This window comes from Streptomyces sp. NPDC052701 (assembly GCF_040678355.1).
Taxonomy (GTDB): domain Bacteria; phylum Actinomycetota; class Actinomycetes; order Streptomycetales; family Streptomycetaceae; genus Streptomyces.
The window spans coordinates 146,804-202,468 of the sequence record NZ_JBFATO010000011.1 but is presented as its reverse complement, the minus strand read 5'-3'; the positions used below and the strand labels follow the sequence as shown (position 1 = coordinate 202,468).

Here is a 55,665-nt window from a genome sequence, read left to right as displayed (position 1 = left end):
GCTCTGCGACCAGGCGTCGTTCATCAGCGCGGCGGCGTAGGCGGCGCGCGTGGAGACCGCCTCATATCGATAGGCCCGGCCTTCCGCCTCGCGGCGCACCCAGCCCTTCTGATGGAGATTGTCCAAAACGGTCATCACCGTGGTGTACGCGATGGACCGTTCCTTCTGAAGATCTTCCAGGACTTCCCGAACGGTCACCGGGCGGTTCCACTTCCACACCCGCGTCATGACCGCGTCTTCGAGTTCTCCCAATGGGCGAGGCACTCTCAGAACAATAGTGGGAGATCCCGGCATTGGCGTGGCGAACCTGCACTTTCAGTGGCAAACGGCCACAAAAAGGGCGTACGACTCGGGAGCGCGGGGTGCGCGGGAGTCGTACGTCGGTGCCGGCGCCGCCGGGCGGGCCCGGGCGGGCCCGGGCAGGAGGGGTCAGGCGTCGGTCGCCGTCTTCGGGGAGGCCTGGCGGGCGCTTTCCGCGCGCGCGAGGGCGGCGTCGACGGCCGCGTCCTCCTTGGCCTTGTTGGCGCCGCCCTGGGTCTTCACGATCACCCGGATCACGGCGGCGAAGAAGACGGCCATGACGGCCGGGGGCAGGAGCGCGGAGACGTAGTCCATGGGTCCAGGGTAGCCAGGGGGCGGGGGCCGGGGGGTGGACGGGGGGGCGCGCCGGGTCAGCCCGCGGCGAGCCGGTGGGAGCGCGCGGGGGGCGGCGCCGGCTTGCGGCGGGGGAAGACCTCGCCCGGGGTGGGGATCGGGCGGGCGGGCCGCGGAGCGGCGGGGGCGGGCTTGGGGGCCGGTTTCTCCGCCGGCTTCTCCCGGTGGTCCAGGGCGGGGCCCGCCAACGGTGCGGCGGCGTCGGACAGGCCGCCGGGAAGGGCCAGGAGGCGGGTGCGGGAGGCGGGGACGGCCGGGAAGGGGGAGACGGCCGTACGCGTCCTCCGCGGCGCGCCGGCGGGGCGGGCGCGCACGTCCCGCTCGTCCTCGGTCAGGGCCCGGCAGCGGTCGAGGAGGGCGGCCGCGGCGGGGTTGCCGCGCAGGGCGCGCAGGGCGGCGAGGTCGTCGGGGCACGGGCGGTGGCCGGCGCCCAGCGCCTCCTCCAGCAGCGTGAGGTAGCCGGCGGCGGTGCCGGGGAGGGCGGCGCGGTACCGGCCGAGGTCGGCCACGAGGAAGGCACGCAGGCGGGCACCCTCGCGCATCGCCTCGTCGAGCGACTCGGCGAGGCGGAGGCAGTCCTGGACGTCGTCGGCCGAGGCGGTGGCGGGGTGGAGGGCGAGGGCGAGGGCACGGCGGAGCACACGCAGCTCCTCCGCGCCGAACGCCATGCCGCCGCGGGATCCGTAGGGCGTGGGCATGCGGCGACGATACGCGCTAATCAGACAAATTTGACCAAGGGAGCGGGTGTGGCGCGGCGGTGCCACCCGGGCGGGGGTGTGCCCGCGGCGGCCCGTGCGGTACCGGCCGGGGGGGTGCGCGCAGCGCCTGCGGGGCGGGGCCGCGCACCCCCGGCCGCGGCGCGCCCCGGCCCGCCGGTACCGCGCCGCGCGGACCGGCGTCAAAGGCGCGAGACGTTGCGCTCGTACACCAGGCGCAGGCCGATCAGGGTCAGCCACGGCTCGTGCTCGTCGATGACCGAGGACTCGCCCAGGACCATCGGCGCGAGCCCGCCCGTGGCGATCACCGTGACGTCGTCCGGGTCGTCGGCCAGTTCGCGGGCCATGCGGTTGACGACCCCGTCGACCTGGCCGGCGAAGCCGTAGACGATGCCGGCCTGCATCGCCTCGACCGTGTTCTTGCCGATCACGCTCCGGGGGCGGGCCACCTCGATCTTGCGGAGCTGGGCGCCCTTGACGCCGAGCGCCTCGACCGAGATCTCGATGCCGGGGGCGATGACCCCGCCCACGTACTCCCCGCGCGCGCTGACCGCGTCGAACGTCGTCGCCGTGCCGAAGTCGACGACGATGGCCGGGCCTCCGTAGAGGTCCACCGCCGCGACCGCGTTGATGATGCGGTCGGCGCCGACCTCCTTGGGGTTGTCGGTCAGGATCGGCACGCCCGTCTTGACGCCCGGCTCGACGAGGACCGCCGGGACGTCGCCGTAGTAGCGGCGGGTGACCTCGCGCAGTTCGTGCAGGACGGAGGGGACGGTCGCGCAGATGGCGATGCCGTCGATGCCGTCGCCCAGGTCGTCGCCGAGCAGGGGGTGCATGCCCATCAGGCCCTGGAGCAGGACCGCCAGCTCGTCGGCCGTGCGGCGCGCGTCCGTGGAGATGCGCCAGTGTTCGACGATGTCCTCGCCGTCGAAGAGGCCGAGGACGGTGTGCGTGTTGCCCACGTCGATCGTCAGCAGCATGGCCCGTACCGCCCCTCTACTCCGCCGGCCGCAGGTCCAGGCCGATGTCCAGGATCGGCGAGGAGTGGGTGAGGGCTCCGACCGCCAGGTAGTCGACGCCCGTGTCGGCGTACGCCCTGGCGTTGTCCAGGGTGAGGCGGCCCGAGGCCTCCAGCCTGGCGCGGCCGTCGACGAGCGCGACGGCCGCCTCGCACTCGCCGGGCGTGAAGTTGTCCAGCAGGATCAGGTCGGCGCCGGCGTCGAGGACCTCGCGCAGCTGGTGCAGGGTGTCGACCTCGACCTCGATGGGGACGTCGGGGAAGCGTTCGCGGACCGCCGCGAACGCCTGGGCGACGCCGCCCGCGGCGACGACGTGGTTGTCCTTGACCAGGGCCGCGTCCGAGAGGGACATGCGGTGGTTGACGCCGCCGCCGCAGCGGACCGCGTACTTCTCCAGCGCGCGCAGGCCGGGTGTGGTCTTGCGGGTGTCGCGGACCCTGGCCCGCGTGCCGTCCAGGGCGTCCGCCCAGGCGCGCGTGGCCGTCGCGATGCCCGACAGGCGGCACAGGATGTTCAGGGCGCTGCGTTCGGCGGTGAGCAGGTCGCGGGTGCGGGTGGTGACCGACAGGAGCTTCTGTCCCGCCTCGACACGGTCGCCGTCCTGCGCGTGGCGCTCGACCGTCAGCTCGTCCTCACAGACCACGGAGAGGACGGCTTCGGCGACCCTGAGGCCGGCCACCACGCCCGCCTCACGCGCCGTGAAGTCGGCGGTGGCGACGGCGTCCTCGGGGATGGTGGCGACCGTGGTGACGTCCACGCCGTGGGCCAGGTCCTCCTGGACGGCCAGGTGGGCGATGTCCTCGACCTCCACGGGGTCGAGCCCTGCGTCGGCCAGGAGCTGGGCGAGCGCGGGGTCCAGGCCGCACTCCAGGTAGGTCTCGTCGGCCCCGCAGGCGCAGTCGTCGCCGCAGCCTCCGGAGGAGGCGAGGGGGAGGTCGGGGGTGGTCACGTGGGTCACTGCTCCTGCTGTGGCGTGAGGGTTCCCGCCGCACGGGCGCGGTCGGGAGCCTGGGGGAGGGTCGGGGGGAAGTCTGCGGTGTCGGTGGTGCGCACGGCCAGTGTGCGGTCCGGATTCAGGCGGACGACGATGTGGCGGCGCCACGCCGTGTCGTCGCGTTCGGCGTGGTCCTCGCGCCAGTGGCAGCCGCGGGTCTCCTCGCGCAGCCGCGCGGCGGCGACCAGGACGCGGGCCACGCACAGGAGGTTGGTGGCCTCCCAGGTGCCGACGCCGGGCTCGGCCGTCTTGCCGTTCTCGGCGAGGGCGTCGCGGGCGTCGGAGTGCAGCCGCTCGAGCCGGTCGGCGGCCTCGGCCAGGGACGCGGCGGAACGCAGGACGCCGGCGCCCCGCGTCATGATCCGCTGGACGGTGAAGCGGGCCTCGGCGTCGAGGAGCGGGTGGGCGGGCCTCCCGGAGTACGGGACCGGCTGGGGCACGCGCGCGTGGAGGGCGTCCCGCGTCCTGGCCGCCGCGATGTCGGCGGCGATGCGCTCGGCGTAGACCAGGCCTTCGAGGAGGGAGTTGGACGCCAGGCGGTTGGCGCCGTGCACACCGGTGCAGGCGACCTCGCCGCACGCGTACAGACCGGGGACGGTCGTACGGCCGTGGGCGTCGGTGCGGACGCCGCCGGAGGCGTAGTGGGCGGCCGGGGCGACCGGGATGGGCTCGGTGACCGGGTCGATGCCGTGGGCGCGGCAGGCGGCCAGGATGGTGGGGAAGCGGTGCTCCCACATCTCGGCGCCGAAGTGCCGGGCGTCGAGGAACATGTGCTCGGCGTCCTGCTGCCGCATGCGGCGCATGATGCCCTTGGCGACGATGTCCCGGGGGGCGAGTTCGGCCAGCTCGTGCTGTCCCTGCATGAAGCGCACGCCGTCGGCGTCGACCAGGTGGGCGCCCTCGCCGCGGACCGCCTCGGAGACCAGGGGCTGCTGGCCCTCCGCGTCCGGGCCCAGGAACAGCACGGTGGGGTGGAACTGGACGAACTCCAGGTCGCTGACCTCGGCGCCGGCGCGCAGCGCCAGGGCCACGCCGTCGCCCGTGGACACGGCCGGGTTGGTGGTCGCGGAGTAGACCTGGCCCATGCCGCCGGTGGCGAGGACCACGGCGGGCGCGTGCACGGCGCCCACGCCGTCGTGCTGGCCCTCGCCCATGACGTGCAGGGTGACGCCCGCGGTGCGGCCGTCGGCGTCCGTGAGGAGGTCCAGGACGAGCGCGTTCTCGACGGTGCGCACCCCGCGCGCGCGTACCGCCTCGACCAGGGCGCGGGAGATCTCGGCGCCGGTGGCGTCGCCCCCGGCGTGCGCGATGCGGCGGCGGTGGTGGCCGCCCTCGCGGGTGAGCTCGATGCCGCCCGCGCCGTCGGTGTCGAACCGGGCACCGGTGGAGATCAGCCGCCGTACGGCGTCGGGGCCCTCGGTGACGAGGATGCGCACGGCCTCCTCGTCGCACAGGCCCGCGCCGGCGACGAGGGTGTCGTCGAGGTGCTGCTCGGGGGTGTCGCCCTCGCCGAGGGCCGCGGCGATGCCGCCCTGGGCCCAGCGGGTGGAGCCGTCGTCGAGGCGGGCCTTGGTGACGACGACGGTGCGCAGGCCGGCGGCCTCGCAGCGCAGGGCGGCGGTGAGGCCGGCGACGCCGGAGCCGACGACCACCACGTCCGCGGCGACGGACCACCCGGGCGCGGGCGCGTGCAGTCGTATGCCTGTGCTGGTCACGAGGCGGCTCCGAAGGTGAGGGGGATGTTGTCGATCAGCCGGGTCGTGCCGACCCGGGCGGCGACGGCGAGGACCGCCTCGCCGGTGAAGTCGTCCCCGATCTCGGTGAAGTCGGACGGGTCGACCAGGGCGAGGTAGTCCAGTTCCAGCGGCGGGTCGAGGCGGGCCGCCTCGTCGAGGACCGCGCGGGCGGCGGCGCGGACGGCCGCGGCGGCGCCCGGGGCGGCCGTGGCGACGGCGTGCGCGTCGGCCGCCGCGCGGGACTCCCCCAGGGCGCTGAGCGCCTCGGCGCGCGCGTGCGTGGCGGGCACCTCCCGGGCCCGCGCGCGCAGCGCCTCCTGCGCGGCGTGCCGGTCCCGGCCCGCGAACAGGGCCCGGGACAGGGCGAGGGCGGTGCGCCGCTCCCGGGGCGAGAGGTAGCGGTTGCGGCTGGACAGGGCCAGGCCGTCGTCCTCCCGGACGGTGGGCACGCCGACGATCTCGACGCCGAAGTTCACGTCCCGCGCCATGCGGCGGATCAGGGCGAGCTGCTGGGCGTCCTTCTGGCCGAAGAAGGCCACGTCGGGGCGGGTGAGGTGGAGCAGTTTGGCGACCACGGTGAGCATGCCGTCGAAGTGGCCGGGGCGCGAGGCGCCCTCCAGGCGCTCCCCCATGGCGCCCGCGCGGATGGTGATCTCGGGCCTGCCGCCCGGGTACATCTCCTCCACCGACGGGGCGAACACGATGTCGGCGCCCGCCCGCTCGGCGGTCCTCAGGTCGGCGTCCAGGGTGCGCGGGTAGCGGTCGAGGTCCTCGCCCGCGCCGAACTGGAGCGGGTTGACGAAGACGGTGACGGTCACGAAGCCGTCGCGGCCGACGTGCTCGCGGGCCGTCCTGATGAGGGTGGCGTGTCCCTCGTGCAGGGCGCCCATGGTCATCACGACGGCGGTGCGGCCCGGCACGGCGCGGCGGTCCAGGACCCGGCCCAGGTCGTCGACGGTCGGGACGAGTGCGAAGTCGCGGCTCATGGGGCTCCCCCGTTCTCGGGCGGCAGCGCTCCGTCGGCGAGCACGCCCAGCAGGTCTTCGGCGAGTTCCGGCTTCAGCAGCCCGTGGGCGAGCGCCCGGTCGGCGGTCGCGCGGGCCATCGCCAGGTAGCCCGCGACGGCCTGCGGGGCGTGCCGGCGCAGCTCGGCGACGTGCGCGGCGACCGTGCCCGCGTCCCCGCGCGCGACGGGGCCGGTGAGGGCCGCGTCGCCGGAGCGCAGGGCGTTGTCCAGGGCGGCGCCCAGCAGCGGGCCGAGCATCCGGTCGGGGGCCGCGACGCCGGCCGTGCGCAGCAGCTCCATGGCCTGGGCGACGAGGGTGACCAGGTGGTTGGCGCCGAGCGCGAGGGCCGCGTGGTACAGCGGGCGGTTTTCCTCGGCGATCCACTCGGGCTCGCCGCCCATCTCGATGACCAGGGCCTCGGCGGCCAGCCGCAGTTCCTCGGGCGCGGTGACGCCGAAGGAGCACCCCGCCAGCCGCTGCACGTCGACGGGGGTGCCGGTGAAGGTCATCGCGGGGTGCAGGGCCAGCGGCAGCGCGCCGGCGCGCAGGGCGGGGTCCAGCACCTTCGCGCCGTACCGGCCGGAGGTGTGCACGAGCAGCTGGCCCGGCCGCACCGCCCCGGTCTCGGCGAGACCGGAGACCAGCCCGGGCAGGGCGTCGTCCGGGACGGTCAGCAGGACCAGCTCGGCGCGCTGCAGCACCTCGGCGGGCGGGACCAGCGGCACCTCGGGGAGCAGGCGCGCGGCGCGCCGCCGGGAGGCGTCGGAGACCCCGGAGACGGCCACCGGGCGGTGCCCGGCGAGCTGGAGGGACGCGGCCAGCGCGGGTCCCACGCGACCGGCGCCGACGACGCCGACGGTGAGCCGCGCGGGACGGTCCCTGGGGTCTGGCTGTTGGCTTGTACTCACGCGACGGCGGCCTTCCGTTCCAGTCCGCTCCGGGTACCGGACGATTTCTCGTCATGTTAACGCGATCGGTTCGGGGGCCGTCCGGCCGTCCACGGGCCGCGGGCGCCGGCGGAAGGTCCCCTCCCGGAAGCCCGCACGGACATACGGGTGTCCGCGCGGATCCGCCCGGGGGATGATCCCGGTCATGGGTGACACGGCGGAGCGGGACGGTCGGCGGGCGGAGCGGGTGTCCGGTGAGGAGCGGCGCGCACGGCGCCTCGCCGCCTGCCGGGGCGCGCGGCGCGTTCTGGCGCGCCCCGGTTTCCTGGGGACGCTGCGGGAGCGCCTGGCGCTGCTGGACGCGGCGGGCGACGTCCACGACCTGGACGAGCGGTCGGACCTGTACGGCGACGGCGTCGTCGAGGCGCTCCAGGACAAGGTCGCCGGGCTGCTCGGCACCGAGGCCGCCGCGTTCTTCCCGACGGGCACGATGGCCCAGCAGGTGGCCCTGCGCTGCTGGGCGGGCCGCACCGGGCAGCCGGCCGTCGCCCTGCACGCGCTCAGCCATCCCGAGGTGCACGAGCGGAACGCGTTCAGCCAGGTCAGCGGTCTGCGGCCGGTGCGGGTGACGAGCGAGCCGCGGTTGCCGACCGCCGCCGAGATACGCGGCTTCGAGGAGCCTTTCGGGGCGCTGATGCTGGAGCTTCCCCTCAGGGACGCCGGTTTCGTGCTGCCGTCCTGGGAGGAGCTCACCGAGGTGGTGGAGGCCGCGCGCGAGCGCGACGCGGTGGTGCACTTCGACGGGGCCCGCCTGTGGGAGACCACCGTGCACTTCGGCCGGTCCCTGGCGGAGATCGCGGGGCTGGCGGACAGCGTGTACGTGTCGTTCTACAAGTCCCTCGACGGGTTCGGCGGCGCGGCCCTGGCGGGCCCGAGGACGCTGGTGGAGGAGGCGGAGGCCTGGCGGCACCGGTACGGCGGCACGGTCTACCAGCAGTTCCCGGCCGCCCTGGCGGCGCTGGTGGGCCTGGAGCGGGAACTGCCCCAGCTGCCCGCGTACGTGCGGCACGCGCGCGTGGTGGCCGCCGCGCTGCGCGAGGGCTTCGCGGCGGCCGGGGTGCCGTGGGCGCGCGTCCACCCCGAGGTGCCGCACACCCACGACTTCCAGGTCTGGCTGCCGTACGACGCCGACGTCCTCGCCGAGGCGGCGGTCCGGGCGGCCGAGGAGACGGGCACCGTCCTGTTCGGCCAGGCCTGGGAACGGAGGGGCCCGGGTCTGGCCTGCACGGAGGTCTACGTGCGGGCCGCGGGCCTTCAGTGGACGGCCCGGGACGTGACGGCGGCGGTCGCGGACTTCGTCTCCCGGCTGCCCGGGCCGGCCGGCGGGTAGGGCGCGGCCGCCGGCCCGGGCCTGCCGCACCCGCCCGCGGGCGGCCCCCGCGCCGCCCGCCGGTCGTGGGCTCCGGGGCGGGCCGCCTCCTCGGCACGTGCGGGTGTGCGGGCGTGCGGGCGTGCGGGACGGGGAGGGCTCCGCGGCCGCACCGGTGGGCCCGGACCGCGCCGGCCCGGCGGCGAGGCCCCCCCGATTGACGACGGCCGTCAAACGGGGACCGCGTTGTCGGTGGCCGGGTGCAGCATGAGGGCATGAGCGTGCGCATCGACATCGCGGGGCTGCGGCCGGAGGGCGTCACCGTCGCGCTCTCCCCGCTGGCCGAGCTCGGCATGGCGCTGCACGCGCTGTCCGAACCGGGACACCACCCGGGCCTGCAGGGCTGGGTGACGAGCGTGACGGCCCGGCTCGACCCGCACCTGGCCGACCGGATGTGCGAGGCGGACTTCCTGTGGCGCACGACGTTCTCGGACCTGTTCCTGCCGTGCGCCGGCATCCCGGGCGGCCGCGCGCTGCCGGGCGCCGCGCTCGCCGAGGAGCTGGACCTCCTCGACAAGCTGACGGACGAGCAGTTCGTGGACGCCGCCCTGGAGTTCACCTGCGCCCTGCCCTACAGCTCCGGCGGCCCCACGGCGCTCGCCGACGCCGGGGCGCGCCGGCGCGCCCTGGAGCTGGCCGCCGCGCGCGGACCGCGGCAACTCCGCTTCACCGAACGGCTGCTGGCCGACCCGCCCCGGATCCGGGCCTGGCTGCGGCAGTTCCTCCAGGACTGCGAGGAGGCGTTCTTCGCCGAGGTGTGGTCCCGGCTGAGCCACCAGCTCGCGGCGGACGCCCGCCACAAGACGGACCTGCTGCGCCACAAGGGCCTGGCCGGGGCGCTGGCCGCGGTGTCCCCGGCGGTGACGCTCGACGAGGCCGCTGGCCGCATCACGGTCGACAAGCTGGGCGAGGGGCACACGGCCACCCGGGACGGCGGCCTGCTGCTCGTACCCACGATCCTGGGCTGGCCGCACCTGATGGTCCTGCACCGGTACCGCTGGCAGCCGGTGCTGCACTACCCGGTCGGCTCCTCCGAGCTCGGCGCGCCGCCCACGGTCGAGCAGCTGGCCCTCCGGATGACCGCGCTGTCCCACCCCGTCCGCATGCGCCTGTGCCGCCACCTGGCCCGCAGCTCCTGCACCACCAGCGAGCTGGCGCAGGTCCACGGCATGACGGCGCCGGAGATATCGCGGCACCTGGGCGTGCTGAAGAAGGCGGGGCTGATCACCACGCGCCGCCGCGGGCGGTACGTCCTGCACCAGCTGGACGTGACGGTGGTGGCCCGGCTCGGGAGCGACTTCCTGGAGGGCATCCTGCGCTGACGCGGAGACCGCCCGCCGCCCGCCCGGCGCCGCCAGCCACCCGCCCGGCGCCGCTCGGCCCCGGGCGCGGGTCAGCCGTGTCCGCCGGCCCGGACGAGTCCCGTCTCGTACGCCAGGACCACCACCTGCACCCGGTCCCTGAGCCCCAGCTTGGTCAGGATGCGCCCGACGTGCGTCTTCACGGTCGCCTCGGACAGCACGAGCCGGGCCGCGATCTCGCCGTTGGACAGGCCCTGCGCGACCAGCACCATGACCTCCCGCTCGCGGTCGGTCAGCCGCCCCAGCTCCTTGTGCTGGGGCTGCCTGCCGGTGCTCGGCAGCATCGGCGCGAAACGGTCCAGGAGCCGGCGGGTCGTGGACGGCGCGACCACCGCGTCGCCGCTGTGCACGGCGCGGATCGCGGCGAGGAGTTCGCCCGGCGGCACGTCCTTGAGCATGAAGCCGGAGGCGCCCGCCTTCAGCGCCGAGAAGGCGTACTCGTCGAGGTCGAAGGTGGTCAGGATGAGCACCTTCGGCGCGTCGGGGTCCGCGCAGATCCGGCGGGTCGCCTCCACCCCGTCCAGCTTCGGCATGCGCACGTCCATCAGCACGACGTCGACGACGGCCGAGCGCAGCGCGTCGAGGGCCTCGACGCCGTTGCCCGCCTCCGCGACGACCTCCATGTCCGGCTGGGCGGCGAGCACCATCCGGAACCCGGTGCGCAGCAGCACCTGGTCGTCGACGAGCATCACGCGGATCGTCATCGGGTCCTCTTCCGTTGTCCGCCGCGGGGGACGGCAGGGGTTGTTACAGGTGTCAGCGAAGGGCGTGCGGCGGCGTCAGTGCGCGGGTTTGAGCGGGAGCAGCGCGCTGATGCGGAATCCTCCGCCCGGGCGCGGGCCCGCGTCGAGGGTGCCGCCGACCATGCCGACCCGCTCGCGCATGCCGATCAGGCCGTGGCCCCGGCCGTCGAAGCCGCCCTCCTCGTACAGCTCGTGCGGGGCGCCCTTGCCGTCGTCCTCGACGAGCAGGCCGAGCCCGTCGTCGAAGTACACCAGCCGCACGCTCGCGCCGGCGTTGGGTCCGCCGTGCTTGCGGGTGTTGGTGAGCGCCTCCTGCACGATGCGGTACGCGGTGAGCTCGACGCCGCTGGGCAGCGGGCGCGGGGTGCCCTCGACCTTGAAGTCGACGGGCAGCCCCGAGGTGCGGCACTGCTCGACCAGCTCCTCGATCTGCTGGACGTCGGGCTGCGGGACGTACTCGCCGGCCTCCTGGTGCTCGCCGGTGCGCAGCACGCCCAGCAGGCGGCGCATCTCGGCGAGGGCCTGGCGGCCGGTGGAGGAGATGGTCTCCAGGGCCTTCTTGGCCTGGTCGGGCGCGGCGTCCAGGACGTAGGCGGCGCCGTCGGCCTGCACCACCATCACCGAGACGTTGTGGGCGACGACGTCGTGCAGCTCGCGCGCGATCCGGGCGCGCTCGGCGGCGACGGCGACCTTGGCCTGCGCCTCGCGCTCCTTCTCCAGCCGGGCGGCGCGCTCCTCCAGCTGCGCGAAGTAGGCGCGGCGGGTGCGGATCGAGTCGCCGAGCACCCAGGCCAGGGCGAAGGGCACGGTCTGGAAGACCGTGATGGCGATGTTGCCGGCGACGCCCGTGTGCTCGTTGGGCCAGCGCAGCTGCGCGAGGGGGGCCGCGCACAGGCCGGCGGCCAGCCCGAAGCGGGAGGCCCAGCGGGCGCCGTTCGCGGCGACCGTGTAGACGATCACCAGCAGGGCGAAGTCGGCGGGCAGCGTCTCGACGTCCGCGAGGAGCTGCGCGGCCCCGAGCCCGGCCCCCAGGAGCAGCATCCTCTCGGGCGCACGGCGGCGCAGCGCCACCACCAGGGACAGCAGCAGCATGATCGGGACCGAGACGAACGGCAGCTCGGTCCCCTCGGCCTCCTCCCGGACCGCTCCGCCCAGCATCGAAACCCCGAACAGGACCACGGCCCAGAAGCCGTCGACCCACATCGGGTGCCTGCGGAGGAAGTCATAGAGGCGTTGCACGTAACCCAGCGTAGGGAAGCGAGATGCGTGCAGGGGTCAACCGGAGGACCGATCCGCACCGGGCGCGCGTACTCCCCAAGGTGGAGTCCCGGTCGTGGTGTGCGCGTAGCCTGGCCCGGTGACAGCGGTGGCAGCGGGGACGACGGGCGAGTGGCGCGGGTGGCGCGCGGCGGCACGGCGGGCCCTGTACGGGCCGGACGGCTTCTACCGCAGGCCGGAGGGGCCGGCCGGGCACTTCCGTACGTCCGTGCACGCCTCGCCGCTGTTCGCCGCGGCGGTGGCGCGGCTGCTGTGCCGGGTCGACGAGGCGCTGGGCCGGCCGGCGGCGCTGGACTTCGTCGACATGGCGGCCGGGCGCGGCGAGCTGGTCACCGGCGTGCTGGCCGCGCTGCCCGCCGAGGTGGCCGCCCGCACGCGCGCGTGCGCCGTGGAGATCGCCGGCCGTCCCGACGGCCTCGACCACCGGATCGGATGGCGGACGGAGCCCCCGGAGGGCGTCACCGGACTGCTGTTCGCCAACGAGTGGCTGGACAACGTCCCCGTGGAGGTCGCCGAGGTGGACTCCGCAGGCGTGCCGCGGCGGGTGCTCGTCCGGGACGACGGGACCGAGCGGCTCGGGGAGCCGGTCGCCGGGGCCGAGGCGCGGTGGCTGGCGCGGTGGTGGCCGCTGCCGGCCGAGGAGGGCTACCGGGCGGAGATCGGACTGCCCAGGGACCGGGCCTGGGCGGCCGCCGTCGCCCGCGTCGGGCGGGGGCTCGCCGTCGCCGTGGACTACGGTCACACGGCGGACGCGCGCCCGCCGTTCGGGACGCTCACCGGGTTCCGGGAGGGGCGCGAGACGGCGCCCGTGCCGGACGGCTCGTGCGACATCACGGCGCACGTGGCGCTGGACGCCTGCCTGCTTCCCGGCGGACGCGTCGTCAGGCAGCGCGACGCCCTGCGCGCCCTGGGGGTCACCGGCGCACGCCCCCCGCTGGCGCTCGCGTCCACGGACCCCGCCGCCTATGTGCGCGCCCTCGCGGGCGCCGGTGAGGCCGCCGAGCTCACCGCGCCGGGCGGGCTGGGCGACTTCGGCTGGCTGCTCCAGCCGGTGGGCGTCCCGGACCCGATGCCGCCCGCGGAGGACCCGGGACACCCGTAGGGGTCTGCGGGAGGCCCCCGCCAGCGCGGGGCCCCGCCCGCTCGCCTCCCGCTCGCCGGTGCCGCCCCCGGCCCCTCGCCGGTGTCGCCGGCTGCTTGCCGGACTGCCTGCCGGGTTGTCGGACCGCTTGCCGGACTACTTGTCGATGTCCCCGACCACGAAGAACATCGACCCTAGGATCGCCACCATGTCCGCCACCAGCGTCCCCGGCAGCAGCTCCGTCAGCGCCTGGATGTTGTTGTACGAGGCCGAGCGCAGCTTCAGCCGGTACGGCGTCTTCTCACCCTTGCTGACCAGGTAGTAGCCGTTGATCCCGAGCGGGTTCTCGGTCCACGCGTACGTGTGGCCCTCGGGGGCCTTGAGGACCTTGGGGAGCCGCTGGTTGATCGGGCCGGGCGCGAGCTCGGCGAGCCGGTCGAGGCAGGCGTCGGCCAGCTCCAGCGCGTTGTGGGTCTGCGCGAGCAGGCACTCGAAGCGGGCCAGGCAGTCGCCCTCCTCGCGGGTCACCACCCGCAGGACGTCCTGCAGCTCGCCGTAGGCCAGGTACGGCTCGTCGCGGCGCAGGTCGAGGTCGACGCCCGAGGCGCGCGCGATGGGGCCGCTCACGCCGTAGGCGTGCACCGTCTCGGGCGCCAGGACGCCCACGCCCCGGGTGCGCCCCCGGAAGATCTCGTTGCCGAGCACCAGGTCGTCGAAGACGTCCATGCGCGAGCGCACGGCGGCGACGGCGGCGCGGGCGCGTGCGGTCCAGCCGGCCGGCAGGTCCTCCTTGAGGCCGCCGACCCGGTTGAACATGTAGTGCATGCGCCCGCCGGAGACCTCCTCCATGACGTTCTGCAGCGTCTCGCGCTCCCGGAACGCGTAGAACACCGGGGTGATGCCGCCGAGCTCCAGCGGATAGGAGCCGAGGAACATCAGGTGGTTGAGCACCCGGTTCAGCTCCGCGAGGAGCGTGCGCGTCCACACCGCCCGCTCGGGGACCTCCATGCCGAGCATCCGCTCCACGGCCAGGACCACGCCCAGCTCGTTGGAGAACGCCGAGAGCCAGTCGTGGCGGTTGGCGAGCACGATGATCTGGCGGTAGTCGCGGGCCTCGAAGAGCTTCTCCGCACCGCGGTGCATGTAGCCGATCACCGGCTCCGCGCGGGTGATGCGTTCGCCGTCCAGCACGAGCTTCAGGCGCAGCACGCCGTGCGTGGACGGGTGCTGCGGTCCGATGTTGAGCACCATGTCGGTGCTCTCCGCGGCGCCGCCGATACCGACCATGGTCTCCGTCGTAGGAGTCATGGACACAGTCTCTCCTACGTACGCTGGCCTCATGGAGACGGGGAGCCCGGACGGCACGGGGACGGCGGGGGCGGCGCAGGCGACGGGGGACGGACCGGTGTGGACCGGGCTGCCGCCGGGGCTGCTGAGGATGCGACGGCTGTTGCTGGTGGTGTGGCTGGGCTTGCTGACGCTGGCCACGGCCCTGCTGCCCGGCCTGCTCGCCGGGCCCGCGTGGGCCGCCTTCGCGCTGCTGCCGCTGGCCCTGCTGGTGTGGGGCTGGACGATGCTGGAGCGCAACTGGCGTTCCTGGCGCTACGCCGAGCGCGCCGACGACCTGCTGATCAGCCGGGGTGTGCTGTGGCGCGAGGAGACCGTCGTGCCGTACGGCCGCATGCAGCTGGTCGAGGTGACCTCCGGTCCCGTCGAACGGTACTTCGGGCTGGCCAGCGTGCAGCTGCACACGGCCGCCGCCGCGACCGACGCGACCATCCCCGGGCTCGATCCGGCCGAGGCGGAACGGCTGCGCGACCGGCTCACCGAGCTGGGCGAGGCACGATCGGCGGGGCTGTGACGACGCCGGGCGCCGCCGGCGGCGTACCCGGTGGGCGGCCCGTCGCCGAGCGGCGGCTGCACCCCGTCACGCCGCTCAGGCGGGCGTGGGCGCCGGTCGCCGTGCTCGTCGGGTGGGCGGTGCACGACCCGGACGGGACGCAGCGGCAGCTGGCCCGGCTGACGACCGGCACGCTGCTGATCGCGCTGGCCGTGCTCCTCCCGGCCGCCGCGGCCTACGGGTTCTTCTCCTGGTGGTTCACGCACTTCGCGGTCACCGACACCGAACTGCGCATCAGGACCGGCCTGGTCTTCCGGCGCACCGCGCACATCCGGCTGGAGCGGATCCAGGCCATCGACGTCACCCAGCCGCTGCTCGCCCGGGTCGCGGGCGTCGCCAAGCTGAAACTCGACGTCATAGGGACCGACAAGAAGGACGAACTGGCCTTCCTGGGCGCGGACGAGGCGCGGGCGCTGCGCGCCGAGCTGCTCGCGCGGGCGGCCGGGTTCGCGCCCGAGACGGCGCACGAGGTCGGCGAGGCGCCGTCGACGCGGCTGCTGCGGGTCCCGCCGGGCGTCCTCGCCGTGTCCCTGGTGCTGACCGGCGCGACCTGGGGGACGCTGGTGGCCGCGCTCGTCGTGCCGTCGGTGCTGTGGCTGGCCACCGGGAGCGTCTGGACGGTCCTCGCGACCGCCCTGCCGCTGCTGGGCGCGGCGGGCGCGAGCAGCGTGGGGCGGTTCGTCGGCGAGTACGACTGGACGGTGGCCGAGTCGCCGGACGGGCTGCGCATCGACCACGGGCTGCTGGACCGGGCGCACGAGACGGTGCCGCCGGGCCGGGTGCAGACCGTGCGGATCGTGGAGCCCCTGCTGTGGCGGCGGCGCGACTGGGTGCGCGTCGAACTGGACGTGGCGGGCTCGTCCAACTCCGTGCTGGTGCCGGTCGCCCCGCGCGAGGTCGCCCGGTCCGTCGTCGCGCGCGTGCTGCCCGGGGTGACCGTGCCGCCGCGCACGGCCCTGGCGCCGTCACCGCGCAGGGCCCGGTGGTGCGTACCGGTGTGGTGGCGCGGGTACGGACTCGCCGTCACCGACGCGGTGTTCGCGGCGCGGACCGGGCTGCTGCGGCGGAGCCTGGCGCTGGTGCCGCACGCCAAGGTGCAGAGCGTACGGCTGACGCAGGGGCCGTGGAAGCGGGCGCGCGGTGTCGCCGACGTGCACGTGGACACGGGCGCGAACCGGACGGTGACGGCGCGGCTGCGGGACGCGGCCGAGGCCGCCGAGTTGCTGCGGGCGCAGGCGGAACGCTCGCGGACGGGGCGCAGGGACGCCCGGCCGGACCGGTGGATGGCCTGAGGCCGGCACCCGAAGGGTGCGGCGGACGGCGGACGGCGGACGGCGGACGGCGGACGGCGGACGGCGTGGGAAACGACTCCGCCCGCGGCTTCGCGCACGAGCCGCGGGCAGGGAGCAGGGGGGTAGGGGTCAGGTCAAGGGCAGGGGGAGCCGGTCGCCGGCGGTCAGGAGGCGGCGCTCCGCAGCCCCTGCAGGTCGATCCGCTCCGTCTCGTCGTGGGCCGTCAGGTCGATGACCTGGCCGACGCCCCGGGACTCCTCGTCCGCCGGCTTGAACCCGGCCTCGGTCTCGGCCTTGTGGAGGGCGAGGGCCTCCTGCCCGACGACGTCGGCGAGGTCCTCGTTCTGGACGGCCTCCAGGGCGGTCCGCGAGGTGCCCTTCTTGGTGCCGAAGAAGTCGAAGCCGCCCTCGGTCACCGGGCGCCGCGCGGGCGCCGCCGGCGGTACGACGGCCACCGCGGTCGGCACGGTGAAGTGCCCGGACGGCTGCTGCCCGGGCTGCGCGGCCCGGCCCGGCGTGTCCGTCGCCGGGGCGGCGGCGGTCGTGTGCTCGGGCTCGTCGACCGCCTCGGGCCGCCCCTGCGCCTCGTCCTCCCGCGCGCCTTCGGCCTCGGTCTCCTTCGGCGTTCCCTCGCCCTTCGGGGGCTCGTCGCCCTTCGGAGGTTCGTCGCCCTTCGGGGGCTCGTCGTCACCACCGCCGAGCCGTGCCAGTGCCGCCCCGGCCCGCAGGAACAGCCGGGAACCCTCCGGCGAGAACGCCCCCGGCGCCTTCGGCCGCTGCTCGGCGGCCTCGGCCGCGGCCTCCTCGCCGGCCCCGGCCTCCGCCGCGGTCCCGTCGGCAGCGACCGCCCCCTGCACGCCCGTCGCGCCCGGGGAACCGGGGGACTCCGAAGCGCCCGAGGGACCCGCCGTCAGCGCGCGCGCCGGAACCGTCGCCTCTATCTCCAGTACGCGGCGCTCCTCCAGCACGCTCGCCCGCTCGGTCTCCGCCGTGGCGTACCGCCGCAGCAGGGCGGCGTGCTCGTTGCGCAGCCCGGACAGCTCGGCGCGCTTGGCGCGCAGCCGCTGCTCCAGCTTCATGCGCAGCTCGCGCGACTCCTCCAGGTCGGCCTCGAGTTCGGCGACCCGTTCCTCGAAACGCCACTCGTCGCCGGCACGCGCGCGCGTGAGGTCGGCGACGCGCTTGCCCGCCTGGATGTCCCAGCGGCGCATGACGGCCGCGCCGACGAGCGTCGTGGCCGCACCGGCCGCGGCCAGCGTGCGCAACACCCCTGGTTCCGTGAACACCCAGGGCCCCAGGGCGCAGACGAGGGAGACGCCTGCGATCGCCGACGGGGGCAGCAGCCTGTGCAGGGGCGGTGAATGGCGGTGACGTCCACGTGGCATGGCCAGAAACTTACCGCGCGTAGGCGAATCATGGTGCCCCGCCCCGTAAAAACAAAGCCATGCCGATGGATTGGAAGGGTTCGCGGAGCATGAGGAACTCATGCCGTCGTCAACAACCCTGTGAACAACAGGATGAACGACCACGTGAATGGATCCGCACGGAAGGGCGTCGGAGCGGACGGGAGCGGCGTGGAGCGCCCTGGAACGGCCCGGAGCGGCCCGGAAGGAACCGGAACCGACGGGAGCGGACGGGAACACCGAATTCCACAAGATCATTTTCACTGGCCGCTCGCCGATCCACCGCAACGTCCCCGGAATCCCGCGCCGTCAGGTGCCGAAGTCGCACTCGCCGCTTTCCAGGATGATCGACGGGATTCGCGTGAACCCGCTGAACTCCCCCGCCCGATTGGACTTCAGCGCGCCCCTGTGACCGGACTCGCCCGCCTGGCCGCCGGCCCCTCTCCCGCCCAGGGCTCCCCCCACCCTGTGAAGCGGCTTCGGCAAGGGAAGTGAACCCCCCTCCCCCAAGACACCGTCCCAGAGGGCGCGATGTCGCCGGATGCCCGACCGGCACCGGCTCCAAGGCCGTTCGCAGAACCACGGGATGCGATGCCCGTCAGGACGGATGACGAGAGGTCGAGTGGGGCCCCGAGCCGCGCTTCGTCGTCCACCGCGCCTCCGCCGTCCTGCCGCGCACCGGCTTCGCCGCCCTGTGGCCGAAAGGTTTCGTCAATCTGACCCTGCCGCTGCCGCGCCTCCTGCGCCGCCGGCCCCCGGCCGCACGCCGCCCGTGCGTCCACCGGAGGGCGCAGCGCCCCCCGGCACAACCGGACACACCACCGGCACGGCCGGGCACAAGGCCGCACGACGGGTCACAAGGCCGACGCGACCGGGCACAAGGCCGACGCGACCGGACCCCACGCCCGCGACCCGGCGCGAGACCGTCGCAAGGCTGTCGTGAGGCTGTCGCGAGACCGTCGCGGCGGCACACGAGGCCGGCGCAGCCGACCGCCGCGGCGGCACCGCCGGGCGCACCGCCGGCGCGGCCCGAGGGCACCCGTGACGGGCCGGGGCACGATCCGGTCCCCGCCGCGGGCCTCCGCTCGGGCCGCGGCGCTGTCCGGCCGCCCCCGGGCCTACGCTGAACGTATGAGCAACCAGAGCGGACGCGGGCGCGTGGCAGGCCTTCCGGTATGGGACCGCTGCGCGGTCATGGGAGTCGTGAACGTGACACCGGACTCCTTCTCCGACGGCGGCCGCTGGTTCGACACGACGGCCGCCGTCAAGCACGGCCTCGCCCTGGTCGGCGAGGGCGCGGACCTGGTCGACGTCGGCGGCGAGTCCACCCGGCCCGGCGCCACCCGCGTGGACGAGGCCGAGGAGCTCAGGCGCGTCGTCCCCGTCGTCCGCGGCCTCGCCTCCGAGGGCGTCACGATCTCCGTCGACACCATGCGCGCCTCCGTCGCCGAGCAGGCCCTCGCGGCCGGCGCCGCCCTCGTCAACGACGTCAGCGGCGGCCTCGCCGACCCCGCGATGATCCCGGTGGTGGCACAGGCGCAGGCCCCCTTCGTCGTCATGCACTGGCGCGGCTTCCTGCAGGGCGGCAACGTCAAGGGCGTCTACGGCGACGTCGTCACCGAGGTCGTCGACGAGCTGCACGCGCGCATACAGGCCGTCCTGGAGGGCGGCATCGCCCCCGAGCGGGTCATCGTCGACCCCGGCCTGGGCTTCTCCAAGGACGCCGAGCACGACCTCGCGCTCCTCGCCCACCTCGACCGTCTCCTCGGCCTCGGTCACCCGCTGCTCGTCGCCGCCTCCCGCAAAAGGTTCCTCGGCCGCGTCCTGGCCGGCCCGGACGGCGCGCCCCCACCCGCGCGCGAGCGGGACGCGGCCACCGCCGCCGTCTCCGCGCTCGCGGCACGGGCCGGCGCGTGGGCGGTGCGCGTCCACGAGGTGCGCGCGACGGCGGACGCGGTACGGGTCGTGCGGGCCGTCGAAGAGGCGCGCGAGGCGGCCGGCAGCGCAGAAGGCACGCGGTGAGCGCCCCCCACACCGACGTCGAGCAGGTCGAGGCCGCCAACACCGCCTTCTACGAGGCGATGGAACGGGGCGACTTCGAGGAACTGGCGTCGCTCTGGCTGACCCCCGCCGACCTGGGCGTCGACGAGACCTACCACGACCCGGCCGACACCGGCGTGGTCTCCTGCGTGCACCCGGGCTGGCCGGTGCTCACCGGCCGGGGCGAGGTCCTCAGGTCGTACGCGCTGATCATGGCGAACACCGACTACATCCAGTTCTTCCTCACCGACGTGCACGTCTCGGTCACCGGCGACACCGCCCTGGTGACCTGCACGGAGAACATCCTCAGCGGCGGCCCGGCCCCCGAGGGGAGCGAGGAACTCGGCCCCCTCGTCGGCCAGCTGGTGGTCGCCACCAACGTGTTCCGGCGCACACCCGACGGCTGGAAGCTGTGGTCGCACCACGCCTCCCCCGTGCTCGCCGAGACCGACGACAACGACGAGAACCCGGACGACGACTCACCCGCCTGAGCGGGTAGACGGGCCTGGAGGACGCCCGCCGGGACGAGGCCGCGGCGGGAGCGACGGACCCGCGGGCAGGAGACTGCCGGCCCCTGGGCCGCCGGGTTCCCGGGGAGGACGCGACGGCCCCTCCCCGGCCCCGGCCCGGACCCGCCGCCCCCGTGGCCCGGCCCCGGCCGTGCCCGCGGGTAGATTCGACCGGGGCCGGGATGCCGCCCGCACGCGGCGCCCGCCGGCCCGAGACCGACGACTGCAGGAGTGATTCGCGTGGATCGTGTCGCGCTGCGCGGCCTGAAGGCCCGCGGGCACCACGGGGTGTTCCCCAGGGAGCGCGAGGAGGGCCAGACCTTCATCGTGGACCTCGTCCTGGGGCTGGACACCCGGCCGGCCGCCGCCGACGACGACCTGACGAAGACCGTGCACTACGGCATCGTGGCGGAGGAGGTCGTGGCCGTCGTCGAGGGCGAGCCCGTCGACCTCATCGAAACGCTCGCCGAGCGCATCGCCCAGGTCTGTCTGAAGCACGAGACGGTCCAGGAGGTCGAGGTCTGCGTCCACAAGCCGGACGCGCCGATCACGGTCCCCTTCGACGACGTGACCGTCACCATCACCCGGAGCCGGGTGTGACCGCGCCGTTCGCCGAGGGCACCGGCGGCACCGGCGACCCGACCGTACAGCCCGTGCCCGCCTCGGTCGTCGACACGGTCGACGCCGCCGACACCACCCTGCACAACCCGCAGCGGGCCGTGATCTCCATCGGCTCGAACCTGGGCAACCGCCTGGAGACCCTCCAGGGCGCCGTGGACGCCCTGGCCGACACCCCCGGTGTCCGGGTCAAGGCGGTCTCCCCGGTGTACGAGACCGAGCCCTGGGGCGTGGACCCGGGCAGCCAGCCCTCCTACTTCAACGCGGTCGTGGTGCTGAGGACCACCCTGCCCCCGTCCTCGCTCCTGGAGCGGGCGCACGCCGTCGAGGAGGCCTTCCACCGCGTCCGGGACGAGCGCTGGGGCCCGCGCACCCTCGACGTCGACATCGTCTCCTACGCCGACATCGTCTCCGACGACCCGCGCCTCACGCTGCCCCACCCGCGCGCCCACGAGCGCGCCTTCGTCCTCGCCCCCTGGCACGACGTGGACCCCGGGGCCCGGCTCCCCGGGCACGGCGCGGTGGCCGACCTCCTCGACGGCGTCACCCGGGAGGGCGTCACAGCGCGCGCGGACCTGGAACTCCGGCTGCCCGAGTAGCCGTTAAGGTCGAGACGACCACGGTCCGTGGGACCGGGGGGAACCGAAAGGACACCGTGAGAGAGCTGCGCATCAGGCTGCTGGCCGGCGTTTTCGTCGTGGCCGCGGTCCTGTCCTGGGCGGGTGCCCGCCTGTGGAACTCGGTCGGGACCCTCCCCAGCGTCCCACTGGCCGCCCCCGTCGTCCTCGCCCTGATCGCCGTGGTCCTGCTGGCCACGGCGCTCTCGCTGCGCGCCCGTCTCAAGGCCCAGCGGGAGCGCCGTCCCGGCGCCAAGGGGGTCGACCCCCTGATGGCGGCCCGCGCGGTCGTCTTCGGCCAGGCCAGCGCCCTGGTCGCCGCCCTCGTCGCCGGCATGTACGGCGGCACGGGCGTCTTCCTGCTGGAGTCCCTCGACGTCCCCGCCCGCCGCGACCAGGCCGTCTACGCCGGTTTCTCGGTCCTGACCGGCATCGCGGTCATAGCGGCCGCCCTGTTCCTGGAGCGGGTCTGCAGACTCCCGGAGGACGACGAGAACAACGGCCCGGGCACGGCACCGGCCACGTGAGACCCGCGGCCTCATGAGACCCCCGGCCGCGTGGGACCCCCCGGGACGCCGGACGGCGTCAGCGCGCCATGATCAGGCTCATGGCCTCGTTGCGCGTCGCCGCGTCCCGCAGCTGCCCGCGCACGGCCGACGTCAGGGTCTTGGCGCCCGGCTTGCGGATGCCGCGCATCGACATGCACATGTGCTCGCACTCGATGACGACGATCACCCCCCGCGGCTCCAGGATCTCCATCAGCGAGTCGGCTATCTGCGTGGTGAGTCGTTCCTGCACCTGCGGACGGCGGGCGTAGACGTCCACGAGACGCGCCAGCTTGGACAGACCGGTGATCTTGCCGTTGGTGGCCGGGATGTACCCGACGTGCGCGACGCCCCTGAACGGCACCAGATGATGCTCACAGGTGCTGTACACCTCGATGTCCTTCACGAGCACCATCTCGTCGTGCCCGAGGTCGAACGTCGTCGTCAGCACGTCCTCGGGCTTCTGCCAGAGCCCGGCGAAGATCTCCCGGTACGCCCGCGCCACCCGCGCCGGCGTCTCGCGGAGCCCTTCGCGGTCCGGGTCCTCGCCGACCGCGATCAGCAGTTCGCGCACGGCGTTCTCGGCCCGCTTCTCGTCGAACTCGCCGATCTGGCCCTCGCCGTCCAGCGTCACGGGGTCGGTCATGTGGTGCCTCGTTCCTGTGCCTCACGCGCGGTGACACGTGTCTCATCCGCGGCCGCACGAAAAAGCCGCGCCCCCCAGGCTAGAACCAGGGGGGCGCGGCATCCATACCGGGCCCGGCGGGGCCGCCGGGAGAGCGGTGGTCAGCTCTCGGGGCGTTCCTCCGGGGTCCGCTCCGGCGTCGCGGAGGGGGGCTCCGCGACGGTGCTCTTCGCGGTGGTGATCGCCGGCGTCGCGCCGTTGGCCCCGTTGGTCAGTGCGAGCTCCTTCGGTGAGAGCACCGGCGGACGGGTGGACGGCGTGCGGCGCGAGGAGCCGGTCCAGGCGGGCCGCGGCGGGCGCTTGACGATCGGCGCGAAGATCTCGGCGATCTCCTCCTTGCCCAGCGTCTCCTTCTCCAGGAGGGCCAGGACGAGGTTGTCGAGGACGTCGCGGTTCTCGACCAGGATCTCCCACGCCTCGTTGTGCGCGGTCTCGATGAGCTTCTTGACCTCTTCGTCGACGAGCGCGGCGACCTCTTCGGAGTAGTCGCGCTGGTGCGCCATCTCCCGGCCGAGGAACGGCTCGGTGTTGTCGCCGCCGAACTTGATCGCGCCGAGCCGCTCGGTCATGCCGTACTGCGTGACCATCGCGCGGGCCAGGTTGGTGGCCTTCTCGATGTCGTTGGCGGCACCCGTGGTCGGGTCGTGGAAGACGAGCTCCTCGGCCGCACGGCCGCCCAGCATGTAGGCCAGCTGGTCCAGCATCTCGTTGCGGGTGGTGGAGTACTTGTCCTCGTCCGGCAGGACCATCGTGTAGCCGAGGGCCCGGCCGCGCGACAGGATCGTGATCTTGTGGACCGGGTCGGAGTTCGGCGAGGCCGCCGCGACCAGGGCGTGTCCGCCCTCGTGGTACGCGGTGATCTTCTTCTCCTTGTCCGACATGATCCGGGTCCGCTTCTGCGGGCCCGCGACCACGCGGTCGATCGCCTCGTCCAGCATCTTGTTGTCGATCAGCTTCTGGTCGCTGCGGGCCGTCAGCAGGGCGGCCTCGTTCAGGACGTTGGCCAGATCGGCACCGGTCATGCCGGGCGTGCGGCGGGCGACCGCCGACAGGTCGACGTCGGGCGCGACCGGCTTGCCCTTCTGGTGGACCTTGAGGATCTCCAGACGGCCCTGCATGTCCGGGCGGTCGACCGCGATCTGGCGGTCGAAGCGGCCCGGGCGCAGGAGGGCCGGGTCGAGGATGTCGGGCCGGTTCGTCGCGGCGATCAGGATCACGCCGCCCTTGACGTCGAAGCCGTCCATCTCGACGAGCAGCTGGTTCAGGGTCTGCTCGCGCTCGTCGTGACCGCCGCCGAGGCCGGCGCCGCGGTGGCGGCCGACCGCGTCGATCTCGTCGACGAAGACGATCGCCGGGGCGTTCGCCTTGGCCTGCTCGAACAGGTCACGGACCCGGGAGGCACCGACACCGACGAACATCTCGACGAAGTCGGAACCGGAGATCGAGTAGAACGGGACGCCGGCCTCGCCCGCGACGGCACGCGCGAGCAGGGTCTTGCCGGTGCCGGGCGGGCCGTAGAGCAGAACGCCCTTGGGGATCTTGGCCCCCACGGCCTGGAACTTGGCCGGTTCCTGCAGGAACTCCTTGATCTCCTGGAGCTCCTCGACCGCCTCGTCCGAACCCGCCACGTCGGCGAACGTCGTCTTCGGGGTGTCCTTGGTGATGAGCTTGGCCTTGGACTTCCCGAAGTTCATGACACGGGAGCCGCCGCCCTGCATCTGGTTCATCAGGAACAGGAAGACGACCACGATGAGAACGAAGGGAAGCAGGGAGAGCAGGATCCCGACGAACGGATTCTGCTTGGACGGCGAGACGGTGTAGCCGTCCGGGATCTGCTTGTTCTGGTACTTGTTCTGCAGCGTGTCGGCGAGGGCCTTGCCCTGGTCACCGATGTAGCTCGCCTGGATCTTCGAGCTGCCCTCGACCTTTTCGCCGTCCTTGAGCTGGACCTTGACGATCTGTTCGTCGCCGGTGGTCAGCTTGGCCGACTCGACCCTGTTGTCATTGATCGCCTGGACGACCTGGCCCGTGTCCACCGTCTTGTAGCCGCCGGACGAGCCGACGACCTGCATCAACACGACCACGGCAAGGACGGCCAGCACGATCCACATGACCGGCCCACGGAAGTATCGCTTCACGTCCATCCATACGGAGCGGTGCCGCCCCGTCCCTCCTGCCATAGTGAGTTTGATAAAGGCTGTTCTTCGGACGGTACCCCAGCATTGTCACCCGAAGCCGCGTGAGACGGCTGGCGATCCGCCTACGCATGCTCCAACGGCGCGAAGCCCGCCGGGGTTCCCGATCACCGTCACGGCGCCCCCCGTAGGGGTTCAGCCGCCGTAGACGTGGGGCGCGAGCGTACCGACGAACGGGAGGTTGCGGTACTTCTCGGCGTAGTCCAGGCCGTAGCCGACGACGAACTCGTTGGGGATGTCGAAACCGACCCATTCCACGTCGATGGCGACCTTGGCGGCCTCGGGCTTGCGCAGCAGCGTGCACACCTTGAGGGAGGCGGGCTCGCGCGAGCCGAGGTTGGAGATCAGCCAGGACAGGGTCAGACCGGAGTCGATGATGTCTTCGACGATGAGGACGTGCTTGCCCTTGATGTCGGTGTCGAGGTCCTTCAGGATCCGCACCACACCGGAGGACTGGGTGCCCGCCCCGTACGAGGATACGGCCATCCAGTCCATGGTGACGGGGGTGGACAGCGCCCGCGCGAGGTCGGCCATGACCATCACCGCGCCCTTGAGGACTCCGACGATCAGCAGGTCCTTGCCCGCGTACTCCGCGTCGATCTTCGCGGCCAGTTCGGCCAGCTTCGCGTCGATCTCTTCCTTGGTGATGAGCACCTGCTGGAGGTCGGCACCCATGTCTTTCGCGTCCACCCGCATCACTTTCGGTCGGTCGTCCCACCGGCCGCTCCGGACCGCCTGCACGGCGCACCCGTGTGGCCGGTGGGGTCAGGATTCAGCCTTGCCGAATCACCAGTCTGCCACCCTGGCGCCGGGCGACGACTTTGCCGGGGAGATTGATGGCCCCCTGACCGCGCCAGCCGGTGATCAGCCGGTCGACTTCCTCGATGTGGCGGGCGAACAGCGAACCGGCCGGAGCGCCGGCCTCGATGACGGCGCGGCGCAGGACGCGGCGGCGCACGGCCGGCGGCAGCGCGTACAGCTTGGCGCACTCCAGCCGGCCGGCGGCGTCGCGGACGCCGGCCTCGGCCTGCGCGGCCCAGGCGTCCAGGGCGTCGGCGTCGTCGCGGGAGAGCTGGGCGGTCCGGGCCAGGGCCTCCACGACGCCCTTGCCCAGGGCCTTCTCCAGGGCGGGCAGGCCCTCGTGCCGCAGCCGGGACCTGGTGTAGGCCGGGTCGGCGTTGTGGGGGTCGTCCCAGACGGGCAGGGACTGGACCATGCAGGCCTTGCGGGCGGTCTGCCGGTCGAGCTGGAGGAAGGGGCGCCGGTAACGGCCGCCGGCCCCCGAGACCGCGGCCATTCCGGACAGGGAGCGGATGCCGGAGCCGCGGGCGAGGCCCAGCAGGACGGTCTCGGCCTGGTCGTCGCGGGTGTGGCCGAGCAGGACGGCGGCGGCGCCGTGGCGCTCGGCGACGGCGTCGAGGGCGGCGTAGCGGGCGTCGCGGGCGGCTGCCTCGGGTCCGCCGTCGCGGCCGACGGTGACGGCCACGGACTCCACCGGGTCGAGGCCGAGTTCGCGCAGTCGCAGCACGACCTCGTCGGCGCGCAGGTCGGAGCCGGGCTGGAGGCCGTGGTCGACGGTCACGCCGCCGGCCCGGACGCCGAGCCTGGGCGCCTCGAAGGCGAGGGCGGAGGCGAGCGCCATGGAGTCGGCGCCGCCGGAGCACGCCGCGAGCACGAGCGGCGACGGGGGGCGCCCGTGGGCCGTCTGCACCGCGCCCTCGTGCGCCCTCGCGCGTGCGGGCGCGTGAACCGTCGCGTACGGGGGCTCGGCGGTGCTGCCGGTGTGGTCGGTGAGGATGTCGTGGAGGACGCGGCGGACCGCCAGGCGTATCGCCGCGACCGCAGGATGGGGACCCATGTCCGGTTCCCTTCATGAAGTTTTCGGGGGTGAGCCCGAGGTTCGGTCACTCAGAGTGTGTAGATGGTGACAGAACCGGGCCGTTCCCCGAGCATTGCACGCCTACCCCTCGCTCACGGTCCCTCGGACGGGTGATTGAAGGGGCGTTCGCCTGCCGTCGGCCGGATTCCTTTCACGACCGCTCCACCGCGTTCACGCCTCGTTCCTGCGGTGCACCCGCGCGATCCAGTCCGCCGGTTTGGCGATCTCCGACTTGGTGGGGAGGGTGTTGGGCGAGGTCCACACGCGGTTGAAGCCGTCCATGCCGACCTCTCCGACGACGGCCCGTACGAAGCGCTCGCCGTCCCGGTACTGCCGGAGCTTGGCGTCCAGGCCGAGCAGCTTGCGCAGGGCCATGTCCAGGCGGGAGGCGCCCTTGGCGCGGCGCTGCTGGAACTTCTCGCGGATCTCGGCGACGGACGGCACGACCGCCGGGCCGACGCCGTCCATCACGAAGTCGGCGTGGCCCTCCAGCAGGGACATCACCGCGGTGAGGCGGCCGAGGACCTCCCGCTGGGCCGGGGTCTGCACCAGTTCGACCAGGGAGCGCCCGCCGTCCTCCTCCTCGCCCTCGGGGCGGCCGCCGACGAGGGACTGGGCGGCCTCCCGGATGCGCTCCAGGACGGTCACGGGGTCGACGTCGGTCTCCGCGAGGAACGACTGGATCTCGCCCTCCAGGTGGTCGCGCAGCCAGGGCACCGCGGTGAACTGCGTGCGGTGCGTCTCCTCGTGCAGGGCCACCCACAGGCGGAAGTCGTGCGGTTCGACGTCGAGTTCGCGCTCGACGTGCACGATGTTGGGGGCGACGAGCAGCAGCCGGCCGTCGCCGTTCTCGCCGGCCGGGAGTTCGCGGGTGGCCGGGGCGAAGGTCTCGTACTGGCCCAGCACGCGGGAGGCGAGGAAGGACAGCAGCATCCCGAGTTCGACGCCGGTGACCTTGCCGCCGACGGCGCCGAGGACCGCTCCCCCGGCGCTGTTGCCGCGCCGTTCCTGCATCTTCTCCAGCAGCGGGCGGAGGATCTCCCGGAAGCCGGCGACGTTCGCCCGGATCCAGCCCGGGCGGTCGACGACCAGGACGGGGGTGTCGTGGCCCTCCTCGGTGGCCAGACGGGTGAAGCCCCGGACGTGTTCCTCCGAGGCCTTGGCGTGCCGGCGCAGCTCGGCGACGACGGCCCGGGCCTCGTCGCGGCTGACGTCGGGGCCCGGCCGTACCAGCCGGGTCGCGGTCGCGACCGCGAGATTCCAGTCGACCATGCCGGATGAGGCAGCACCACCGATGCTCGTCATGTGTCAACCGTACGTGAGCGCTCCCGCATGGGGCAGGGCGTGCGGTCCGGCGGGGGACGCCGGCCCGCCCGGGTGCCCGGCCCGGACGGTCCGGGCACCTACCGGCAGCCGCAGTCCGCCAGCGCCGTGGCCGCCTTGTCCAGGGCCGACTGGGCGGTGGTGGCGTCCTGGGTGCCCGTGGCCAGGAAGGCGAAGGCCAGCAGGCGTCCGTGCCGGTCCACGACCGTGCCCGCCAGGGCGTTGACGCCCGTCAGGGTGCCGGTCTTGGCGCGGACGACGCCGGCCGCGCCGTCCGCGTAGCGGCTCGCCAGGGTGCCGGTGAAGCCGGCGACCGGGAGGCCGGTGAGGACGGGGCGCAGTTCCGGGTGGGCCGGGTCGGCGGACTTCACGAGCAGGGCCGTCAGGGCGTCCGCCGACAGGCGGCCGGCGCGGTCCAGGCCGCTGCCGTCCTTGAAGGCCGAGCCCTTCACGGGCAGGCCCAGTCCGGTCAGCTGGGCGCGGATCGCCTGGCCCGCGCCGGCGAAGTCGGCCCGCTTGCCCGCCGCGATCGCCGTCTGGCGGGCGAGGGCCTCGGCGATGTCGTTGTCGCTGTGGGTGAGCATGCGTTCGACCAGGGCCGAGAGCGGGGGCGAGGAGACCGTGGCCAGGGTGGTGGCGCGGGTGCTCGCCTTCGACGGGCCCGGGGCCCGGGCCTTGATGCCGTGGTCGCCGAGGAGGTCGCCGAAGGTGCGGGCCGCCTCCGCCGCCGGGTCCGGCACCCGCGGGGCCGGGCCGCTGGTGGAGTCGTCGGTGCGGCCCTCGTCGGCCATCAGGGCGCTGACGGGGGCGAGGTTGTCGTTGACCCCGATCGGGTGCCTCTCGGAGCCGGCGTAGAGGGTCTTGTCGTAGGAGAGCGTGACCTCGCGGATGCCGCGCTGGGCCAGTGCCCCGGCCGTTCTGCCGGCGAGCGCGCGCAGGCTCGCCGAGTCGCCGGCGTCCTTGCGGGCCGTGAGGGTCGGGTCGCCGCCGCCGACCAGGACGACCTCGTTGGTGTCGGGTTCCAGGGCGGCGCGGGTGGGGATGCGGTGGTCCGCGCCGAGGGCGGACAGGGCGGCGACCGCCGTGGCGATCTTCGTGGTCGAGGCGGGGGTGAGCGCGTCGCCGGCGCCGGCGCCGTACAGGCGGCGGCCGGTGGTCACGTCGACGACCGCGGCGGAGTGGCGGGCGCCCAGCGCCGGGGCCGTCAGCAGGGGCTTCAGCAGGCCGGTGAGGGCCCTGCCGTCGGGGGCGGACTTCACGGTGCTGACGCCGCCGAGGCCGGTCAGCACGGCGGCGGCGCTGGGCGCGGGGCGCGGGGCGCCGGGTACCGGCGCGGACGTACGGCCGTGATCTGCGCCACGCGCCCGTTCGTGCGCGGCCGCCCGGTCCCGCTCGGCCGTACGCTGACCCGATGAGTCCCAGGGGCCGGTGGCGGCCACCACGCCGGCGGCCAGTGCCAGACCGGCGGCGGCGGCGCCGGCGGTGTACTGCCAGGTCCGCGCCATCGCGTGCCGGACCTGCGGTTTCGAGGCCCGTGCGAGCCGCGCGACCCGCGGCCTCGCGGCCGCCGCGGCCCGTGCCAGACGCGGTCGTACGGCGTGCGCGACCCGCACCACGTGCGGTCCCGCGGCCCGCCAAGGCCTCAGCTCCGGCACGGTCACCAGCCCCTTTCGCGATCACACGCCTGCGTGAGGGACACTTAACCACCAGAACTATGTGCTGATCATGGAGGAGCCACCGGTGGAGTTCGACGTCACGATCGAGATCCCGAAGGGTTCGCGCAACAAGTACGAAGTGGACCACGAGACGGGTCGGATCCGCCTGGACCGGCACCTTTTCACCTCGACGGTCTACCCGGCCGACTACGGCTTCATCGAGGGCACCCTCGGTGAGGACGGCGACCCGCTGGACGCCCTGGTCATCCTGGACGAGCCGACGTTCCCCGGCGTCCTCGTCAAGTGCCGCGCCGTCGGCATGTTCCGGATGCGCGACGAGGCCGGCGGCGACGACAAGGTGCTGTGCGTGCCGGCGTCCGACCCGCGGATGGAGCACCTGCGCGACATCCACCACGTGGCCGAGTTCGACCGCCTGGAGATCCAGCACTTCTTCGAGGTCTACAAGGACCTGGAGCCGGGCAAGTCGGTCGAGGGCGCCAACTGGGTGGGCCGCACGGACGCCGAGGCCGAGATCGAGCGGTCGTACAAGCGGTTCACGGAGCAGGGCGGTCACTGACATCCCCGAGGCCGCACAGGGCCCCGTGATGTTCACGAGACGCACGGGTCGCATGCACACGCGTGCGACCCGTGCGTCTCTGCGTGCGCATACTGTGACTCACGGACGGTGTCGCACAGGGAGCGCTACGCAGTGACGGACGCGGAGGACCGCAAGCCGCAGTCGGACGAGGCGAGGACCACCTTCCCGCCGATGCCGCGCGCCGGGAGCGCGGCGCCGGCCGACCCGGAGTCGTCGGCCACGTCCGAGTTCGCCCTCCCCCAGGGGCTGGCCGTCGCCAGGGCCGGTACGGAGTCCGAGGCCACGTCGGAGTTCGCCCTGCCGCAGGGGCTCGACGTCCCGCCGGCGCAGCCGGCCGGACCGGAGGGGTCGGCGTTCAGCCCGCCGAGCACCTACAGCGCCAGGAACGCCCCGCCCGCGTTCACGCCCCCGGCCGGGACACCCGTGGTCAGCCTGACGAAGGACGTGCCCTGGCAGGACCGGATGCGCACGATGCTGCGCATGCCGGTGGCCGAGCGGCCGGCCCCGGAGCCGGTGCAGCGGGCGGAGGAGGGCGGCCCGGCCGTCCCGCGCGTGCTCGACCTGACGCTGCGCATCGGCGAACTGCTGCTGGCGGGCGGGGAGGGCGCCGAGGACGTGGAGGCGGCGATGTTCGCCGTGTGCCGGTCGTACGGCCTGGACCGGTGCGAGCCCAACGTCACCTTCACGCTGCTGTCGATCTCCTACCAGCCGTCCCTGGTGGACGACCCGGTGACGGCGTCCCGCACGGTGCGCCGCCGGGGCACCGACTACACGCGGCTGGCGGCCGTCTTCCGGCTGGTGGACGACCTCAGCGATCCCGAGACGCAGGTCTCCCTGGAGGAGGCCTACCGGCGGCTCGCGGAGATCCGCCGCAACCGCCACCCCTATCCGGGCTGGGCGCTGACCACGGCGAGCGGGCTGCTCGCGGGCGCGGCATCGGTGCTCGTCGGCGGTGACGTGGTCGTCTTCGTCGCGGCCGCGCTGGGCGCGATGCTCGGCGACCGGTTGGCGTGGCTGTGCGCGGGGCGGGGGCTGCCGGAGTTCTACCAGTTCACGGTGGCGGCGACGCCCCCGGCCGCGATCGGGGTGGCCCTGACCCTGGCGCACGTCGACGTGAAGGCGTCCGCCGTCATCACCGGCGGGCTGTTCGCGCTGCTGCCCGGACGGGCGCTCGTGGCGGGTGTGCAGGACGGTCTGACCGGCTTCTACATCACCGCCTCCGCGCGTCTGCTGGAGGTCCTGTACTTCTTCGTGGGCATCGTCGTCGGGGTGCTGGTGGTGCTGTACTTCGGCGTCCAGTTCGGCGCCAAGCTCAACCCCGACGCGGCGCTCGGCGAATCCGGGCAGCCGATGGTGCAGATCGGCGCGTCGATGCTGCTGTCGCTGACCTTCGCGGTGCTGCTGCAGCAGGAGCGGTCGACCGTGCTGTGGGTGACCCTCAACGGGGGCGTCGCGTGGGCGGTGTACGGCGCGATGCACGACGCGGGCGGCATCTCGCCGGTCGCCTCCACGGCTGTCGCGGCCGGAGTGGTGGGGCTGTTCGGGCAGTTGCTGTCGCGGTACCGGTTCGCGTCGGCGCTGCCGTACACGACCGCGGCGATCGGGCCGCTGCTGCCGGGTTCGGCGACCTACTTCGGGCTGCTCGCCATCGCGCAGAACGAGGTCGACGCGGGGCTGGTGTCGCTGACCAAGGCGGTCGCCCTGGCCATGGCCGTCGCGATCGGGGTGAACCTCGGGTCGGAGATCTCGCGGCTGTTCCTGCGGATCGGGTCGGCGGAGAAGCGGCGGGCCGCGAAGCGGACGCGGGGGTTCTAGGCCTCGTTCGGATCATTCCGGCGTCGCGGGGCCCGGTACCGGGCGCCCACCGGCTCGGGGTTGCCGCGCGCGGGCGGCCGCGGGTTCCCCGTGGCCGCCCGTGCGGTGTCCCGCGTCCGCGGGGGCCGGCTCAGTGGCCCCGGTCGTAGGGGTACTGGCCGTCCTGCCGGTAGTCCTGCTGCGGGTCGTAGCCGCCCTGGCCCTGGTCCCGATAGCCGCCGTGGCCCTGGTTCTGGTAGCCGCCGTGGCCCTGGTTCTGGTAGCCGCCGTGGCCCTGGTTCTGGGGGTACTGGCCGTAGTACTGCTGGTCGTGGCCGCCCTGGTCGTAACCGCCCTGGCTTCGGCCGTAGGACTGCTGGTGGCCCTGGTGGTACCCCTGGTCGGGGTACCCCTGGTCGGCGTATCCCTGGTTCCCGTACGGGGGCTGCTCGTGGTTCCCGTACGAGGGCTGCTCGGCCGGGGGGATGCGGCGCAGCTGGGTCGTCGCGTCGTCCATGACGGGGGGCTGCGGCTGCCGGCCCGCCGGGGCCTCGGCCGCGGCGCGCTTCTTCTTGCCGCGCTCGCGCAGGTACTCGACGATGATCGGCACCACCGAGACGAGGACGATCAGGATGAGGATCGCCTCGACGTTCTTCTTGATGAAGTCGATCTGGCCGAGCCAGTAGCCGGCGACCGTGATGCCGGTGCCCCAGGCGACGCCGCCGATGACGTTGTACGTGAGGAACGTGCGGTACTTCATGCGGCCGGCGCCCGCCACGATGGGGGCGAAGGTGCGCACGATCGGCACGAAACGGGCCAGGACGATCGCCTTCGGCCCGTATCGCTCCATGAACTCGTGGGCCTTGTCCAGGTTCTCCTGCTTGAAGAGCTTGGAGTTGGGGCGGTTGAAGAGCTTCGGGCCCAGGAACTTGCCGATCATGTAGCCGACTTGGTCGCCGACGACGGCGGCGATCACGATCAGCGTGCACACCAGCCACAGGGGCTGGCTGATGTAGTCCCCCTTGGCCACGAACAGGCCCGCCGTGAACAGCAGGGAGTCGCCGGGCAGGAAGGCGAAGAGCCCGGACTCCGCGAAGACGATCAGCAGGATGCCGGGCAGGCTGAACGTCGAGATCAGGTAGTCCGGGCTGAGCCACTCGGGGCCGAGCGCAAGCGTGGTCACGGGGATGTGGCTCCTGCTGCTGGGGGACGGGCTGGGGCTGGCTGCCAAAATTATCAACGCAGCCGTGCGGCCCCGGGTTCCATGGGGGTACCCAGGATGCACCGTGGCTCCCCCGGGGCAAAGCCGGGAGCCGCGGACGCCGACGAGTACGGCGGCGGACGGGACCCGAGCCCGGTGTCCCGGCCAGTCACGACGGACGGCGTCCCGGGCCACCGGGCCGAACGGGCGCCGGGCGAGGGGCCCGCAGGGCTCGATGGGGCATCGCGGCGGAGCACGAGGACCTCCTGAGCACCGGTGCGGACGCCGCGGTCCGCACCGGAGTCCGGCGGGCTCTCGCCTCTTCGGGCGCCCGGCAGGCGCGTCACCGCCGTCCCGGGACGGCACGCCTAGGCCGGGGCGTGCCGTCCCGCGTTCGCGGCGATCGCCTCCCTGAGGTGCTCGGCGAGACCCGGCCGCATGGCGTCGTAGTACGCCCTGAAGCGCTCGTCGGAGACGTACATCTCACCGAGGCACGTGTGGATCTCGTACGTGCACTCGTAGTACCAGCGGCAGATGTGCTGCCGGTGCTCCTCGGCCAGGTCCATGGCCGCCTCGCCGGCCGGGGGCTGACCGGCGGTCATCAGGGCGCCGTAGCGCTCGCCCCAGTCGGCGGCCTCGGCCTGGATGCGCTTCCAGTCCTCCTTGGTGTAGCGGGCGACCCGGCGCTGCGACTCGGCGTACTCGCGCGTGCCGCCCCAGCGCTGCCCGGCCTCCTCGGCGTACTGCTCGGGGTCCTCGTCCCCGAACACCTCGAACTTCTCCTCGGGCGTGAGGTGGATGCCCATCGTGTGTGCCTCCATGGCGTGCTCCACGGCCGCCGCCATCTTCCGCAGCTTCTCGATCCGGGCGGTCAGCAGTTCGTGCTGGCGGCGCAGGTGCGCGCGCGGGTCCGCTTTCCCGGTGGCCTGATCGTCGAGCAGGGCGGCGACCTCGTCGAGCGGGAAGCCGAGCTCCCGGTAGAACAGGATCTGCTGCAGCCGGTCGAGGTCGGCGTCGCTGTAACGCCGGTGGCCCGCGTGGCTGCGCTCGCTCGGGACGAGCAGGCCGATGTCGTCGTAGTGGTGCAGGGTGCGCACCGTGACTCCGGCGAAGCCGGCGACCTGTCCCACGGAGTAGCTCACTTCCGCTCCCTTCTCGGTACGCGCCCCAGGCTGGGCCCTCACGCGACGTGAGGTGCAAGCCGGTTTCCGCACGCGGATGTTGCGCCAGGTTTGTCCGCTTAGCCCGTTTATCGTGAGCCCGTGGTCCAGGACAGCACACCCCAGGCCCCCTCCTCCGCCCCGGCGACCCCGGCCCGGGCCCTGCTGCCGTCGGTCCTGCCGGCGCTGGCCGTGGGGGTGGGAGCGGCCCTGCTCCTGCTGGGCGTGAGCGCGGCGGCCGAGGAGCTCCAGGACGTGCTGTGGCGGGACCTGCCCGACGCGCTCGGGGTGGGCCGGTACTCCGTGCTGTGGACGACCGTGATGCTCGTGGCGACCGGGGTCGCGGTCGGGCTGGTGGTGTGGAAGGCGCCCGGTCACGCGGGTCCCGACCCGGCGACCACCGGACTGGACGCGCCCGTGCTGCCGCCCGTGGTGCTGCCGGGGCTGCTGCTGGCGACCGCGCTGATGCTGGCCGGCGGACCGAGCCTGGGCCCCGAGAACCCGATCATCACGGTCAACGCCGGCCTGGCGGTCTGGCTGGGCGGCCGGGCCTTCCCCCGGACCCCGCGGCGCTCGTGGGCGGCGCTGGCGGAGGCGGCGACGATCGGAGCCCTGTTCGGCACGCCGGTGGCCGCCGCGCTCGTCATCTCCGAGGCGCTCGCCGGGCGGCGGACCGGGGGGCTGCTGTGGGACAACCTGTTCGCGCCGCTGACCGCGGCGGCGGCCGGCGCGCTCACCACCACGCTGGTGGCCCGTCCGAGCTTCGACCTGCACCTGCCCGCCCTGGGCCGCCCGGGCTGGAGCGACCTGCTGGCGGCGCTGACGGTCGCCCCGGCGGGCGCGCTGCTCGGCCTGTGCGCCGTCTACGCCCTCCCCCACGTCCACAGGGCGTTCCACGGGCTGCGCCACCCGATGCTGATGCTGCCGGCCGGCGGCGCCGTCCTGGCCGCCCTGGCGGCTCTGGGCGGCCCTCTGACGCTGTTCAAGGGACTCGACGAGATCGGGGAGCTGGCGCGCGATCCCGAGGGCCGGCCGGCGGGCGCGTTCGCCGTCCTGGCGGCGGTGAAGCTGGCCGCGCTGCTCGTCGCCGCGTCCTGCGGCTTTCGCGGCGGGCGCATCTTCCCGGCCGTCTTCGTCGGCACCGCCCTCGGCCTGTGCGCCCACGCGCTGGTGCCCGGGGTGCATCCGGCGGTGGGCGTCCCGGCGGGGGTGCTGGGCGTGCTGCTGGCCGTCACCCGGCAGGGCTGGGTCAGCCTGTTCACCGCCGCCGTCCTCGTCGCCTCGCCGTCGGTCCTCGCCCTGCTGTGCTTCGCCTCGCTGCCCGCCTGGCTGCTGGTCACCGGACGTCCGCAGATGCAGCTGCGCGCGGACGGCACGGCGATCCGGTGAGTGCCCCGTACCACTCCCGGCCCCCTTCCCCTTCCAGGAAATCCCGGAGGCATCCATGCCGCTCCACGAAGTCCCGCAGCACGACGGCCGCCCCCTGGCCGTCAACCCCTTCTACGGCCCGGCCGCCCCGGCCGGTGACATGGCCGAGGCCCCGCCCAAGCACCGGCTGCCCGCCGGCCCCATGGCCCCCTCGACGGCGTACCAGCTGGTGCACGACGAGCTGATGCTGGACGGCAACGCCCGGCTGAACCTGGCCACCTTCGTCACGACCTGGATGGAACCGCAGGCCGGGGCGCTGATGGCCGAGTGCCGGGACAAGAACATGATCGACAAGGACGAGTACCCGCGCACCGCCGAGCTGGAGCGGCGCTGCGTGGCGATGCTCGCCGACCTGTGGCACGCGCCCGACCCGTCGGCGGCCGTGGGGTGTTCGACGACCGGGTCGAGCGAGGCGTGCATGCTCGCCGGGGTGGCGCTGAAACGGCGCTGGGCGCGGCGCAACGCCGACCGGTACCCGGGCGCGCGCCCCAACCTCGTCATGGGGGTGAACGTCCAGGTCTGCTGGGAGAAGTTCTGCGCCTTCTGGGAGGTGGAGGCCCGTCAGGTGCCCCTGGAGGGCGAGCGCTTCCACCTCGACCCGCAGGCGGCGGCCGAGCTGTGCGACGAGGACACCATCGGGGTCGTCGGGATCCTCGGCTCGACCTTCGACGGGTCCTACGAGCCGATCGCCGAGCTGTGCGCGGCGCTCGACGCGCTGCAGGAGCGGACCGGCCTCGACGTCCCCGTGCACGTCGACGGGGCGTCCGGCGCGATGGTCGCGCCGTTCCTCGACGAGGACCTGCGGTGGGACTTCCGGCTGCCGAGGGTGGCGTCCGTCAACACCTCGGGGCACAAGTACGGGCTGGTCTACCCGGGGGTCGGGTGGGCGCTGTGGCGGGACGCGGACGCCCTGCCGGAGGAGCTCGTGTTCCGGGTGAACTACCTGGGCGGGGACATGCCCACCTTCGCGCTCAACTTCTCCCGGCCGGGCGCGCAGGTCGCGGCGCAGTACTACACGTTCCTGCGGCTGGGCCGGGAGGGGTTCCGGGCCGTGCAGCAGGCCGCGCGGGACGTGGCGCGCGGCCTGGCCGGACGTGTCGAGGCGCTCGGCGACTTCCGGCTGCTGACCCGGGGCGACCAGCTGCCCGTCCTCGCCTTCACCACGGCGCCGGAGGTGAGGGCGTACGACGTCTTCGACGTCTCGCGGCGGTTGCGGGAGAACGGCTGGCTGGTGCCCGCGTACACCTTCCCGCCGCACCGCGAGGATCTCGCCGTGCTGCGGGTGGTGTGCCGCAACGGGTTCTCCGCCGACCTCGCCGAGATGCTCGCGCAGGACCTGGAGCGGCTGCTGCCGGAGCTGCGCCGGCAGCCGGGTCCCCTGACGCACGACAGGGGCGCGGCCACCGGCTTCCACCACTAGGGCCTGTCGTCGAACTCCCGTCGTCCGCCCGGAGGGCGGGCCCCGCGGCGTCAGGTGCGTGCTCTCGGCGTGCCGGGCGCGGACCCTCGTACCGGATGTACTCGGGTCCGCGCCCGGTGCGGCGAGAGTGCGTGCAGGGCGTCGCGGGGCAGGCGGGAGTTCGACGACAGGCCTTAGGGCCTGTCGTCCGGACGGCACACCTAGCGGCTCAGCCCGGCGAACCTGCGGACCGCCAGCGGGAAGAACACCGCGAGCAGGACCAGGGGCCACACGACGGCGGGCCATACGTGCCCGGACTCGGTGCCCGGGGTGCCGAACAGGTCCCGTACGGCCGTGGCCGTGTGGGACATCGGGTTCCACTCGACGGCCGTGCCCAGCCAGCCGGGCATGGAGCCGGGCGCGGCCAGCGCGTTGGACAGGAAGCCGACCGGCCAGACCAGGATCTGCACGGCCGTCACCATCTCGGGCTTCCCGGCCACCAGCGCCAGGTGGATGCCGGTCCACAGCATCGCGAAGCGGAACAGCAGCAGCAGGCCCACGGCGCCCAGGAACGCGGGAAGGCCCCCGTGGGCGCGCCAGCCGAGCGCGTACCCGACGCCGGTCAGCACCGCCAGGGCCAGTGCCGACTGGAGCATGTCGGCGGCCGAACGGCCCACCAGCACCGCGCCGTCGGTCATCGGCATGGAGCGGAAGCGGTCGATGACGCCCTTGCCGAGGTCCTGGGTGACGGCGATCATCGTGCCCTCCAGGCCGAAGGCCATGGTGAGCGCGAGCATGCCGGGGACCAGGTAGTCGAGGTAGTCGCCGGTCACGCCCCGGCCGCCGCCGACCAGGTAGCCGAACATCAGCAGCAGCATCACCGGGAAGACCAGGCCGACGGCCACCTGGACCGGTTGCCGCCGCCAGCGGGCGAGTTCGCGGCGGGTCATGGTCCAGGAGTCGGCCAGGGCGTACGCGCTCGCGCTCATGCGGGTTCCTCCACTCGGCGGTCCTCTTCCGTGAGGTGCAGGAACACCTCGTCCAGCGTCGGCCGCCGCAGCGCGACGTCCTCGGCCTCGATCCCGGCCTCCTGCAGGGCGCGCACGACTCCGAACAGCGCCTCCATGCGGTCGGTGACCGGGGCGCTCAGCATGCGGCGGTCGGCGTCCACCGACACCGCCTCCCTCGGCACGGGCAGCAGGGCGACGGCTGCGCCCAGGTGCCCGGCGTCGCGCAGGACGACGTCGATGCGGTCGCCGCCGACTCGGGACTTGAGCTCCTCGGCCGTGCCCCCGGCGATGACGCGGCCGGCGTCGACCACCGAGATGCGGTCGGCGAGCTGGTCGGCCTCCTCCAGGTACTGGGTGGTGAGCAGGACCGTGGTGCCACCGCCTACCAGGGAGCGGACCGAGTCCCACACCTCGGCGCGCCCGCGCGGGTCGAGGCCGGTGGTCGGCTCGTCCAGGAACAGCACGTCCGGTTCGGTGATCAGGGAGGCGGCGAGGTCCAGGCGGCGCCGCATGCCGCCGCTGTAGGCGCGCACCGGTTTGCGGCCGGTGTCGGTGAGGCCGAAGCGCGCGAGGAGTTCGTCGGCACGCGCGCGTGCCCGCCGGGCGCCCAGGTGGTGCAGACGGCCGAACAGCTCCAGGTTCTGCCGGCCGCCGAGCTCCTCGTCGAGTGCCGCGTGCTGGCCGAGCAGTCCGATGCGCCGGCGCACGGCGTACGCCTCGCGCACCACGTCGTGCCCGGCCACCTCGGCCCGGCCCGCGTCGGGCCGCAGCAGGGTGGACAGGATCCTCACCAGGGTGGTCTTGCCCGCGCCGTTCGGGCCGAGCACCCCGTGCACGGTGCCGCGCGCGACCGTCAGGTCGAGCCCGTCCAGCGCGGGTCTGCCGCCTTTGCCGTAGTGCTTGCGTGCGCCTTCGACGGTGATCGCCGCTTCGGCCACTGGGACTCCTTCGTTAGTCAAACTTGACTACCGAAGTGAAGGTATGCCCGGACCGCACGTTAGTCAAACTTGATTAGCGAGTGTCCCCGGGATGCCGCTCCCCCGTCGCGTACGGGTTCTCCTGTCCCTCGGACAGGACGCCGACGAACGGCTCGCCCTCGCCGGCGAAGGTGTAGGCGCCGCCGCGGATGCGGTCGATCAGACCGCGGGTCCACTCGGCGCCGGTGTCGGCGGAGTGGACCCAGAAGTTCATGATCTCGCCGATGTGACCGAGTGGGCCGGGGCCGTCCTCGGGTGTGTAGTACTCGGTGACGGCCCTGCGCCACTCCTCGATGGCGCGCACCCGCTTCTCGAGCAGTTCCAGGGCCTCCGCGCGGCTGAGGTCGACCATGAAGCCGAGCGCGGCCGTGAGCGCGTCCGGCTTCTGGTCGTAGGCGGTCAGGGCCTCCCGCAGCAGCCGGAAGTACTCCTCGGTGCCCTGCTCGGTGACCTCGTACTCCGTGCGCGGCGGGCCGCCGGCGGTGGACGGGGCGATCTCGTGCGCGAGCAGCAGACCCTGTTTCGCCATCTGCTTCAGCGCGTGGTAGATCGAACCGGGCTTGGCGTTGGACCACTCATGCGCGCCCCAGTACTCCAGGTCGTTGCGCACCTGGTAGCCGTGGGCCCGCCCGTGCTGGCGGACCGCGCCGAGCACGAGGAGACGGATCGCTGACATGGCGCCCAGCGTAGGGCCCCGGGGATCAGCCCCCGGACGTGCCCTGCTCCAGGGCGACCAGCTCGAAGGCGGTCCTCCCGTCCAGCGACTCGCGGATGATGTCGGCGTGGCCGGCGTGCCGGGCGGTCTCGCGGATCAGGTGGAGCACCAGCCAGCGCACCGAGACACGGCCCTCCGGCGGGAACCAGGGCTGGTCCGGCAGCGCGAAGGTGTCGTCCAGGCTCGGCACCGAGCGGACGAACGCCTCCGTTTCGGCGGCGACCCTCTCCCAGTACGCCAGCTGCCCGGCGAGGCTCTCCCCGTCGACGAGCCGGAAGCACTCGGCCCAGTTCGTCTCGTCGCGCGTGACGGCCGGAGCCTCGCCCCTGGCCCGGGCGACCCAGCCCTGCTCGACCTCGGCGACGTGCTTGACCAGCCCGGCGAGGGACAGCTCGCTGGCACTGGGCCGGCTCGCGGCCTGCTCGTCCGTCAGCCCCAGCACCGCACGCCGGATGCCGCCGCGCTGCTCCGCCAGGAAGGAGAGCAGCGCACCGCGCTCGTCGCCGTGCGCCTCCGCGGGAACGTGAGTGACCATGACCGCCGCCTTTCGTCGGATCCCCCGGGCGGGAGGGACTTCCCCCGCCCGGCGTCTTTGACGCTACGGGCCCATGCGGACAGATCCTGTCCGCATGGGCCCGGCGGAGGCGAAGGACTAGAAGGGGAATCCGCTGCGGCCGTGCTGCACCGAGATCCACTTCGTGGTGGTGAAGGCGTCCAGCATCGTCTCGCCGTTCAGGCGGCCGATGCCGGAGTGCTTCTCGCCGCCGAAGGGGACGATCGGCTCGTCGTGCACGGTGCCGTCGTTGACGTGGAACATGCCGGTGTCGATCCGCTTGGCGAAGTTCACACCGCGCTCGACGTTCCCGGTGTGGACGGCGCCGCTGAGGCCGTACGGGCTGTCGTTGACGATGCGTACGGCCTCCTCCTCGCCGTCGAAGGGGACGAGGAAGGCCACCGGGCCGAAGACCTCCTGCCGCAGCAGGGCCGAGTCGGCGGGCAGGTCCGTCAGGACGGACGGCTCGACGAGGTTGTCGGTCCTGGCGCCGCGCACCAGGGCCGTGGCGCCCTCGGCGAGCGCCTGCTCGACCACCCCCGACACGGCCTCCGCCTGCGAGGAGTTGATGACCGGGCCGATGACGGTCTCGGGGTCGCGGGGGTCGCCGGCCTTGAGCGACCGGACCTTGGCGACGAACTTCCCGGTGAACTCCTCGGCGACCGAGCGGTCCACCAGGATCCGGTTCGCGGCCATGCAGACCTGGCCCTGGTGGACGTACCGGCTGAAGACGGCCGCGTCGACCGCGTAGTCGACGTCGGCGTCGTCGAGGACCACCAGGGCGCTGTTGCCGCCCAGCTCGAGGATGGAGCGCTTGAAGTGCGCGGCGCAGACGGTGGCCACGTGCCGGCCGACCTTGTCGGAGCCGGTGAAGGAGATGACCTTCGGGATCGGGTGCTCCAGGAAGGCGTCGCCTATCTCGGCTATGTCCGTGATGACGACGTTCAGCAGACCGCCCGGCAGCCCCGCGTCCTCGAAGAGCTTCGCGACCAGGGAGCCGCCGACGATCGGGGTGTTCTGGTGCGGTTTGAGCACCACGCCGTTGCCGAGCGCGAGGGCCGGCGCGACCGACTTGATCGACAGGAGGAAGGGGAAGTTGAAGGGGCTGATCACACCCACCACACCGACGGGCACGCGGTAGACGCGGTTCTCCTTGCCGTCGACCGGCGAGGGGATGATCCTGCCCTCCGGGGCCAGCGCCAGGTGGATCGCCTCGCGCAGGAACTCCTTGGCGAGGTGGAGCTCGAAGGCGGCCTTCAGGCGGGTGCCGCCGAGCTCGGCGACGATCGCCTCGGAGATCTCCGCCTCGCGCTCCCCGATCAGCGCCAGCGCCTTCTCGAAGACCGCGCGGCGGGCGTAGGGGTTGGTGGCCGCCCACTGCTCCTGGGCCCGCGCGGCGGCCCGGTACGCCTCGTCGACCTCGTCGGTCGTGGCGATGGTGATCGACGCCAGCTTCTCGCCGTCGTACGGGTCGAAGTCGATGATGTCCCAGGAGCCGGTGCCCGGGCGCCACTCACCGTCGATGTACTGCTGGGCGAGGTCGGTGAAGCAGGACGACATGTGATCCCTCAATCCCCCGCTGCCGGGGCAGGTCAAGCCATGGCAGTTCGAGCCGTGGCGGTCGACGCGGACTCCTGATCGACTTCACGGTCTGATCTCACGTCATCGTACTTGTGTTTCAGGAGAGTTGGAGGAGTCCCCGGAGAACGTCCCGGCTCTCCGAGGGGCCCGGGCTGTCCTGCTGGAGCTCCTTCAGCGCCCTCTCGTACTGGGCGACGTCCTCGGCCTTGTCGAGGTACAGGGCGCTGGTGAGCTGCTCCAGGTACACCACGTCCGACAGGTCGGACTCCGGGAAGCTGAGGATCGTGAACGCGCCGGACTCGCCGGAGTGGCCGCCGAAGCTGAACGGCATGACCTGGAGCCGGACGTTGGGCCGCTCGGAGACCTCGATCAGGTGCTGGAGCTGGCCGCGCATCACCGTGCGGTCGCCGTACGGGCGGCGCAGGGCGGCCTCGTCGAGGACGACGTGGAACTCGGGCGCGTTCTCCGCGACGAGGTACTTCTGCCGCTCCAGGCGCAGCGCCACGCGCTTTTCGACGTCCGCCTCGCTCGCGCCCCGCATGCCGCGCCGGACGACCGCGCGGGCGTACTCCTCGGTCTGCAGCAGGCCGTGCACGAACTGCACCTCGTAGGCCCGGATCAGGGAGGCCGCGCCCTCCAGGCCCACGTAGGTCGGGAACCAGCTGGGCAGCACGTCCGAGTAACTGTGCCACCAGCCCGCGACGTTGGCCTCCCTGGCGAGCGACAGCAACGAGGCGCGCTCCTGCTCGTCCGTGATGCCGTACAGCGTCAGCAGGTCCTCGACGTCCCTCGTCTTGAAGCTCACCCGGCCCAGCTCCATCCGGCTGATCTTCGACTCGGAGGCGCGGATCGAGTAGCCCGCCGCCTCGCGCGTGATCCCCCGCGCCTCACGCAGTCGCCTGAGTTGTGATCCGAGCAGCATGCGCCGCACCACCGATCCCGGCTCTCCCGCGCTCACGTTCGTCAGCCTCCCCAACGTTCCCAGGGGCCGAAGTCTGCCACTAAAACACTTCGAGCAGTACTCGTCCGGTTACGGAAACGGAACCGAGCCGGGCGAACCTCTCGGAAGCGGACGGGGAAGAAGCGGGGAACGGCGAGGGGGGAGCGGGAAAAGGACAGGGAAGTGACGGAAAAATTACCCAACAAGCGGCACGGGAGGGTCCATTTCGGTCACGTGCACGTGCATCTGCCCTTGCATCTGGTGTACGCATCCGAAACCATGGTCCCGCACCACCGCATCGCTTCGGCCGCGAACTCCCGGGAGTGCCTCGCATGGGGACGAATGGATCGACCATGCTCGAGCCTTTACGGCAGGGCCTTCCGCCGCTGGACCCCACGGCCGTGTCCGACGCCGCCTCCTGCGCCCTGCCCGCCCGCTACGAAGCGGTCCGCGAGGCGCGGCAGTTCACCCGCCGGACCCTGGACCAGTGGGAGCTGGGCGACCGCTTCGACGAGGTGTGCCTGGTGGTCTCCGAGCTGGTGACCAACGCCCTGCGGCACGGCCTGCCGGCCGGTGCGCCGCGCTGCGCGGAGCAGTACCCCCCCGTGCGGCTGCACCTGATGCGCTGGACGGAGCGGCTGGTGTGCGCGGTGCGCGACCCCAGCAACGACAGTCCCGTGGCCGGGGACTCGGAGGACTTCTCGGCCGAGTCGGGGCGGGGGCTGTTCCTCGTCGACTCCTTCAGCGACGGCTGGGGCTGGCACCCGCTCGCGGGCGCGCTCAGCGGCAAGGTGGTCTGGGCGCTGTTCCGGCTGCAGCAGAACACCGGGCTCCGGGACACCACCCGGTGAGATGCCGCGGCGCTTCCCGGCGCCGCGGCTCTACGCGCGTAACGGCACAGGGATCGCCCTGATTCGCCCCGAATGCCCGGCCGGGCGCCCTCAGCCCGCGATCAGGTGGTCGAACTCGCCGTCCTTGACGCCCAGCAGCATCGCCTCGATCTCCGCGCGCGTGTAGACCAGCGCGGGACCGTCGGGGAAGCGGGAGTTGCGCACGGCCACGTCCCCGCCCGGGAGCCGGGCGAACTCCACGCAGGAGCCCTGGGAGTTGCTGTGCCGGCTCTTCTGCCAGGCGACGCCGTGCAGCTTCGTGGCCGCCATGCCGTTGTAGTACACGTCGTGGTCCACAGGTCGCTCCCCGATGGTGCACTGGCTGGTGTGGCCATTGATGCAGTGGTCAACTGACCCGGATCATAGCTTTGTTCAAGTGCGAATGCATGGGCAGATGCACGTGCACGCGGGGTGGTCCTGCGGTTACAGGCGGACGGCCGCTTCACCGGCCCTTCCGTCTGTGGGACGCACGGGCCGGTGAAGACGTTCCGGGGGCCGTGGGTGTGTCCGTCCGCGAACGGCGTGATCCGGCCTCCCGCCGGCCGGCCGGTGCGGGCGGACACCCCGGCACGCCCCGGGGGGAGCCGGAGGAGCTCAACGGCTCGCGTACGGCAGCAGCGCCATCTCCCGGGCGTTCTTCACGGCCTTGGCCAGCTGCCGCTGCTGCTGGGCCGACACGCGGGTGACCCGGCGGCTGCGGATCTTGCCGCGGTCGGAGATGAACTTCCGCAGCAGGTCGGTGTCCTTGTAGTCGATGTACGTGATCCCGGCCTGGTCCAGCGGGTTCGGCCGGTTCTTCACGGGCTTGCGGTCGGTCTTGCGGGGCATGGCGGGGTCAGACCTCCAGGAGGGTGTCGAAGGCGTGCGGCAGCCGCTGCCAGGCGTCGCGCCCGGCCGCGTACTCGGCGTCGGTCAGCAGACAGGACTCCAGGAGCCGCTGGAGCCCGTCGCGGTCGAGGCCGGGGGAGGTGAAGACGAGGTGCTGGCAGCGGTCGCCGTGCTCGGGGTGCCAGTCCAGCGCGGCGGCGGCGCGGCGCACCGGCGGGACCATCTCCCAGGCCGCGTCGGGCAGGGAGGCGAGCCAGGGGCCCGCGCTCTCCACGCACAGGGCGCCGCCCGCCGCGTCCCAGTGGAACAGCGTGTCGGGCTTGTCGGCGAGCCAGAACCGGCCCCGGCTGCGGGCGGCGGCGCAGGTCAGGTCCTCCAGGGCGGCGTACAGCCGCTCCGGGTGGAAGGGGCGGCGGCGGTGCCAGACCAGGGTGGAGACGCCGTGCGCGTCGGCCTCGGCGGGCAGCAGCGCGCAGGCCGGGTGCTGGGCGGCGGCGGCCGCCTCCACGTCGAAGCCGGCGAACGCCGCCCGCGCCAGGGCGGAGGGCGCGCCCGCCGGGTCACCGGAGCCGATCGGGACCCGGCGGGCCGTCGGGTGCAGCTGGGCGAGCAGCTCGCGGTCCTCGTCGTCGGCCTCCGGGGAGTCGGCGACGGCGAGGACGGGGGCGTACTCCAGCTGCCGTGCGAAGGTGTCGGCGACCGTGCGCTGGTCGGTCGCGGCCGCGGCGAGGCCGCCCTCGGCGAGGTCGTCGCCGTTGGCCAGGTACGGCAGGACCAGGGCCGGGTCGACGGCGGTGATCACGCCGGTGACCGTCAGTCCGCCGGAGGTGACGACCTCGGCCATGGCCTTGGGCTCGACCGAGTCCCACAGTTCGACGACCGCGAGCGGCGTGGTGCCCGCGTCCCGGATCCGGACCAGCTCCGGCACCAGGTCCTCGCGCAGGGCGCAGCAGGCGCAGTCGTTGACCAGGGGCGTCTCGCCCGCGTCGACGACGCCGGCGGCGTTCCGGACGGTGCGCACGACCGTGCCCGCGGCGGCGGTCGCCAGGTCGTGGTGGAGGGCGACGCTGCCGGGCACCTCGGCGAGCAGCCGCTCGACGGCGGCCTTGCGGGCGTCGGCGTGCAGGCCGCCGACGATCGCGACGGAGAGCCCGGAGACTCCGGAGGAACCAGGGGAACCAGGGGAGCCAGAGAACCCAGAGAACTCGGACACGGCGCTAGCCCCGCTTCCCGTAGCGGCGCTCGAAGCGCTCCACGCGTCCGGCGGTGTCCAGGACGCGGGCCGTGCCGGTGTAGAAGGGGTGGCTGACGTTCGAGATCTCGACGTCGACGACCGGGTAGGTGTTGCCGTCCTCCCACTCGATCGTCCTGTCGCTCGTCATGGTGGAGCGGGTGAGGAAGGCGTAGTCCGCCGCGCGGTCGCGGAAGACGACGGGGCGGTAGTCCGGGTGGATTCCCTTGCGCACGAGGTCAGCGCTCCTCTCGGAAGTCGACGTGGCGGCCGGCGACCGGGTCGTACTTGCGCAGGGTCAGGCGGTCCGGGTCGTTGCGGCGGTTCTTGCGGGTGACGTACGTGTAACCGGTCCCGGCGGTGGACCGGAGCTTGATGACCGGGCGGAGTTCGTTGCGTGCCATGCCGCTATGCTACTGAAAATGAATTCCATTTACACAATCACTCCGAGAGAGGTGCATCACCCGTGTCCGCGCACTGCATGCTGACCGGCACCCGGCCCGGCTTCGGCAACACGATCTCCCACTCCCACCGGCGGACCCCCCGCCGCTTCGACCCCAACATCCAGTCCAAGCGCTACTGGCTGCCGAGCGAGGGGCGGTACGTGCGGCTGAGGCTGAGCGCCAAGGGGATCAAGACCGTCGACGCGATCGGCGTCGAGGCGGCCGTCGCCCGGATCCGCGCCCGGGGGGTGCGGGTCTGATGGCGAAGAAGAGCAAGATCGCGAAGAACGAGAAGCGGCAGGAGACCGTCGCGCGGTACGCCGCGCGGCGGGCCGAGCTGAAGGAGATCATCCGGCGGCCGTCCTCGACGGAGGCCGAGCGGCTGGCCGCCCAGGCGGAACTGCGCAGGCAGCCGCGCGACGCGAGCGCCACGCGCGTCCGCAACCGGGACCAGGTGGACGGGCGCCCGCGCGGGTACTTCCGGGCGTTCGGACTGTCGCGGGTGAGCCTGCGGGAGCAGGCGCACGCCGGGTACCTGCCGGGCGTGCGCAAGTCGTCCTGGTAGGGGCGGGAGGGGGCTGGCTGCGGGCACCTGGTCCCAGGGCTTTCCGGACACGCGCGGGGTCCCGCAGACCCTCGGTCGCGGGGCTTTTCGGGCACACGCGTGGGGTCCCGCAGACCCCCGGTCGCGGGGCTTCCCGGACACACGCGCGGGATCCGGCAGACCCTCGGTCGCGGGGCTTCACGGGCAGACGCGCGGGGTCCCGCAGGCCCCCGGCCGCAGGGCTTCACGGGCAGACGCGCGCGGGCCCGGGCGCCGGTCCGAACCGTGCTGGTAGCTTGCTGCGGGTCCCTCCGTGTCTTTCCGGGCCGGCCGGGACGTCGGGCCGGCCGGGACGTCGGCCCGGCCGGGATCCGGTTCCCCGGGCCGGACCGGGTCGTCCGGCGGTCCGGTCGCCGGGCCGGCCGGGTCGTCCGGGGCCCGGTCCGTCCGGCCGTCGGCTCCAGCTTGGGGGCTTGCAGTGACTTCGGTGCTCCTCTCCCGTACCCCGCGTCCCTCCCGCCCCCGGTGTGTGGCCGTACTCGCCGTGGCGGGCGGGCTCGCGCTGACCGCATGCGGCGGTGAAGGCGGCTCCGGGGACGACTCCGCACCCGCTCCCAGCGCGTCCGCCACGGCCACCGCGGTCACCGGCGGCGGCACGGGCGCTGGCGACGCGACAGCGTCGCCGTCCGGCCCCCTGGAGGGCAGCTGGCTGGCCACGACCGGGGACGGGGCCGTGGCCCTGGTGATCACCGGGGAACGGGCCGGGCTCTTCGCGACCGGCGGAACCGTGTGCAGCGGAACCGCCGGAGAGCAGGCGGGGACGCGGGTGATCCGCCTGACGTGCGGGGACGGGGACAAGGACCGCACGGCCGGCACGGTCGGCTCCGTGAACCGCACGACCCTCGAGGTCGACTGGGAGGGCGGCCCGGGAACGGAGACCTACACCAAGACCGAGGGCGGCAGGCTGCCGTCCGGGCTGCCCACGGCGGGCCTCGGGTCGTAGGGTCTCCTGGTCCGGCGAGGGGGCGGGCAACCGCGGCGCGTCCCGATGCGTGATCATCTTTGGAGCCGTACCCGCACCCGTCCACTCACGTCACGCCCAGAGGATCCCCATGCGCCCCCTGCCGACCGCCGTCACCGCCGTCACCGCCGCCCTCGCCGCGGCCCTGCTGCTGACCGCCTGCGACAACGGCGGCGAGGGCAGCGGCGACGGCGGCGAAAAGAGGAGCAAGGAGAAGGCGGGCGGTTCGGCCTGCGCGGTGGACACGATGGGCATGGAGGTCGCGGCCGGCGCCGCCCCGGCCGCCGGCGACACCGGGAACGTCACCGTCACCCTCACCAACCGCGGGACCCGCTGCACCCTGGAGGGCTTCCCCGGCGTCGACCTCGTCGCCGGCACCGCCTCGGCCACCGTTCCCGCGGAGGAGGGGGCGCAGGAGCGGCGGCTCACCCTCGCCGAGAACGCCACCGCCTCCTTCACGATCACCTACGTCCGCGGCGAGGCGGGCGGCGAGAAGAGCCTCGCCGCCCGGAAGGCCGTCCTCACCCTGCCCGGCGCCACCGCCTCGCAGAGCTTCACGTGGTCGTACGGCGACGTCGCGCTCAAGGGCGGCGCGGGCGAGCCGGACGCCTCGGTGAGCGCCTTCCAGACGGCCGGCGACTGACGGCGGGTCAGTCGAGCCGCGGCCGGGCCCGGACCCGGGCACGGTCCGCCGCCTGTGCGCCCTCCGCCCAGCCCGCCGCGTCCCGCACGCCGCGCAGCCGGGTCGTGGCCGTCTGCGGGAACATGCGCTCCAGACGGCCGGCGACCGCGACCTCGCGGGAGGCGAGGACCGGGAGCAGGTCGTCGGTCACCTGGGTCCCGGCCGCCTCCCGCAGACGGGTGCCGATGCGGTGGGCGTAGGCCGCGAGGAAGGACTGCCGGAAGCTCTTGGTGCGCTTGCGGCCGCCCGCCCGCTGGGCGGCCTCCGCCTTCGTCATCGCCGCCGTGGCCTGCACGAGGAGCGAGGTGTGCAGGAGCTCGACGGCTTCCAGGTCGCTCTCGAAGCCGACGACCGTGGAGAAGCCGAGCGCTTCGTTCCAGACCGCCCGGCAGTGGTTGGCGGTGGCGACCGCGTCCAGCAGCACCGCCTTGGCCTGCTCGTACGGCGGTTCCACCCCGATCCGGCAGGCGCCCGGGGTCTGCGGTGCCGGCGCCCGGGCGGCGAGCAGCGCCTCGTCGACGCTGTGCCGGGCCATCAGTTCCTGCGCCTTGGCGCTGAGCGCCTCCGCCTCCTCCGGGAACCCGGTCGCCTCCGCCTTGGCGAGCAGCGCGCGGATGCGGGCCAGCGTGCGGGACTCCGGCCGCGCCCCCGGCGCGGGGTCCTCCTCCAGGGGTTCCAGGGCGGGCAGGCGCAGCAGCAGGCGGTACAGCTCCAGCACGGCGGTGGCGTGCGAGAAGCGGTCGGCGGGGGACGGCGCTTCGGTGGTCAGCGCGTCGAGCTGGGCCCGCCAGCGACGGCCGCGCGGGCCGTCCTGCGCGGCCTGCGCGCGGATCAGCGCCGACACCAGGCGCACGTGCACGTCGTCCAGCTCGCGCCGCACGATCCGTACGACGTCCGCCGGCTGCCAGCCGCGCCGCCAGGCCGCCGCCACGAACTCCTCGCCGCGCCGGGCCAGTGCGGCGTCCGCCGCCGGGTCGGAGGCGAGCAGGGACGCGCCCGTGTCCAGGGCCGCGTCGGTGGTGTCGTACAGGGCGGCCTCGAAGGCGCGGTCGACGGTGGGGGACGTGCTCACGGGCCGATGGTGTCACGCCGCCCCGCGCGCGTGCCCACCGCCGGACGGCCGCACGCGCCTCGCCCCGGCCCGCCTCCGAAACCCTCTCCCGGCCCGCCCCGCCTCACTCCGCGAGATCCGGCCGCCCCTGTCGGGGGCCGCCCCGAGCACGGCGGCCATGGTGGACGGCGGACACCCGGAGAGGTGTCAACTCTCGGTTGACAACGATAGGGGTGCAACCTACGGTTGACACATGACGACGAACTCGACCATCACGTCATCCGTGCGGCTCGACGACCTCATCGCGGCGATCAAGAAGGTCCACGCCGAGCCCCTCGAACAGCTCCAGGACGCGGTCCTCGCGGGCGAGTACCTGGGCGAGGTGGCCGACCACCTGATCGGCCACTTCGTGGACCAGGCCCGGCGCTCGGGCGCGTCCTGGACCGACATCGGCAAGAGCATGGGGGTGACCCGGCAGGCGGCGCAGAAGCGGTTCGTGCCGAAGGAGGGGGCCGGCCTCGACCCGAGCCAGGGCTTCAACCGCTACACGCCGCGCGCCCGCAACGCGGTCATGGCCGCGCACAACGAGGCCAAGACCGCGCGCAACGCCGAGGGCGTGCCCGAGCACCTCGTCCTCGGCCTGCTGGCCGAGCGGGACGGCCTGGCCGCCAAGGCGATCGCCGCCCAGGGGGTCACGCTCGAGGCGGTGCGCGAGGCGGCGGCCGCCGCGCTGCCGCCGGCCGCCGAGGAGGTCCCGGAGCTCGTGCCGTACGGCGCGGCCGCCAAGAAGGTCCTGGAACTCACCTTCCGTGAGGCCCTGCGCCTCGGCCACAACTACATCGGCACCGAGCACATCCTGCTCGCCCTGCTGGAGCACGAGAACGGCGAAGGCGTCCTCAGCGGCCTCGGCATCGGCAAGGAGAGGACCGAACGGTACGTGACCGAGGCGCTGGCGCAGTTCCTGGAGGTCCAGAAGCAGGAGGACCAGGAGGGCCGAGAGGGCCAGGGGGACTAAGGAAACCAGGGAGGCCAGGGAGGCCAGGGGGAACAACGGCAGCAGGAGCAGCGCGGACAGCGGCAGCGGCCGGCCGGTGGCCACGTGGGGCGAGGGGCGTTGTCGGACCCCCCTGTCACACTCGCAGCATGGCCGACCGCTGGGCGCTCGCTCCGGCCGAGGACGGTGGCGTGGACGTCGCCCCCCTCGGTCCGGACGGGCTGCCCGCCGGGCCGGTGCGGCGGGAGGCCGACCCGGCCGAGGCCGTGCGAAGCCGCCCGGACGTCACGCGGTGGGTGTGGCGGTCCACCGCCGAGATCTACCCGCGCCTGCTCGCCGCCGGCGTGCGGGTGGAGCGGTGCTACGACGTCGAGGACGCCGAGACGCTCCTCCTGGGCCACGAGGGCCGGTCCGGGGAGCCCCGCTCGGCCGCGGCCGCCCTGGCCCGGCTGCGCGGCGGCCCCGTGCCGCCCGACCCGCCGCAGCGGTCCGCCGAACCGGGCGCGCAGTCCCCGCTGTTCGAGCCGCAGGGCGCGCACCTGCCGCTGGAGGACCTCCTCGCGGTCTACGCCGAGCAGCAGCGGCGGCACGAGCGGGCCGAGCACCCGGACCGGATGCGCCTGCTGACCGCCGCCGAGTCGGCGGGCATGCTCGTGGCCGCCGAGATGAACGCCGCCGGGCTGCCCTGGCGCGCGCAGGTGCACCGCGCGGTGCTGCACGACCTGCTCGGCGAGCGGTACGCGGGCGGCGGCGAACCGCGCCGGCTGGCCGAGCTCGCCGACGAGGTGTCCGCGGCGTTCGGGCGCCGGGTGCGTCCCGACCTGCCGGCGGATGTGATCAAGGCGTTCGCGCAGGCCGGGATCAAGGTCAGGTCCACACGCCGCTGGGAGATCGAGTCCGTCGACCACCCGGCCGTGAAACCGCTGATCGAGTACAAGAAGCTCTACCGCATCTGGGTCGCCCACGGCTGGTCCTGGTTGCAGGACTGGGTGCGCGACGGGCGGTTCCGGCCCGAGTTCCAGGCCGGCGGGACGGTCACGGGGCGGTGGGTGACCAACGGCGGGGGCGCGCTGCAGATCCCCAGGGTGATCCGGCGCGCCGTGGTCGCCGACCCCGGGTGGCGGCTCGTCGTCGCCGACGCCGACCAGCTGGAGCCGCGCGTGCTGGCGGCCATCTCGCGCGACCCCGGGCTCATGGAGGTCGCGGGCCGGGAGACCGACCTGTACCAGTCGGTGTCCGACCGCGCCTTCTCCGGCGACCGCGCCCAGGCCAAACTCGCCGTGCTCGGCGCGGTCTACGGCCAGACCTCCGGCGACGGCCTGAAGAACCTCGCCGCGCTCCGGCGCCGCTTCCCCAAGGCGGTGGCGTACGTCGACGAGGCGGCCCGCGCGGGCGAGGAGGGCCGGCTGGTGCGGACCTGGCTGGGCCGCACCTGCCCGCCGGCGGCCGGGGCGGCCGACGACGCGACCGAGGAGGCGGGCATCCCGCAGGAGGAGCGGAACGGCTCCCCCGCTTCCCCCGGCTCCCCCGGCCCGCAGGAGTGGGTGCCCGGCCACGCCTCCACCGACGCCCGCGCCCGGGGCCGCTTCGCCCGCAACTTCGTCGTCCAGGGCAGCGCCGCCGACTGGGCCCTGCTGCTGCTCGCCGCGCTGCGGCGGGCCTGTGCGGGCAAGGCGGCCGAACTGGTCTTCTTCCAGCACGACGAGGTGATCGTGCACTGTCCCGAGGAGGAGGCCGAGGCGGTGGTGGCGGCCATCCGGGAGGCGGCGGACCTGGCCGGGCGGCTGACCTTCGGCCGGACGCCGGTGCGGTTCCCGTTCACGACGGCGGTGGTGGAGTGCTATGCCGACGCCAAGTGATCACCGTGCGTCCCGGCCGGCTTCCGGGCCGGCCAGCAGCTGCCTGAGCTCGGTGACCACCGCCTGCTCGTCCGTCCCGTCCAGCGCCGCGAGAGCCGACCGCCACTCCTCGCGCGCCTCCTGGAGCCGGCCCCGCTCCCGCAGCAGCAGCCCGTGCTGGTGGCGGGCGAGACCGCCCGTGTAGCGGTCGGCGCGGTCGTCGGCGCGGCGCAGCAGTTCGGCGCACTCCCGGGCGGCGCGCTCGGCACGGCCCAGCAGGCGCAGGGCACGGACCAGGCCGAGCCGGGTCTGGGACTCGCCGTGCCAGTCGCCGTGGCCGCCGAGGATGCGCAGGCTCTCCTCGAAGTGCGGCAGGGCGGCGTCCGGTTCGCCTAGGCGGAGGTGGGCGTAGCCGATGTTGCAGTGCGCGGAGTGCTGCACGATGACGGCGCCGATCCCGTGCCCGATGGCGAGCGAGCGCCGGTGCTGCTCGATCGCGGCCCGCGGGTCGGTGTGCTCGTACAGGTTGCCGAGGTGGCTGTAGGTGACGGCCTCCCCGTACGGGTCGTTCAACTGCCGCGAGTACGCGAGGCTCTGCCGCAGCGCGTCGCCCGACTCGGCGTGCCGGCCGAGGCCTTCGAGCAGCAGGCCGCGGTTGTTGAGGCACCGCCGGATCCAGGACACGGCTCCGAGCCGCCGCCAGATCTCCAGCGCCCGGTCGTTGAGGGCGAGGGCGTCGTTGTGCCGGCCGGTCAGGAAGTGCAGGCCGGCCAGGTCGACCCACGCGTACGCCTCCGCCGCCGCGTCACCGAGCCACCGCGCGACGCGGAGGCCGGCCCGGCCGAGCACCTCCATCTCGGCGACCCGGCCGCTGCGGTGCAGGTAGGGGAAGAGGAGGCGGACGAGGGTGGAGACGTAGGCCGCGTGACGCCTGGCGGCGGAACCGGCGTCGGCGCCGGGGTCGGTGCCGTGGGCCTCGCCGCCGGTGCCGGGCGCGTACCGCTCCACCAGGGCCACGGCGTTCTCCAGCTCCAGGTCCCCCCAGGCGAAGGCCTCCTCGGACGTGCGGAAGGGCGGGACGGCGGCGACGTGCACCGCGTGCTCGGGCGGCTGGCAGGCGGTCGGGCGGCGGCGGTCGTCCTGGTCGAGACCGGGTTCGACGATCGCGACCAGCGCCCGCTCGGCGACGGCGGCGTACCAGCGCAGGGCGGTTTCGGCGGGGTCGGGGGCGCGGTGGGCCTTCGCGGGGCGGTCCCCCTCGGCGCGGCCCGCCTCCGCACCGCGGCCCGCCTCCGCACCGCGGCCCGCCTCCGCGCCGCGGTCGGCTTCCGCCAGCTCGCGCGCGAAGTCGCGGACCAGATCGTGCGGTGCGTAGCGGGCGTACGCGGTCTCCTCCAGGAGGGCGACGTCGACGAGCCGGTCGAGGGCGGCCTCGGCGCGGCGCTCGTCCAGTCCGGCGAGACGGGCCAGCAGGGGCGCGCCGTACGCCGGCAGGTCGAGCGCGCCGACGCGGCGCAGGACGAGGGCCGCGTCCCGGTCGGCCTCGCGTTCGGAGGCGGCGAGCGCGTCGTGCGCCACGGCGAGGGAGCGGCGCACGCTCAGGTCGTCGTACTCCAGGTGGTGCAGCCGCCGCTCGGTGGCGGCCAGCTGGCCGGCCAGGACGTCGGGGTCGAGGGCCCGGCGCGCGGCGAGGCGGGCCGCGACGACGCGCAGCGCGAGCGGGAGGCGACCGGTGAGGTCGACCAGGGGGTGGCCGGCGTGGAGGCCGTCGCGGTGGCCGCGCCCGGAGACCGCGCGCAGCAGCGCGGCGCTGTCCTCGCCGGACAGCGGACCGAGCGGGAAGCGGGCCGCCCCGTCGAGGGCGGTGAGGGGCGACCTGCTGGTGACGATCACCGCGCAGCCGGCGCCGGCCGGCAGCAGCGGCCGTACCTGGGCGGCGTGCGCGGCGTCGTCCAGGACCAGGAGCGTGCGCGTGGGCGCGAGCAGGGAGCGCAGTAACGCGGCCGCCGCGTCCGGGTGTTCGGGGATGCTGCGGGGTGCGGCGCCGAGGTCGCGCAGGAGCGCGGTGAGCGCCTGGCCGGAGGTGAGCGGGGCCATGCCCGGGGTGGCACCGTGCAGGTTGATGTAGAGCTGCCCGTCGGGAAAACGTTCCGCCAGAGCGTGTGCGACCTGCAGCGCCAGCGCGCTCTTGCCGACGCCGGCCATCCCGCTGACGACCGCGACCGCGGGGGCCGCCGCGCGCGCACCGGGCGCGAGGGCGCGGCGCAGAGCATCGCACTCGGCCGTACGGCCGGTGAAGTGGGCCGGTGGCGGAGGCAGTTGGGCCGGACGGGGAAGCGGCCGGACGCCGGGCGCGTCCTCGTCCGGCCCCTCGCACACCGGCGCCGACGGCGGCGGTTCGCCGGGGTGCGGGACGGGCTCGCCCGTCTCCCGGAGCACCTCCACATGGGCCTCGCGCATCGCCGGGCCCGGCTCGATGCCGAGTTCCTCGACGAGGCGGGTGCGCAGGTCCTGGTGGACGGCCAGGGCCTCGGCCTGGCGGCCGGTGCGGTGCAGGGCGAGCATGAGCTGGCGGTGGTAGGCCTCCCGCAGCGGGTGCTCGGCGACCAGCGCCGCCAACTCCGGTACGAGGCCGCCGAGGTCAGGGCCGCCCAGGGCCAGTTCGGCGTCGTAGCGCCACTCCAGGAGCAGCAGCCGCGCCTCCGTCAGCCGCTGGACGAAGGCGTACCCGCCCGCCTCGGGCGGCAGCCCGGCGAGCGGCGTGCCCCGCCACAGCGCGAGCGCGGCCGCGCACTCGCGCACCACACGGGCCCAGTCGCGCCGGGCGTGCGCGGCGCGCGCCGCGGTGACGTGGGCGTCGAAGACGTCCACGTCCAGCTCGCCGTCGCCGACGCGCAGCAGATACCCGGACGGCTCGGTCCGCAGCCGCTCGGGGTCGTCGAGCAGCCGCCGCAGCCGGGCCACGTGGTTGTGCAGCGAGGCGTGTGCGGAGGCGGGCGGGGCACCGCCCCACAGCGCGTCCTTGAGCGACTCCACGGAGACGGCCCGGCCGGCGTCGAGCAGCAGCACGGCCAGCAGGGTCCGCGCCTTGGCGCTGCGCACGGCCCGCACCGCGCAGTCGCCGTACGCACCGGCGTCCCCGCCGTCCCCGCCGCGCCGGGCCTCGTAGAGGACCGGCGGCCCCAGCAGCCCGAACCGCAGTCCGCACCGCTCCCCCGAGC

General features: G+C 74.0%; 54 protein-coding genes (2 of these 54 only partly in view). 21 read left to right on the top strand and 33 right to left on the bottom strand.

The genetic code is table 11. The annotated features are described in order from the left end of the window. From AB0L29_RS15830 to AB0L29_RS15795, 8 genes are all read right to left on the bottom strand, one after another. Positions 1–264: the 5' portion of a BlaI/MecI/CopY family transcriptional regulator gene (locus AB0L29_RS15830; protein ID WP_365827361.1), read on the bottom strand. Its footprint begins 210 nt before the window's first position; 264 of the gene's 474 nt are visible here — the first part of the coding sequence; its start codon is at positions 262–264; the stop codon falls past the left edge of the window. Between the two features lie 165 nt (positions 265–429). Beyond that, the gene (locus AB0L29_RS15825) at positions 430–615 is read right to left on the bottom strand and encodes a hypothetical protein (RefSeq protein WP_365827359.1); all 186 of its coding nucleotides are present in this window, start codon (positions 613–615) and stop codon (positions 430–432) included. Positions 616–671: 56 nt separating this feature from the next. After that, positions 672–1,322 carry a hypothetical protein gene (locus AB0L29_RS15820; RefSeq protein ID WP_365827393.1) on the bottom strand — a complete coding sequence of 217 codons (651 nt, stop codon included), beginning with the start codon at positions 1,320–1,322 and terminating at the stop codon, positions 672–674. 230 nt (positions 1,323–1,552) lie between these two features. Next, positions 1,553–2,350, bottom strand: coding sequence for a type III pantothenate kinase (locus AB0L29_RS15815; protein WP_365827357.1), 798 nt, complete (start codon positions 2,348–2,350; stop codon positions 1,553–1,555). A 16-nt stretch (positions 2,351–2,366) separates the two neighbouring features. After that, the gene (nadC, locus tag AB0L29_RS15810; RefSeq protein WP_365827355.1) at positions 2,367–3,338 is read right to left on the bottom strand and encodes a carboxylating nicotinate-nucleotide diphosphorylase; all 972 of its coding nucleotides are present in this window, start codon (positions 3,336–3,338) and stop codon (positions 2,367–2,369) included. Between the two features lie 5 nt (positions 3,339–3,343). Beyond that, complete coding sequence (locus AB0L29_RS15805) at positions 3,344–5,098, bottom strand: L-aspartate oxidase (RefSeq protein ID WP_365827353.1); 1,755 nt, start codon at positions 5,096–5,098, stop codon at positions 3,344–3,346. Next, the gene (panC, locus tag AB0L29_RS15800; RefSeq protein ID WP_365827351.1) at positions 5,095–6,105 is read right to left on the bottom strand and encodes a pantoate--beta-alanine ligase; all 1,011 of its coding nucleotides are present in this window, start codon (positions 6,103–6,105) and stop codon (positions 5,095–5,097) included. The genes AB0L29_RS15805 and panC overlap by 4 nt, the downstream gene beginning before the upstream one ends. Beyond that, complete coding sequence (locus AB0L29_RS15795) at positions 6,102–7,034, bottom strand: DUF2520 domain-containing protein (RefSeq protein WP_365827349.1); 933 nt, start codon at positions 7,032–7,034, stop codon at positions 6,102–6,104. Before AB0L29_RS15795 ends, panC begins: the two co-directional genes overlap by 4 nt. A 184-nt stretch (positions 7,035–7,218) precedes the next feature. On the opposite strand from AB0L29_RS15795, the gene AB0L29_RS15790 reads away from it, so the two are divergent. Continuing rightward, positions 7,219–8,403 (top strand): beta-eliminating lyase-related protein, encoded by a 1,185-nt coding sequence (locus AB0L29_RS15790; protein WP_365827347.1) that lies wholly within the window; start codon positions 7,219–7,221, stop codon positions 8,401–8,403. Positions 8,404–8,657: 254 nt separating this feature from the next. Then, positions 8,658–9,764, top strand: a complete 1,107-nt coding sequence (locus AB0L29_RS15785) for a DUF5937 family protein (protein ID WP_365827345.1) — start codon at positions 8,658–8,660, stop codon at positions 9,762–9,764. 71 nt (positions 9,765–9,835) lie between these two features. Here the strand turns inward: AB0L29_RS15785 and AB0L29_RS15780 are convergent, their stop codons facing one another. After that, positions 9,836–10,507 (bottom strand): response regulator transcription factor, encoded by a 672-nt coding sequence (locus AB0L29_RS15780; protein WP_365827343.1) that lies wholly within the window; start codon positions 10,505–10,507, stop codon positions 9,836–9,838. A 75-nt stretch (positions 10,508–10,582) separates the two neighbouring features. Next, positions 10,583–11,785, bottom strand: coding sequence for a sensor histidine kinase (locus AB0L29_RS15775; RefSeq protein WP_365827341.1), 1,203 nt, complete (start codon positions 11,783–11,785; stop codon positions 10,583–10,585). A gap of 127 nt (positions 11,786–11,912) precedes the next feature. Between AB0L29_RS15775 and AB0L29_RS15770 the strand changes: the two genes are divergently transcribed. Next, a complete protein-coding gene (locus tag AB0L29_RS15770) occupies positions 11,913–12,926 on the top strand; it encodes an SAM-dependent methyltransferase (protein WP_365827391.1) in 1,014 nt (337 codons plus the stop codon). Between the two features lie 135 nt (positions 12,927–13,061). Here the strand turns inward: AB0L29_RS15770 and AB0L29_RS15765 are convergent, their stop codons facing one another. Next, positions 13,062–14,213: an NADH-quinone oxidoreductase subunit D gene (locus AB0L29_RS15765; protein WP_365827340.1), complete on the bottom strand. Its 1,152-nt coding sequence runs from the start codon at positions 14,211–14,213 to the stop codon at positions 13,062–13,064. Positions 14,214–14,244: 31 nt separating this feature from the next. On the opposite strand from AB0L29_RS15765, the gene AB0L29_RS15760 reads away from it, so the two are divergent. Then, a complete protein-coding gene (locus AB0L29_RS15760; RefSeq protein ID WP_365827338.1) occupies positions 14,245–14,766 on the top strand; it encodes a PH domain-containing protein in 522 nt (173 codons plus the stop codon). Beyond that, on the top strand, positions 14,763–16,097 hold the full coding sequence (locus tag AB0L29_RS15755) for a PH domain-containing protein (RefSeq protein WP_365827336.1): 1,335 nt from the start codon (positions 14,763–14,765) through the stop codon (positions 16,095–16,097). The genes AB0L29_RS15760 and AB0L29_RS15755 overlap by 4 nt, the downstream gene beginning before the upstream one ends. A gap of 164 nt (positions 16,098–16,261) precedes the next feature. Here the strand turns inward: AB0L29_RS15755 and AB0L29_RS15750 are convergent, their stop codons facing one another. Beyond that, the gene (locus AB0L29_RS15750; protein WP_365827334.1) at positions 16,262–17,482 is read right to left on the bottom strand and encodes a hypothetical protein; all 1,221 of its coding nucleotides are present in this window, start codon (positions 17,480–17,482) and stop codon (positions 16,262–16,264) included. Between the two features lie 1,149 nt (positions 17,483–18,631). Between AB0L29_RS15750 and folP the strand changes: the two genes are divergently transcribed. The 5 genes from folP (at position 18,632) to AB0L29_RS15725 (ending at position 21,811) form a co-directional block, all read left to right on the top strand. Beyond that, on the top strand, positions 18,632–19,522 hold the full coding sequence (folP, locus tag AB0L29_RS15745) for a dihydropteroate synthase (RefSeq protein ID WP_365827332.1): 891 nt from the start codon (positions 18,632–18,634) through the stop codon (positions 19,520–19,522). Then, entirely contained in the window at positions 19,519–20,031 is a 513-nt protein-coding gene (locus AB0L29_RS15740; protein WP_365827330.1) for a nuclear transport factor 2 family protein, read from the top strand. The genes folP and AB0L29_RS15740 overlap by 4 nt, the downstream gene beginning before the upstream one ends. Before the next feature lie 258 nt (positions 20,032–20,289). Further along, entirely contained in the window at positions 20,290–20,649 is a 360-nt protein-coding gene (folB, locus tag AB0L29_RS15735) for a dihydroneopterin aldolase (RefSeq protein WP_365827328.1), read from the top strand. Then, complete coding sequence (folK, locus tag AB0L29_RS15730; RefSeq protein WP_365827326.1) at positions 20,646–21,266, top strand: 2-amino-4-hydroxy-6-hydroxymethyldihydropteridine diphosphokinase; 621 nt, start codon at positions 20,646–20,648, stop codon at positions 21,264–21,266. The genes folB and folK overlap by 4 nt, the downstream gene beginning before the upstream one ends. A gap of 56 nt (positions 21,267–21,322) precedes the next feature. Continuing rightward, on the top strand, positions 21,323–21,811 hold the full coding sequence (locus AB0L29_RS15725; RefSeq protein WP_365827324.1) for a DUF3180 domain-containing protein: 489 nt from the start codon (positions 21,323–21,325) through the stop codon (positions 21,809–21,811). A 58-nt stretch (positions 21,812–21,869) separates the two neighbouring features. Here AB0L29_RS15725 and folE read toward each other — a convergent pair whose 3' ends face one another. From folE to dacB, 6 genes are all read right to left on the bottom strand, one after another. Next, positions 21,870–22,475 (bottom strand): GTP cyclohydrolase I FolE, encoded by a 606-nt coding sequence (gene folE / locus AB0L29_RS15720; protein WP_365827322.1) that lies wholly within the window; start codon positions 22,473–22,475, stop codon positions 21,870–21,872. A 140-nt stretch (positions 22,476–22,615) separates the two neighbouring features. Then, positions 22,616–24,658, bottom strand: coding sequence for an ATP-dependent zinc metalloprotease FtsH (gene ftsH / locus AB0L29_RS15715; protein WP_365827320.1), 2,043 nt, complete (start codon positions 24,656–24,658; stop codon positions 22,616–22,618). Positions 24,659–24,844: 186 nt separating this feature from the next. After that, positions 24,845–25,405, bottom strand: a complete 561-nt coding sequence (gene hpt / locus AB0L29_RS15710) for a hypoxanthine phosphoribosyltransferase (protein ID WP_031115895.1) — start codon at positions 25,403–25,405, stop codon at positions 24,845–24,847. A 76-nt stretch (positions 25,406–25,481) separates the two neighbouring features. Next, complete coding sequence (gene tilS / locus AB0L29_RS15705; RefSeq protein WP_365827318.1) at positions 25,482–26,567, bottom strand: tRNA lysidine(34) synthetase TilS; 1,086 nt, start codon at positions 26,565–26,567, stop codon at positions 25,482–25,484. Positions 26,568–26,759: 192 nt separating this feature from the next. Beyond that, positions 26,760–27,893, bottom strand: a complete 1,134-nt coding sequence (locus AB0L29_RS15700) for a zinc-dependent metalloprotease (RefSeq protein WP_365827316.1) — start codon at positions 27,891–27,893, stop codon at positions 26,760–26,762. Between the two features lie 98 nt (positions 27,894–27,991). Continuing rightward, complete coding sequence (dacB, locus tag AB0L29_RS15695) at positions 27,992–29,572, bottom strand: D-alanyl-D-alanine carboxypeptidase/D-alanyl-D-alanine-endopeptidase (protein ID WP_365827314.1); 1,581 nt, start codon at positions 29,570–29,572, stop codon at positions 27,992–27,994. A 79-nt stretch (positions 29,573–29,651) separates the two neighbouring features. Here dacB and AB0L29_RS15690 point away from each other — a divergent pair, with 79 nt between their 5' ends. Next, the gene (locus AB0L29_RS15690) at positions 29,652–30,143 is read left to right on the top strand and encodes an inorganic diphosphatase (RefSeq protein ID WP_365827389.1); all 492 of its coding nucleotides are present in this window, start codon (positions 29,652–29,654) and stop codon (positions 30,141–30,143) included. A gap of 132 nt (positions 30,144–30,275) precedes the next feature. Beyond that, positions 30,276–31,979, top strand: coding sequence for a threonine/serine exporter family protein (locus AB0L29_RS15685; protein WP_365827312.1), 1,704 nt, complete (start codon positions 30,276–30,278; stop codon positions 31,977–31,979). Between the two features lie 130 nt (positions 31,980–32,109). Here AB0L29_RS15685 and AB0L29_RS15680 read toward each other — a convergent pair whose 3' ends face one another. Both AB0L29_RS15680 and AB0L29_RS15675 read right to left on the bottom strand, forming a co-directional pair. Next, positions 32,110–33,141 (bottom strand): VTT domain-containing protein, encoded by a 1,032-nt coding sequence (locus AB0L29_RS15680; protein ID WP_365827310.1) that lies wholly within the window; start codon positions 33,139–33,141, stop codon positions 32,110–32,112. 386 nt (positions 33,142–33,527) lie between these two features. Beyond that, positions 33,528–34,301, bottom strand: coding sequence for a MerR family transcriptional regulator (locus AB0L29_RS15675; protein WP_365827308.1), 774 nt, complete (start codon positions 34,299–34,301; stop codon positions 33,528–33,530). 120 nt (positions 34,302–34,421) lie between these two features. On the opposite strand from AB0L29_RS15675, the gene AB0L29_RS15670 reads away from it, so the two are divergent. Continuing rightward, positions 34,422–35,708: an ion channel protein gene (locus AB0L29_RS15670; RefSeq protein ID WP_365827306.1), complete on the top strand. Its 1,287-nt coding sequence runs from the start codon at positions 34,422–34,424 to the stop codon at positions 35,706–35,708. Between the two features lie 55 nt (positions 35,709–35,763). After that, positions 35,764–37,167 (top strand): glutamate decarboxylase, encoded by a 1,404-nt coding sequence (locus AB0L29_RS15665; RefSeq protein WP_365827304.1) that lies wholly within the window; start codon positions 35,764–35,766, stop codon positions 37,165–37,167. A gap of 200 nt (positions 37,168–37,367) precedes the next feature. On the opposite strand, the gene AB0L29_RS15660 is transcribed toward AB0L29_RS15665, so the two are convergent. The 6 genes from AB0L29_RS15660 to AB0L29_RS15635 all read right to left on the bottom strand — a co-directional run bounded on the left by AB0L29_RS15660 (position 37,368) and on the right by AB0L29_RS15635 (position 42,904). Beyond that, entirely contained in the window at positions 37,368–38,135 is a 768-nt protein-coding gene (locus tag AB0L29_RS15660) for an ABC transporter permease (RefSeq protein ID WP_365827302.1), read from the bottom strand. Further along, positions 38,132–39,094, bottom strand: a complete 963-nt coding sequence (locus tag AB0L29_RS15655) for an ATP-binding cassette domain-containing protein (RefSeq protein ID WP_365827300.1) — start codon at positions 39,092–39,094, stop codon at positions 38,132–38,134. Before AB0L29_RS15655 ends, AB0L29_RS15660 begins: the two co-directional genes overlap by 4 nt. 73 nt (positions 39,095–39,167) lie before the next feature. Continuing rightward, positions 39,168–39,809, bottom strand: coding sequence for a PadR family transcriptional regulator (locus tag AB0L29_RS15650; RefSeq protein WP_365827298.1), 642 nt, complete (start codon positions 39,807–39,809; stop codon positions 39,168–39,170). Between the two features lie 25 nt (positions 39,810–39,834). Then, on the bottom strand, positions 39,835–40,383 hold the full coding sequence (locus AB0L29_RS15645; protein WP_365827296.1) for a DinB family protein: 549 nt from the start codon (positions 40,381–40,383) through the stop codon (positions 39,835–39,837). Between the two features lie 117 nt (positions 40,384–40,500). Beyond that, positions 40,501–41,961 carry an aldehyde dehydrogenase family protein gene (locus AB0L29_RS15640; RefSeq protein WP_365827294.1) on the bottom strand — a complete coding sequence of 487 codons (1,461 nt, stop codon included), beginning with the start codon at positions 41,959–41,961 and terminating at the stop codon, positions 40,501–40,503. 118 nt (positions 41,962–42,079) lie between these two features. Next, entirely contained in the window at positions 42,080–42,904 is an 825-nt protein-coding gene (locus AB0L29_RS15635; RefSeq protein WP_365827387.1) for a helix-turn-helix transcriptional regulator, read from the bottom strand. 350 nt (positions 42,905–43,254) lie between these two features. Between AB0L29_RS15635 and AB0L29_RS15630 the strand changes: the two genes are divergently transcribed. Then, a complete protein-coding gene (locus AB0L29_RS15630; RefSeq protein ID WP_365827292.1) occupies positions 43,255–43,773 on the top strand; it encodes an ATP-binding protein in 519 nt (172 codons plus the stop codon). A 90-nt stretch (positions 43,774–43,863) separates the two neighbouring features. On the opposite strand, the gene AB0L29_RS15625 is transcribed toward AB0L29_RS15630, so the two are convergent. The 5 genes from AB0L29_RS15625 to rpmG form a co-directional block, all read right to left on the bottom strand. Next, positions 43,864–44,082: a DUF397 domain-containing protein gene (locus AB0L29_RS15625; RefSeq protein WP_365668581.1), complete on the bottom strand. Its 219-nt coding sequence runs from the start codon at positions 44,080–44,082 to the stop codon at positions 43,864–43,866. Positions 44,083–44,406: 324 nt separating this feature from the next. Next, on the bottom strand, positions 44,407–44,640 hold the full coding sequence (rpsR, locus tag AB0L29_RS15620) for a 30S ribosomal protein S18 (RefSeq protein ID WP_365827290.1): 234 nt from the start codon (positions 44,638–44,640) through the stop codon (positions 44,407–44,409). 7 nt (positions 44,641–44,647) lie between these two features. Then, positions 44,648–45,778, bottom strand: coding sequence for a GTP-binding protein (locus tag AB0L29_RS15615; RefSeq protein ID WP_365827385.1), 1,131 nt, complete (start codon positions 45,776–45,778; stop codon positions 44,648–44,650). A gap of 79 nt (positions 45,779–45,857) precedes the next feature. Continuing rightward, positions 45,858–46,106 (bottom strand): type B 50S ribosomal protein L31, encoded by a 249-nt coding sequence (locus tag AB0L29_RS15610; protein WP_365827288.1) that lies wholly within the window; start codon positions 46,104–46,106, stop codon positions 45,858–45,860. Positions 46,107–46,110: 4 nt separating this feature from the next. Beyond that, positions 46,111–46,275: a 50S ribosomal protein L33 gene (rpmG, locus tag AB0L29_RS15605; protein WP_030361075.1), complete on the bottom strand. Its 165-nt coding sequence runs from the start codon at positions 46,273–46,275 to the stop codon at positions 46,111–46,113. A 62-nt stretch (positions 46,276–46,337) separates the two neighbouring features. Between rpmG and rpmB the strand changes: the two genes are divergently transcribed. The 4 genes from rpmB to AB0L29_RS15585 all read left to right on the top strand — a co-directional run bounded on the left by rpmB (position 46,338) and on the right by AB0L29_RS15585 (position 48,522). Continuing rightward, positions 46,338–46,574 (top strand): 50S ribosomal protein L28, encoded by a 237-nt coding sequence (gene rpmB, locus AB0L29_RS15600; protein ID WP_365827286.1) that lies wholly within the window; start codon positions 46,338–46,340, stop codon positions 46,572–46,574. Further along, on the top strand, positions 46,574–46,879 hold the full coding sequence (gene rpsN / locus AB0L29_RS15595) for a 30S ribosomal protein S14 (protein WP_365827284.1): 306 nt from the start codon (positions 46,574–46,576) through the stop codon (positions 46,877–46,879). The genes rpmB and rpsN overlap by 1 nt, the downstream gene beginning before the upstream one ends. Before the next feature lie 508 nt (positions 46,880–47,387). After that, entirely contained in the window at positions 47,388–47,861 is a 474-nt protein-coding gene (locus AB0L29_RS15590; protein ID WP_365827282.1) for a hypothetical protein, read from the top strand. A gap of 109 nt (positions 47,862–47,970) precedes the next feature. Further along, the gene (locus tag AB0L29_RS15585; protein ID WP_365827280.1) at positions 47,971–48,522 is read left to right on the top strand and encodes a DUF4232 domain-containing protein; all 552 of its coding nucleotides are present in this window, start codon (positions 47,971–47,973) and stop codon (positions 48,520–48,522) included. 7 nt (positions 48,523–48,529) lie between these two features. Here the strand turns inward: AB0L29_RS15585 and AB0L29_RS15580 are convergent, their stop codons facing one another. Next, positions 48,530–49,633 carry a DUF2786 domain-containing protein gene (locus tag AB0L29_RS15580; RefSeq protein WP_365827278.1) on the bottom strand — a complete coding sequence of 368 codons (1,104 nt, stop codon included), beginning with the start codon at positions 49,631–49,633 and terminating at the stop codon, positions 48,530–48,532. 232 nt (positions 49,634–49,865) lie between these two features. Here AB0L29_RS15580 and AB0L29_RS15575 point away from each other — a divergent pair, with 232 nt between their 5' ends. Together AB0L29_RS15575 and AB0L29_RS15570 are read left to right on the top strand one after the other, a co-directional pair. Continuing rightward, on the top strand, positions 49,866–50,627 hold the full coding sequence (locus AB0L29_RS15575; RefSeq protein WP_365827276.1) for a Clp protease N-terminal domain-containing protein: 762 nt from the start codon (positions 49,866–49,868) through the stop codon (positions 50,625–50,627). Positions 50,628–50,755: 128 nt separating this feature from the next. Further along, positions 50,756–52,465 carry a bifunctional 3'-5' exonuclease/DNA polymerase gene (locus tag AB0L29_RS15570; protein ID WP_365827274.1) on the top strand — a complete coding sequence of 570 codons (1,710 nt, stop codon included), beginning with the start codon at positions 50,756–50,758 and terminating at the stop codon, positions 52,463–52,465. On the opposite strand, the gene AB0L29_RS15565 is transcribed toward AB0L29_RS15570, so the two are convergent. After that, on the bottom strand, positions 52,466–55,665 hold the 3' portion of the coding sequence (locus AB0L29_RS15565) for a BTAD domain-containing putative transcriptional regulator (protein ID WP_365827272.1). The gene runs 34 nt beyond the window's last position; 3,200 of the gene's 3,234 nt are visible here — the last part of the coding sequence; the start codon falls outside the window, past its right edge — the gene reads right to left on this strand; the stop codon is at positions 52,466–52,468.

Coding starts and splice junctions, on each gene's coding strand:
- folP (WP_365827332.1), top strand. CDS start 18,632: ATGAGCAACCAGAGCGGACGCGGGCGCGTGGCAGGCCTTCCGGTATGG.
- AB0L29_RS15575 (WP_365827276.1), top strand. CDS start 49,866: ATGACGACGAACTCGACCATCACGTCATCCGTGCGGCTCGACGACCTC.
- AB0L29_RS15760 (WP_365827338.1), top strand. CDS start 14,245: ATGGAGACGGGGAGCCCGGACGGCACGGGGACGGCGGGGGCGGCGCAG.
- rpsN (WP_365827284.1), top strand. CDS start 46,574: ATGGCGAAGAAGAGCAAGATCGCGAAGAACGAGAAGCGGCAGGAGACC.
- folE (WP_365827322.1), bottom strand. CDS start 22,475: ATGACCGACCCCGTGACGCTGGACGGCGAGGGCCAGATCGGCGAGTTC.
- AB0L29_RS15790 (WP_365827347.1), top strand. CDS start 7,219: ATGGGTGACACGGCGGAGCGGGACGGTCGGCGGGCGGAGCGGGTGTCC.
- AB0L29_RS15750 (WP_365827334.1), bottom strand. CDS start 17,482: ATGCCACGTGGACGTCACCGCCATTCACCGCCCCTGCACAGGCTGCTG.
- AB0L29_RS15815 (WP_365827357.1), bottom strand. CDS start 2,350: ATGCTGCTGACGATCGACGTGGGCAACACGCACACCGTCCTCGGCCTC.
- ftsH (WP_365827320.1), bottom strand. CDS start 24,658: ATGGACGTGAAGCGATACTTCCGTGGGCCGGTCATGTGGATCGTGCTG.
- AB0L29_RS15820 (WP_365827393.1), bottom strand. CDS start 1,322: ATGGCGTTCGGCGCGGAGGAGCTGCGTGTGCTCCGCCGTGCCCTCGCC.
- AB0L29_RS15650 (WP_365827298.1), bottom strand. CDS start 39,809: ATGTCAGCGATCCGTCTCCTCGTGCTCGGCGCGGTCCGCCAGCACGGG.
- AB0L29_RS15700 (WP_365827316.1), bottom strand. CDS start 27,893: ATGACGAGCATCGGTGGTGCTGCCTCATCCGGCATGGTCGACTGGAAT.
- AB0L29_RS15785 (WP_365827345.1), top strand. CDS start 8,658: ATGAGCGTGCGCATCGACATCGCGGGGCTGCGGCCGGAGGGCGTCACC.
- hpt (WP_031115895.1), bottom strand. CDS start 25,405: ATGCGGGTGGACGCGAAAGACATGGGTGCCGACCTCCAGCAGGTGCTC.
- AB0L29_RS15765 (WP_365827340.1), bottom strand. CDS start 14,213: ATGACTCCTACGACGGAGACCATGGTCGGTATCGGCGGCGCCGCGGAG.
- AB0L29_RS15625 (WP_365668581.1), bottom strand. CDS start 44,082: ATGGCGGCCACGAAGCTGCACGGCGTCGCCTGGCAGAAGAGCCGGCAC.
- tilS (WP_365827318.1), bottom strand. CDS start 26,567: ATGGGTCCCCATCCTGCGGTCGCGGCGATACGCCTGGCGGTCCGCCGC.
- AB0L29_RS15780 (WP_365827343.1), bottom strand. CDS start 10,507: ATGACGATCCGCGTGATGCTCGTCGACGACCAGGTGCTGCTGCGCACC.
- AB0L29_RS15570 (WP_365827274.1), top strand. CDS start 50,756: ATGGCCGACCGCTGGGCGCTCGCTCCGGCCGAGGACGGTGGCGTGGAC.
- rpmG (WP_030361075.1), bottom strand. CDS start 46,275: ATGGCACGCAACGAACTCCGCCCGGTCATCAAGCTCCGGTCCACCGCC.
- AB0L29_RS15645 (WP_365827296.1), bottom strand. CDS start 40,383: ATGGTCACTCACGTTCCCGCGGAGGCGCACGGCGACGAGCGCGGTGCG.
- rpsR (WP_365827290.1), bottom strand. CDS start 44,640: ATGCCCCGCAAGACCGACCGCAAGCCCGTGAAGAACCGGCCGAACCCG.
- AB0L29_RS15825 (WP_365827359.1), bottom strand. CDS start 615: ATGGACTACGTCTCCGCGCTCCTGCCCCCGGCCGTCATGGCCGTCTTC.
- AB0L29_RS15665 (WP_365827304.1), top strand. CDS start 35,764: ATGCCGCTCCACGAAGTCCCGCAGCACGACGGCCGCCCCCTGGCCGTC.
- AB0L29_RS15660 (WP_365827302.1), bottom strand. CDS start 38,135: ATGAGCGCGAGCGCGTACGCCCTGGCCGACTCCTGGACCATGACCCGC.
- AB0L29_RS15585 (WP_365827280.1), top strand. CDS start 47,971: ATGCGCCCCCTGCCGACCGCCGTCACCGCCGTCACCGCCGCCCTCGCC.
- AB0L29_RS15640 (WP_365827294.1), bottom strand. CDS start 41,961: ATGTCGTCCTGCTTCACCGACCTCGCCCAGCAGTACATCGACGGTGAG.
- AB0L29_RS15630 (WP_365827292.1), top strand. CDS start 43,255: ATGGGGACGAATGGATCGACCATGCTCGAGCCTTTACGGCAGGGCCTT.
- AB0L29_RS15635 (WP_365827387.1), bottom strand. CDS start 42,904: ATGCTGCTCGGATCACAACTCAGGCGACTGCGTGAGGCGCGGGGGATC.
- panC (WP_365827351.1), bottom strand. CDS start 6,105: ATGAGCCGCGACTTCGCACTCGTCCCGACCGTCGACGACCTGGGCCGG.